This window comes from Rhodococcus sp. YH3-3 (assembly GCF_001653035.1).
Taxonomy (GTDB): Bacteria; Actinomycetota; Actinomycetes; order Mycobacteriales; family Mycobacteriaceae; genus Rhodococcus_F; species Rhodococcus_F qingshengii.
The window spans coordinates 666,044-717,866 of sequence record NZ_BCWH01000003.1; the positions used below are offsets into that span (position 1 = coordinate 666,044).

The window sequence follows — 51,823 nt, forward strand, 5'->3', positions numbered from 1 at the left end:
CGTGACGAGGACGGCACCGGCTGCGCCGAGTGTGGCGAGCACACTGCCGACGCCGCGGTCGACCAATCGCTGTGCCGCCGTGATTGCAGGCCCGGGATCACCGTTCTCGGCAGCACGTTCGAGGACGTGGCCGTCGACGCCGGTCAGTTGCGCGAGTTCCTCGCCGTTGGGTTTGAGCAGATCAGGTGCCGAGCCGGGGAAGCATTCGGCGAGTGCCGTCAGTGGGGCGTCCGAGGTGTCGACCGCTACCTTGCACGGGTGATCGCGCAGCGCCGCGACAAGTTCGCCGTACCACCCCAGAGGAACGCCGGGAGGCAGTGAGCCGGACAGCGCGAACCACAGTGCGGTATCGGCGCGGGCGATCAACTCCTGTGCCAGGGCGTCGAGCGTCGAACCGGACAGCGTTGCGCCGGGTTCGTTGATCTTCGTCGTGGTCCCGTCCGGTTCGGCGATGGTGATGTTGGTGCGAGCCGGACCCGTTGTGGCGACGCCGATGTGGGGAATCCCACCGGCTGCGAGCGCCGAGAGCAAGGGATCGCCACCATTTCCCGGTAGCACCGCGAGCACGTCGAGGTCGGCTGCGGCGAGAACACGCGCGACGTTGACCCCCTTGCCGCCGGGGTCGCTGCGAGTGGAGTGGGCACGTAGGACGGAGCCTCGTTCGAGCCGTTGCTCGAGTTGTACGGTCCGATCGATACTCGGGTTGGCTGTCAGTGTGACGATCATGCGATCACCACCTCGATTCCGTGGTCGTGGAACTCGGATGTGTCTGTGGGACTGATCTCTTCGTCGGTGATGAGGACGTCGATGCTGTCGAGTGGTGCGAAGCTGATCAAGTGCTCGCGGCCGACTTTGCTGGAATCGGCCACCACGACAACGTGATTGGCGGCCTTGACCATCGCTCGTTTGACGGCGGCCTCTTCGCTGTCCGGGGTGGAGAGTCCGTGCCCGACGCTGATCGCGTTGGTTCCGACGAAGGCGACGTCGACCCGCAACGTGCTCAGCAGGCGCAGAGCGTCCTCGCCGACCGCGGCTTGCGTCACCCCGCGTACTCGTCCGCCGAGCAGGATCAGGGAAATCGAGTTCATCGATGCCAGTCGTGCGCCGATCGGCACGGAATTGGTCACGGCCGTGAAGTCGTTCTCGGTCGGAAGTTCGGGGATCATGCGGCCCGTGGTCGTGCCCGCGTCGAAGATGACGCTGCCGCCGGTAGGAGGGAGATAGGTGACCGCGCAGCGGGCGATCCGGTCCTTCTGTTGCGCGCGGGTCTGATCGCGTTCCGCCATGCCCGGTTCGGTCACGTGGAGGGATCCGGTCGGAACGGCGCCGCCGTGTACACGCCTGATCTGTCCGATCCGCTCGAGGAAGGCCAGATCGCGACGCACGGTCTCGGTGGTCACACCGAAGGTCTCCGACAGCGCCGCCACGGACATGCGTCCGCGCTGCGACACCATGGTGCCGATCGCTTGTTGGCGTTCTTCCGCGTACACGTGCTCTCCGATTCCGAAATGTGATCCGACGGTGCGTTGTGGATCACAGTGAATGTTGCTTTATGTTGTTTTACGCCCGAGTGTGTTGACATGTCAAGACTTGGGAGTAATCTTCGTCACAACGAAGGTGAGGGCTTTACGCGCTCGAGGTGATCCGGTGTGACACCGGGCCCATCGCTCAAGGAGGACAGATGACCGAACAGCTCAACCGAATCACCGTGCACGGCACCCCCGTCGTGCCCGGAATTGCCTACGGCCCGGCTATCTGGCCGTCCAGCCGACCAGAACTCGTCACCGATGCGCCCGCACTCGACGAGGCCGATCGAGAGGCCGCTGCAGACGCCTTCGTCGCAGCAGCGAAGGCTGTCGAGAACCGCCTTCTCGGACGGGCTGCCGAAGCCACAGGCGCGGCCGCCGAGGTCTTGCAGGCCAACGCAGCGATGGCAGCCGATCGCGGCTGGATCGGGGCGGCAAAGAAGTCGATCGCCGGCGGAGTGCCCCCGGTGCAGGCTGCGATCGCGGCGACGGAGCAGTTCGTGGTGCTGTTCACCAAGGTCGGCGGTGTGATGGCCGAGCGCGTCACCGATCTCGAGGACATCCGCGACCGCGTGATCGCCGAACTCTCCGGATTGCCCGAACCCGGAGTTCCGATGCCCGAGACGCCGTCGGTGCTGTGCGCGGACGATCTGGCTCCTGCGGACACCGCGGGCCTCGATGCAACCAAGATCATCGGACTCGTGACCATCTTCGGCGGCCCGACCAGCCACACGGCAATCATCGCGAGGCAGTTGGGCATCCCGTGCATCGTGGCTGCGAAGGAATTGGAATCCATCGCGGCCGGAACACCGATTCTGATCGACGGAACCACCGGCGACGTGATCGCGGAGCCGGATCCCGAACAGGCGCGCGAACTGGTCGAACAATCCCGGATCGATCGCGAACGCGTCAGCACGTGGACCGGACCAGGCCGGACGTCGGACGGTCGGCCGGTAGACGTTCTCGCCAATGTTCAAGACGGCGCGGGCGCTCGCGCCGCGGCGTTGACCGCAGCGGGAGGCATCGGGCTCTTCCGGACCGAACTCTGCTTCCTCGGCCGTGAGACCGAACCGACCGTAGACGAGCAGGCGGCGATCTACGCCGAAGTTCTCGAGGCCTTCGCAGGAAAGAAGGTCATCATTCGCACGTTGGACGCGGGTTCGGACAAGCCGCTCAAATTCGCCAACCATCAAGAGGAAGCGAATCCGGCACTCGGCGTTCGTGGGGTCCGAATCGCCTGGCAGGACATGGGAATTCTCGACCGCCAGCTCGACGCGATCGCGGCAGCCGCGGCGTCGACCAACTCGTCCCCGTGGGTCATGGCACCGATGATCGCCACCCCGGCCGAGGCGAAACGTTTTGCCGATGCGGTGCGGGCACGCGATCTTGTTCCCGGTGTGATGGTGGAGATCCCGGCGGCGGCGCTGTTGGCCGACCAGATTCTCGAACACGTCGAATTCCTCTCGATCGGTACCAACGACCTCGCTCAGTACACGATGGCCGCTGATCGGATGTCCTCCGAACTCGCCGACCTGACCGATCCGTGGCAGCCCGCGGTGCTCGCCCTTGTCGCACGTACGGCCCAGGCCGGTCAGGCGGCAGGCAAGCGCGTCGGCGTCTGCGGTGAGGCGGCCGCCGATCCACTGTTGGCGTGTGTTCTGGCCGGACTCGGAGTTTCCTCGCTGTCGTGCGCTGCGGCGTCGGTCGCGGGTGTGGGAGCGAAGGTCGGGTCAGTCACCATGGCGCAATGTGAGGCGGCTGCGGCGGCGGTGCTGGCAACCGGTGATCCGGTGGCAGCGCGCAAAGCGGCGGCCGACGCAATCAGCTGAACTGGTTTCGTTGGTCTCGGTCGGAGACCGAGCGCCTGACCTCTAGTATTTCGACCTGTGATCGAACGAGAAACAATGACCGGGGCCGGCGGAATCGGCTGGACTGTCCACGGAGACGGCAAGCGGATCGCCGACGGCGCCGTCGTGGCGCCGGACGAACGACTGAGTTGGCCGCGCACCATCGGGATCGGGATGCAGCACGTCATCGCGATGTTCGGAGCGACACTGCTCGTTCCGACCATCACCGGCTTCCCCGTCACGACGACGCTGTTGTTCTCGGGTATCGGCACCGCGCTGTTCCTGCTCATCACCCGGGGCCGGATCCCGAGCTATCTCGGTTCGTCCTTCGCGTTCATCGCCCCGCTGACAGCGTCGGCAGGATCGGGCCCGGCCGCGCAGCTCGGTGCCGTCATGGCCGTCGGCATCGTGTTGATGTTGATCGGCGTCGCCGTACGTCTGATCGGCAGCCGGGTCATCGACGCCGTCATGCCGCCGGTAGTGACAGGCGCCGTCGTCGCGCTGATCGGTCTCAACCTCGCTCCGACGGCGGTCGGTTCCTTCGAATCGCAGCCGCTGATCGCCACGGTCACGCTCGTTTCGATCCTGCTGGTCACGGTCGTCGGTCCCGGGCTGCTCGGCCGGTTGGGCATTCTGGTCGGCGTCGTGATCGGCTGGGTCTTCGCCGCGGTCATCGGTGGTCTCGACAGTGAACGAGTGTCCGCTCTGCGCGAAGCCGACTGGTTCGGGCTGCCGAGTCTGCACGGACCGTCGTTCGACTGGTCGGTGATCGTGCTCGCGCTGCCCGTGGTGATCGTTCTGGTCGCCGAGAACGTCGGACATGTCAAAGCGGTGTCCGCCATGACGGGTAAGTCCCTCGATGACCTGGCCGGAAATGCGCTGTTTGCAGACGGTCTCGCCACGACCTTGGCGGGCGCCGGCGGCGGATCCGGAACCACCACGTATGCCGAGAACATCGGTGTCATGGCAGCGACGCGTGTGTACTCGACCGCGGCGTACTGGGTAGCGGCCGCCACCGCCGTGATCCTGGCATTTTCGCCCAAATTCGGTGCACTGGTCTTCACGGTTCCGAACGGCGTCATCGGCGGTGCGACGATGGTTCTCTACGGACTCATCGGCATTCTCGGTGTGCGCATCTGGATGGAAGCGAAGGTGGACTTCACCGATCCGGTCAACCTGACCGTCGCCGCTGCCGCACTGGTTGCCGGCATCGGGAACCTGACGCTGACCATTGGTTCGGTCGAGCTGGGCGGCATCGCTTGGGGGTCGATCGGCATCCTCGTCGCCTACCCGATCATGCGATACCTCGCCAAATTCCGTACTTCGAGTAACAGATAACCGCTACAGTCACGAATCGTGATCGTTCGGGTCATCGACGGGTATCGCAACAGGTTCTACCGTCGGAGGCAGTGACGTGGGCCCGCGAACTTCGGCGTGCCCAGTCTCAGCGAAAATATCCCGACCGGGTACATCGTCCCCACCGGGTACATCACTGAAGTGCCGTATATCGAATTGCAAGGAGTCGGCGTGGAGCGCACCCTGTTCGAACCGGAACATGAACTCTTCCGGGAGTCGTACCAGAAGTTCTTGGCACAGCACGTGGCACCGAACCACGAGAAGTGGGAAGAGCAGAACATCGTCGATCGTGACGTCTGGGTCGAGGCCGGAAAGCAGGGATTCCTGGGAACCGCGGTACCTGAGGAATTCGGCGGCGGCGGTGTCAAGGATTTCCGCTACAACGCGATCATCACCGAGGAAACCACCAAGGGTGGCTTCAGTGGTATCGGCTTCACGCTGCACAACGACGTGGTGGCGCCGTACCTCCTGGAGTTGACCAACGAGGAGCAGAAGCAGCGTTGGCTACCCGGATTCGCGTCGGGTGAGCTGATCTCGGCGATCGCGATGACCGAACCGGGTACCGGTAGCGACCTGCAGGGCATCAAGACGAAAGCAGTTCGCGACGGGGACCACTGGGTACTCAACGGTTCGAAGACCTTCATCACCAACGGAATCAACGCCGACATCATCATCGTTGTCGCGTGCACCGACCCGGACAAGGGTGCTCAGGGCTTCAGCCTCCTCGTGGTCGAGCGGGACATGCCCGGCTTCGAGCGAGGACGCAATCTCGACAAGATCGGCATGAAGGCTCAGGACACCGCCGAACTCAGCTTCACCGACGTACGCGTTCCCGCTGCCAACCTGCTGGGCGAAGAGGGAATGGGCTTCTTCTACTTGATGAAGAACCTTCCCCAGGAACGACTCTCGATCGCCGTCGTTGCTGCCGCCGCAATGGAATCGGTTCTCGAGAGCACGATCCAGTACTGCCGTGACCGCAAGGCATTCGGCAAGTCGATCGGCAGCTTCCAGAACACCCGATTCGTACTGGCCGAATTGGCAACGGAGACCACGGCAGTGCGCATCCTGGTGGACAAGTTCATCGAGCAGCTCAATGCCGAGAAGCTGACCGTGCAGGAAGCTGCGATGGCAAAGTGGTGGACCACCGAAGCTCAGGTCAAGCTCATCGACCGCTGCCTCCAGCTGCACGGAGGCTACGGCTACATGAAGGAATACCCGGTTGCCAAGGCGTACATGGACTCTCGTGTGCAGACCATCTACGGTGGCACAACCGAGATCATGAAGGAGATCATCGGACGCTCGCTGAACCTCTGATTCGGGTGATGCACCGCTGATCGTCACGTAAAAGACTCTGGGCCCCGGCTGATGCCGGGGCCCAGAGTCTTTAGGTCGTGGGATGCGAGCGAATTCAGATCTTCCGCATGACCGTGACAACCTTGCCCAAGATGACGGCGTTGTTGCCGGGAATCGGCTCGAAGAGGTCGTTGTGCGGCATCAACCACACCTCCTTCTTCGTACGCTTGAACGTCTTCACGGTGGCTTCGCCGTCGATCATTGCGGCCACGATGTCACCGTTCTCGGCGACGTTCTGCTGACGGACGACAACCCAGTCGCCATCGCAGATCGCTGCATCGATCATCGACTCACCGACAACCTTGAGCATGAAGAGCGAACCTTGGCCGACGAGCTCGCGGGGGAGTGGAAACACATCCTCCACAGCTTCCTCGGCGAGGATCGGTCCGCCGGCAGCGATGCGGCCCAGGATGGGGACGAACGCCGGCTCTGGCAGCGGGTCGGCACTGTTGTACTCGCCGGAATGCTTCGACACCGACGCGATGGCGGTATCGGCCGCAACCTCGTCGAGACCCCGAACATCGACTGCACGAGGGCGATTGGGATCGCGTCGAAGGAAGCCCTTGCGCTCCAACGTTCGCAGTTGATGCGCGACCGACGACGTGGAGGTAAGCCCCACCGCATCCCCGATTTCGCGGATGCTCGGCGGATACCCGCGCTCCGTCACCGAATCGCGGATCACTTCGAGAACGCGCCGCTGACGCTCGGTGAGCGTCTCGCTCGACGGAGACGGAACTGCAGAAGCTCCTGCCTCCGCGGCTGTGCTGGAGCGATCGTCCTTCATGGCCTGTTGCCTCCGTGTCTGAAGAAGTCGTGTCTGAAGAAGTCGTGTCTGAAAACTGCCTGCAAAAGTGCCTGCAAAGTGCCTGGTGCAAGTCGCGCAGAAACCTGTCGGTGCCTCCTGCCAACATTCGAGCTGTCGACAAACACGGAGGCTTTCGCAATTCCCGCTGTGTGGTCTGACACGAATCTAGCCGGATTTGCTCGCGGTTTCAAACATCTGTTCGATTCGTGTCGCTCCAAGTAGAGACATTGTCGGCCAGGCGTGGTAGAAATTCGAACATGCGTTCCATCGAACGCATGATCGAACACATCGATCGGTGTCGACCAGCGGAGGTCACGATGGGTAACGCAGCACTGAAAAGCAACAGGGTTTTCGACGACGCGATTGGTTTCGACGCGTTTGGTTTCGACGGTACGTCGGCACTGAAGTACCACCCGTCGTTCTATGGGCCCGATGCAGACGCTGTGTCCTTCGAACGGCGCGGAGCGGCCGAAATGCATGGCGTGGCCAGGGATGTCGACAACGAACCGCAGGCGGCCGTCGTTCGCCGGGTTCCGGCGGTGGGCGCGGTTTCAGGTTCGCGTTCATTGCGCGAATCTCCTCGCCGGTGGGACAGCGAGCACGATTCGTCACGCCCGTACGGAGGAAGTTTCGCGCACCGAAACAGGGTCGGTGTGTCACGGGTCGAACATGAAGTGGCCGCCGAGGATGTCAGTTGGAAGACGGTTTTCCTGGGCGCCGTATTCACCGCATTCGCAGTGTTGGCGTTGGTGGGGATCGGCGCTTTGTCGAGTGGTGACGTAGCTGCGACAAACGGCGCGACCGAAGTGGTTCGCGTTGCCGCGGGTGAATCCCTCAGTGATATTGCTGCCAAGGTTGCACCTGGCCAGGCTGTCGGTTCGGTGATCGAGCAGATCATGGATCTCAATGCGATGTCGAGTTCCGGACTGTCAGTGGGACAAACGCTGATCGTGCCGGCCTCGGGGCGCTGACCTACCCCGTACCAGGCGGGGGCGTACCGAGCGTGAGAGCAGTCCGTTCACAGCGAGTAAGCTGTCCACTTGACAGTCCCACCACCTCGGGTGGTCGCGTTGAGTACGTGGATCTGCTCTGTAAATCGTCGGAGGATTTGCAGTCGGTAGCGAATCTGAGTTGCGGCCATTTCGGCGACAACGAAGGAACCCCGATGCATTGCCCGTTCTGCCGGCACCCTGATTCCCGAGTGGTCGATTCGCGCGAGGCCGACGAGGGCCAGGCGATCAGGCGGCGCCGTTCGTGCCCCGAGTGTGGCCGCCGATTCACCACGGTCGAGACGGCAGTTCTCTCGGTCGTGAAGCGCAGCGGCGTCACGGAGCCTTTCAGCCGAGAAAAGGTTGTCAAAGGTGTGCGTCGCGCATGCCAGGGCCGCCAAGTGGACAACGATTCGCTGAATTTGCTCGCCCAACAGGTCGAAGATGCCGTTCGAGCTTCGGGTTCTGCCGAAATTCCCAGTAACGAGGTAGGGCTCGCGATCCTCGATCCGCTTCGAAATCTCGACGAAGTCGCCTACCTGCGATTCGCATCGGTGTACAAGTCCTTCAGCTCGGCTGCGGATTTCGAACGTGAGATCACCGACATGCGCGAGCATGCAGAGACCCGTGCCGCCGAGAAGGCTCCCGGCGCCGAGACCGTTTCCGTTGACTGAGGCCTTCGCCTCAGATAACGCTGAGAGCACAGAGCGGTCTTAGGTAACGCTGAGAACACAAAGCGAACAATCGAACAAATCGGGCACGTTATTCGCTTAGTGTCTACCAGGTACGTTCGTCCGCATCTCGGATCTTCACGGAGGCGTTATGAACTTAGTTGCAGTTCTCGGAGTCGTGAACAGCCTGGTAACCCTCGGGTTCGCCAACACTGTTGCCACCTTTGGCGGTTTCCTCACCAACGTCAACATTCAGACAATCTACTGATCGCGCAATTCTCGCCGAACATCAACGCTTGATCGCTTCGATAGCTTTCAGGACTCGCTTTTCGGAAATCGGTGTGGGTGTACCGAGGGACTGCGCAAACAGGCTCACGCGCAGTTCCTCGATCATCCAACTGATCGCGTCGACATCTCGAGCAGTGCGACGCTCTTCGGGAAGCGAACTCAACAACCGGTCGTACGCTGCGTACACCCGGTCGAGGACATCCATAGCCTGCTGATCTCGTTGTGCACTTGCGGGCAGAGCTTCGAGACGGAATTTTGCTGCGGCAAGATACCGCGGTAAATCGCGTAGACGGGCCGATCCCAGTTCGGCGACAAATCCCGGAAACAGCAGTGAGGTCAGCTGTTCTCGGACGTCGTCGGCTGCCTCGCCGCGCGAGCGGTCCAGCACGACGCTCAGTCGGTGTGCTTGTTCGAGGATCGGAACAATCATGCGCAGGATCGCGGAAACGCGTCCGGCCAGTTCGGAGCGTGCGATCTTCACCAGGGCATCGAACGCTTCAGGCGTGCGTACCGGTCCACCGTGGGCCGCAATCACTTCGTTGGCAGCTGCCACCCGGCAATCTTCGACGAGGGCCTCCAAGCCGCCGTCCGGATTCTGGCCGAGAGCCAGACGCTGAGTGTTCGACAAGCCGGCGGTCACTGCCTTGAGTTGGGTGGGAACGGCCGCGAGGAGAAGCGCCCGCGTACCTTCCCTCATCGCCTGCGCCTGCGCGGCCGGCGTACTCAGGACACGAACGGCAACTCCGCCGTTCTCCGGCACCAGAGCTGGGTAGCCGGTCACCTGCTGTCCGCCGATGGAGCGAGTGATGGTCTCTTCCAATGCGCCCAGGGTTTCGGATGTCCAGACGGTTGCCGCTGCCCGTTCGGTTCCGGTTGCCGCCTTGGCCACTTCCTTCTGCACGCGCGGGGCGAGTGTGCGTCGTAGCTGCGCCAGATCCTTGCCCTTCGCGAGAACCTTGCCCGATTCGTCCTCGACGACAAACGTCATCCGAAGATGGTCGGGCAGCGCGGCGGGATCGAAGTCCTTGGCGTCGATCTGGATCCCGCCCAAGTGCGAGAGTTCGCGGGCCATTGCGGTCATCAACGGCTCGGATCGAGGTTTGACTGCTGCCAACGCTGCGGCGGCGTAGTCGGGTGCGGGCACGACAGCGCGTCGGATGTTCTTGGGCAACGTCTTGATCAGAGCAGTAACCAGATCGACGCGCATACCGGGGACCAACCAGTCGAAGCCGACCGGCTGAAGTTGCGCGAGCAGGCCGACCGGGATGTGCGCGCTGACGCCGTCGTCGTCCTTTCCCGGCTCGAATTGGTAAGTGAGCGGAAACTGCATGTCGCCCTGGCGCCAAGCGTCTGGGTACTCGCCGCCCAGGACGGCAGCCGCGTCGGAGTTGACCACGGTTTCCGGCGTGAACGTCAGCAGACTGGGGTTCTTGCGCCGCTCACCCTTCCACCACTGGTCGAAGTGCCTGGCGGACACCGCTTCCTGGCCGACCCGTTCGTCGTAGAACTCGTAGAGAGTTTCGTCGTCGACGAGGATGTCGCGTCGGCGCGCGCGGTTCTCGAGTTCCTCGACGTTGTCGAGGAGTGCACGGTTTTCGTGGAAGAACTTGTGGTTCGTCTGCCATTCGCCCTGCACGAGCGCATGGCGGATGAAGAGATCGCGAGAGGCCTCGGGATCGATTCGTGAGTACGTCACTGCGCGGCCGGTTACCAGAGGAACTCCGTAGAGAGTGACCCGCTCGTATGCCATCGCCGAGCCGCGCTTGGAGGACCAGTGCGGTTCGGAATAGGTCCGTTTCACCAGGTGCGGGGCGAGCTTTTCAGCCCACTCGGGTTCGATACGCGCTGACATGCGCGCCCACAGCCTCGACGTTTCCACGAGTTCGGCGGCCATGACCCAGCGTGGTGGCTTCTTGAACAGTCCCGATCCGGGGAAGATCGCGAAGTGGCTGCCCCTGGCGCCGAGGTAGTCCCGCTTCTCGCCCTCGCGTAGCCCGATATGCGAGAGCAATCCGGCAAGGAGCGACTGATGGATCGCGTTCTCGCTTGCCGGTGTCTCTCCCACTGTCCAGCCGAGACCGCGGGCGATCTGCCGGAGTTGCCCGTGCAGGTCCTGCCATTCGCGGATGCGGAGCCAGTGCAGGAACTCGTTCCGGCACATCTTGCGAAACTGGTTGGAGGACAGATCGTTACGTTGTTCGCGTAAGTAGTCCCACAGTTTCAGGTAGGCCAGGAAGTCGGAGTTCTCGACGTTGAAGCGGGCGTGCTTTTCGTCGGCGGCTTGCTGGAACTCGGCGGGCCGCTCGCGAACGTCCTGGATGGACAACGCCGCGACGATGACAAGGGTTTCGTGAAGGCAACCGTTGTTCTTGGCTTCCACCAGCATCCGTGCCATCCGCGGATCCACCGGAATCTGGGCCAGCTCGCGGCCGACCGGCGTCAGTTCGGGGTGGCTGGCCTCGGAACCTCGCGCGATGGCGCCGAGTTCCTCGAGGAGTCCGATTCCGTCCTTCACGGCGCGCTGGTCCGGCGGTTCGACGAAGGGGAATGCCGCGATGTCGCCCAGGCCGAGGGCCGTCATCTGCAAGATCACGGATGCGAGGTTGGTTCGCAGGATCTCCGGTTCGGTGAATGCCGGCCGTGACTCGAAGTCCTCCTCGGAATACAGGCGGATGCAGATTCCTTCGGCGACGCGGCCGCAACGCCCGGAACGCTGACGAGCTGACGCCTGCGAAATGGGCTCGATCGGCAACCGCTGAACCTTGGTGCGCACCGAATATCGCGAAATGCGCGCGGTTCCCGGATCGACGACGTACCGAATGCCGGGAACGGTCAGCGAGGTCTCGGCCACGTTGGTGGCAAGGACGACGCGTCGGCCGGTGTGCGGCGAGAACACTTTGTGTTGCTCGGCGGCAGACAGCCGCGCGTACAGCGGGACGATTTCGGTGTTGCGAAGACGCCGATCGCGTAAAGCATCTGCGGTGTCGCGAATCTCGCGTTCGCCGGAGAGGAAGACCAAGATGTCGCCTTCGCCCTCCGCGCTCAGCTCGTCGACCGCCTCGCAGACCGCGTCGACGGGATCGCGGTCGAAGGTGATGTCGCCGGATTCGACGGTCAGTGGCCGGTAACGCATTTCGACAGGGAATGTTCGCCCGGATACCTCGACGATCGGCGCGGGCTTACCGTCGACAGCGAAGTGCTTGGCGAAGCGCTCGGGATCGATGGTCGCCGACGTGATGATGACCTTGAGATCGGGTCGGCGGGGGAGCAGCTGAGCCAGGTAACCGAGGATGAAGTCGATGTTGAGGCTGCGTTCGTGCGCTTCGTCGATGATCAGCGTGTCGTAGCGTCGGAGCATACGGTCGCGCTGAATTTCGGCGAGGAGAATGCCGTCGGTCATGAGCTTGACGTAGGTGCGGTCCGAGACCTGGTCGGTGAACCGCACGGTGTATCCGACGGCGTCGCCGAGTTCGGTGTCGAGTTCTTCGGCGATACGTTCGGCAACGGTGCGTGCTGCCAACCGGCGCGGCTGTGTGTGTCCGATCAGACCGCGGACGCCACGTCCGAGTTCGAGACAGATCTTCGGGATCTGGGTTGTCTTACCCGAGCCGGTCTCGCCGGCGACGATGACAACCTGATTCTCCGAGATCGCGGTCGCGATGTCGTCCTTGCGCTGACTGACGGGCAGAGCTTCCGGATACGAGACTGCGGGAACATTGGCGGAGCGTGCGGCCAACCGCGTGCGCGCCGTTTCGATTTCCTCGGCCAGCGCCACCAAAGCGTCTGGTGTGCGGGCACGGTCGAGTTTGCGACGGAGTCGACTCTCGTCGCGGAGTGAGACCTGCGCCAGCGCGCTCTTCAGGTCACTCCGCTTGGGGGAGAGCGGGGCCGGTGGTGTTGTAGACATGCTGATGACAGCCTATCGAACGCGTTCACAACTACCGCTCGCAGATCGTGCTGATGTGCAAATATCGACCAGTGACGACAAATACCGCAAATGAGTCATCGGTGCCTGTCTTGTCGACGCCGATCGCCGTGCGAGCCCTGAGACTGTTGTTTGCTGTGTTCGGACTTGCCGCTTTGCTGTGGATCCCGATCCGTGACGCGGCTGAGCTGTCTCTGTCGAACTATCTGAGCTACTTCACCATCGAGAGCAACATTCTTGCGGTGATCGTGTTGCTGGTCGGTGCAATTCGAGATCCACAATCGCAGGCGTGGCAGTCGATCCGCGGGGCGGTGACGCTGTACATGGTGATCACCGGCATCATCTATGCCGTCCTCCTGGCAGATATCGACGTCAATTTGAACGATGCCTGGATCAACTCGGCACTGCATCGGATTCTTCCGTTGGTCATGCTGCTCGACTGGGTGTTCTTCGCCTCGAGGCACAGGATCTCCGAAGCACGTTCACTGCAGTGGTTGCTGTTCCCGGTCGTGTACGGCGTGTACACGTTGATCCGAGGTTCGATCGTCGACTGGTATCCGTATCCGTTCATGGATCCTCGCCACCAGGGCTATCTGGCCCTGTTCATCGGATTCGTCGTACTGGGCATCGCGATGGCCCTGATGGCGTTGGCAGTCAATGCCGTCGGACGGCTGGGAGCCGGGCTACGCGGACGGAACGCTGCGAAGTCCTAGGGGATTGCCGGAGGCGAGCACCTGCTCGAGGCGGTCCACGTTCGGATGCTTACCGGGGTTCGCCCGCGCGTCCTCGGTGTGCTCGGCGAAGATCGTCAGTCCTGCCGAGGCGGCTTCGGGTGTCAGCGCGCCGTAGACCTGAGCGAGATGGTTGTACACCTTGACCGAGCCGGACTTTCCGGGCTTGTTCTCCACGGTGTCGACGACGGTTCCGTCGGCGTCGAGTACCTCGATGGCGGCCAGATGATCGATGGCGGGCAGTGCGGCAAGATTGTCGGCAAAAGTCATGGTCGACAGATTACGGGTGCGCCCGTGAAAGCCGGTGCCGGGCGAGCGCCGTCGTGCGCGGATTCCTGGTGTCGATATAGTCGCAGCACATCGTTTGCACACCAGCATCGTTTGTATTCGAAGGGGACAATGATGGCTTCGGCATTGTGGCACGGGTTCGCGGACATGGGCGCTGTGGAGAAGAACGGCGCGTTTGTCGTCTCACGCGGTGAGGGCGCGTACATCTGGGACCGCGAGGGCACGCGGTATCTGGATGCGACGGCGGGCCTGTGGTTCACCAATGTCGGGCACGGGCGCACGGAGATCGCGGATGCGGTGGCGGCTCAGTTGTCGAAGATCGCTCATTTCTCGAATTTCGGTGATTTTGTTCCCGAGACCACGCAGGTGTTGGCGGAGCGGTTGGCGACGATCGCGCCGGTTGCCGGGAGCAAGATCTTCTTCACCTCGGGTGGTTCGGATTCGGTGGACACTGCGGCGAAGCTGGCTCGCCGGTACTGGCACGAGGTGGGGCAGCCGGAGAAGGCGATCATCGTCGGTCGTCAGAAGGCGTATCACGGAATGCATGTTGCGGGAACAGCTCTGGCGGGTATTCCGGTGAACCGTGAGGGGTACGGCGAGCTGATGGCGGATGCGGCGACGGTCGGCTGGGATGATGCGAAGAGTCTGCTCGAGTTGATCGAGAAGATCGGTGCGAACAAGATCGCGGCGTTCTTCGCGGAGCCGATCATCGGTGCGGGTGGGGTGTATCTTCCGCCGGAGGGGTATCTGGCGGAGGTGCGTGACATCTGCCGCGAGCACGACATTCTGTTTGTCGTCGATGAGGTCGTGACCGGTTTCGGCCGGATCGGTGGTGAGTGGTTCGCGTCTACTCGTTTCGATTTGCAGCCCGACATGATGACCACGGCAAAGGGTTTGACGTCGGGTTATGTTCCGATGGGTGCGGTGTTCATCGCGCCGCGGGTGGCGGAGCCGTTCTATGCGGGTTCGTGGTGGCGTCATGGGTACACCTACGGCGGTCATGCCGGTGCTGCTGCTGCGGCGATGGCGAACCTCGACATTCTCGAGCGTGAGAATCTGCTCGCGGAGTCGAAGCGTCTGGAGGCGTCGTTGCATACGCATCTGCAGCCGTTGGCGGAGCATCCGCGGGTGGCGGAGGTTCGTAGTGGGCTCGGTGCGGTCGCTGCGGTGCAGTTGGTTGATCCGGCGGAGGCGTTGCCGTTTGTGAAGACGCTTCGTGAGCACGGTATTTCGGGTCGCGCTGCGGGTCAGGGTGCGATGCAGATTTCGCCGACGTTTGTCATGACCGATGATCAGGTCGCGGAGATGGCAGCAGGGATCCTCGCAGCCCTCGGCTGATGTCAGTTGCGGCGCCGGAAGAGTTTCTCGATTCGGCGCCGCACAGCGTTGGGCGCAGGTTCCAGTTCCAGAACCTCTTGTTCCGACTGCTTGGCGTAGGCCTGGGTGTACCGCTCGTGCAGTACCGAGCGAATTTCGTCCGGAGAGTAGGCCCGACGCTGGCGTTCGCCGCGCGCAACGAGAACCCCGGTGGCGGCAACGCCCATTGCACCGGCGAGGCCGACCAGTTTCCAAACGTGCGAGGCGCGCAGAGGAGTACGGAGTTTCATCCCTCTACGCTAGAGGCATGGACCGACGATTGCTTTCGCAGGTGAGTCTCGACGAGGCCGCCGCGGCGACCCGCACGGGCGACATCTGGATCTTCCGCGGAGAGTCGACGGCGGACCGGGCCATTCAGACACTGACCAACAGCCCCGTCAACCACGTCGGAATGTCGGTCGTGATCGACGACCTCCCGCCGCTGATGTGGCATGCGGAACTCGGTCACTCGCTGCAGGACATGTGGACCGGACGCTTCCAGCGTGGTGTCCAACTGCACGATCTGCGATCGGCCGTTCAGGTTTGGGGCGCCAAGTACGGGCAGCGTGGATGGTTGCGCCAGCTCGACCACGAAGTCACCCGGGAGCAGGAAGACGCTCTGCTCGAGACGATCGCGCGGCTGGACGGTACGCCTTTCCCGTCGACGGCCAAGCTTGCTTCGCGCTGGTTCGGCGGCCGAATCCCGAAGCTGCGCAAGAAGTCCGACGTATCGGCAGTGGCCGTCGAGAGCGCCTACTGCGCCGAAGTGGTTGCCAAGACCTATGAAGCGATGGGTCTGCTCGTCGGCAATCGTCGTGTCAACTGGTTCGACCCGGGCAAGTTCTGGAGTGGAGATCAGTTGCCCCTCGCGCCGGGAGTTGCGCTCGGTGACGAGATCTCGGTATCACTGAGTGCACGTGACCGCGAGGCCGGACGCAATCCCGCCGGGTACTCACAAGGTTCGTGACGGCTCGGCGACGACGCGGCCGCCGACTTCGAGCCAACCTTCCGGAGAGAAGGTCGTGTGAAGGACCGATCCGCGTCCCTGGGTGATGAGCAATGATTTCCTCAATCGGTCCGTGATGCGCAGCGCTGCAGATCCGGTCGCCTCGTCCTCGGCGATTCCCATCACCGGTGCGAACATGCGTGCGCGGATGGCAGCTTCGAGCTTGTCCTGCCATGCCCACAGATACGAATGATCCGCCTCGTAGTCGGACGGATCTGCGTCGATGACGTCGTCCACCGTGTCCATCGGATAGATCGCGAATTCCGGTGCCCATTCGGCACGCGCGCGTACCCACGTCAAAGCGCCGGATTGGCGGACGTCGACACTGCCGGCAGGAACGTCGAGGGCGCTCACGCGACGGCCCTGTTCGCCCAGCCACCACGTGGCACCGACGGTCGGGTGTCCGGCGAAGGGGAGTTCTGCTGCCGGAGTGAAGATCTGGACCCGCGCACGCGAGGCGCCGTCATCCGGAACGTCGATGAAGATGGTCTCGCTGTAGTCGAGTTCCTTCGCGACGGCTTGTCGATCCGATTCTGCAACCGTGGACGCGTCGACGATTCCCAACGGATTCCCGTGCTTGCCGTTCTCGTCCGTGAAGACCCGGACCACACTCACCTCGATACCCATCGGTCCACCCTAGCGCGCGAAAAGCCCTCCCCACCTTCACGGTGGGGAGGGCTCGTCGAACTGCACTCAGGTCCGAGTGATCAGACCTGTGCGGCAGAGAGGATCTCGTTGGCTTCGACAGCCTGTGCGACGCCCGCGACGATGGAACCGGCGCGGATCGCTTCGAAGATGACCTCGCGGTCGACACCTTCCTGGCGGAGGGTGTTCTCGTGAGCTTCGAGGCAGTGGTTGCAGCCGTTGATCGCGGACACTGCAAGCGACCACAATTCGAAGTCGGCCTTGTCGACGCCCGGGTTGCCGATGATGTTCATCCGCAGGCCGGCACGAAGGTCGTCGTACTTACCGTCGAGGTAGCCCTTGGTGCGGTAGAAGACGTTGTTCATGCCCATGATCGACGCTGCGCCGAGAGCGGCGTTGTATGCCTCTGCCGACAGGTTGTCGGCAGCCTCGGAAGCAATCTCCTTGAGCGTGGACGCAGACTTGGTGGCTGCGGCCGTTGCGAGGAGCGTTCCCCACAACTGCTGCTCGTTCAGGACCGTCGTGCGCGCAATGGAACTCAGGTTGAGCTTGAGGTCCTTCGCGTACTCCGGAAGCGAGTTCTTGAGGTTCTCGACGCTCATACTCAGACGCTCGCAGTCAGGAGCTCGCCGGCGTTGATGGTCGGGTCGCCCTTCTTCCAGTTGCATGCGCACAGCTCGTCGCTCTGGAGAGCGTCGAGGACGCGGAGAACCTCGTCGACGTTACGGCCGACGGAACCGGCTGTGACGGAGACGAACTGGATCTCGTTGTTGGGGTCGACGATGAACGTCGCGCGGTCTGCAACGCCGTCGGCGTTGAGGACGCCGGTGGCCTCGGCAAGCTCGCGCTTGAGGTCCGAGAGCATCGGGAAGGGGAGGGTCTTGAGCTCTTCGTGCTGTGCACGCCACTGGAAGTGCACGAACTCGTTGTCGACGGAAGCGCCGAGAACCTGAGCGTCACGGTCTGCGAACTCTTCGTTGAGCTTGCCGAATGCAGCAATCTCGGTGGGGCACACGAAGGTGAAGTCCTTGGGCCAGAAGAAGACGATGCGCCACTTGCCTGCGTAGTCGTCACTGGTGACGGTGGTGAAGTAGTCATCGGGCTGCTGGGCATCGACCTTGGACAGGTCGCCGCCGATGACAGCCGTGAGGTTGTAAGCGGGGAACTGGTCGCCGATTGTGAGCAGAGCCATGTGTCTCATTCTCCTACGTGTCTCGTGAACAGGAATTTCTTGCGCACACGATCCGGCTGTTCGGACTGTGACGGCCGAACGTGCTGGATCGAGAGGGTTTGTCACCGTCAGCGGGTCGGACGGTTTCGACTGGAGTGTCGAGGTTGTGACCGGCGCTTTTTGGTATGAGTCCATTCTGCATCAAACCGTTCAAAAGGTAAAGGTGATGGGTGGCACTACACTGATAGGCATGTCTGATCAGACTTATCAACCTTCCTTGTCACAGCTGCGTGCCTTCGTGTCGGTCGCCGAGTATCGGCATTTCGGTACTGCCGCAGCGCGTTCCGGTGTGAGCCAACCCACACTGTCGCAGGCGCTGGCAGCTCTCGAGGCGGGACTAGGGGTCAAACTGATCGAACGCAGTACGCGACGCGTGCTCGTGACCGCGGACGGACAGCGCTTGCTCGGTCAGGCCAAGCAGATTCTCGAAGCTGCCGACGGTTTCGTCGCGAGCGCGGCCGGCTCCGGCGACTCTCTGACCGGACCGCTACGCATCGGGTTGATCCCGACCGTTGCGCCCTACATTCTTCCGGGGTTGTTGCCGGAGCTGCGCGAGAAGTTGCCGTCGTTGGCGCCGCAAATAGTCGAGGATCAAACGGCGCGCCTACTCGATGCACTGCGATCGGGAGCGCTCGACGTCGCGGTGTTGGCGCTTCCTGCCGGAACACCTGGCCTGGTGGAAGTTCCTGTGTACGAAGAGGATTTTGTGATGGTCGTGCCGAACGATCATTCCTTGGCCGGACGTGTCGATCTCACGGCGGACGTGCTCGACGCGCTGCCGTTGCTCTTGCTCGACGACGGCCACTGCCTGCGTGACCAGACGTTGGATCTGTGCCGTTCGGTAGACGCCCATCCGCTTGCCGGCGACACGCGGGCTACCTCTCTCGCGACAGTCGTGCAATGTGTGGCCGGGGGACTCGGGGTGACTTTGGTCCCGGAATCGGCTGTTGCAGTGGAGGTTCGACGCGGGGACTTGTCGACGGCGCGTTTCGCTTCGCCAGCTCCCGGTCGCACGATCGGCGTCGTGTTCCGCTCGTCGAGTGGCCGAGCAGAAGGATTCCGTCAGCTGGCCGAGCTGGTCCGTTCGGTCAGCCCGACGGTTCCTCGATGACGTAACTCGTTCGACGTCGACGTGAAAGCTAGTCGAGAGAGCCTTCTTTCACGGCAATGACCGCTCCGGGATTGAGAATTCCCAGCGGGTCGAGCGCATCCTTGACCTTGCGATTGAGGGCCATGACGTCTTCACCCAACTGTGACGGCAGCCAGTCGCGCTTGAGTCGACCCACCCCGTGTTCGCCGGTGATCGTGCCGCCGAGCGCGATGGCGAGATCCATCACCCGTCCGAATGCGATCTGTGCGCGTTCGGACATGTCCGGGTCTGCGGGGTCGAAGACGATGAGCGGGTGGGTGTTTCCGTCTCCGGCGTGCGCCACCGTGCAGATCAGGACGTCGAGGTCGTCTGCGATGGCTTCGACCCCGGTTACCAGCTGGGGGAGTGCGCGCATGGGAACGCCCACGTCTTCGAGAAGCAGACTTCCCATCGCGAGCACGGCCGGGAACACCGCTCGCCGTGCCGCCGCAAAAGCGTCACCTTCGGCCTGGTCATCGGTGGCGAATACTTCGGTGGCTCCGTTGTTTTCGCACGCCTGAACAATCGTCTCGATTTCCAGCACGCCTGCCGCGCCGGGTGCGTCGGACTGCGCGAGCAGTAGTGCGTGAGCCTTGCGGTTGAGACCCATGCGTACCGAATCCTCGACAGCATTGATACTGGCGTGATCCATGAACTCGAGCATCGCCGGACGCATGTTGCTGGTGATCGCCAAGACCGCGTCGGCAGCTTCTTGTACTGAGTCGAACGACGCGACGACGGTTGATGCGGGCGGCTGCGCGGGAATCAAACGCAACGTGATTTCCGTGATGATGCCGAGAGTGCCCTCGCTGCCCACGAACAGTTTGGTGAGTGAGAGTCCGGCGACGTCCTTGAGAAGGGGACCTCCGAGGCTGACAGCTGTACCGTCCGCCAGCACGACCCGGAGTCCGAGAACGTAGTCGGTGGTAACTCCGTACTTGACGCAGCAGAGTCCGCCGGCGTTGGTGGCTGCATTGCCGCCGATGGAACAGATCTCGAAGGACGACGGGTCAGGTGGGTACCAGAGTCCGTGTTCTGCGGCTGCTTTCTTGACCTCGGCATTCATCAAACCGGGCTGCGTAACCGCCACCCGGGCGACCGGGTCGATCGTGATCTGTCGCATTCGCTCAGTGCTGACCACGATGCAACCGTCGACGGCGCTGGATCCACCGGACAGGCCCGAGCCGGCACCTCTGGGAACCACCGGTACGCGATTGGCGGTTGCCCATCGCATCACGGTTTGGATGTCTTCGGTGCACGTAGCGCGAACCACGGCAGCGGGGTGGCCGGCGGCCGGATCGGCAGCCCAGTCCTGGCGGTAGCCCGCGGTCACGTCCGGATCCAGCAGGACGGCTCCCTCGGGGAGTGCCGCTACCAATTCGTCGAGGGCTGAAGAACTCGCGGGAGTCATACTCTCATCATGCTCGACGGAGTTCGACGATGCGCCAATTCGCGAGACCACAGCCCGAGTCTGTCGCGCCTGATCAGTTCAGCATTGTCCGGCAGCGATCCTCCGAGTTGCCAGTTGAAGCCCTAGCGGCCCTTCTGCTTTCCGGAGAACCGGCCACCCGAACTCTTGGTCCCACCGGACTTGCCGCTGCCTGATTTGCCGCCCGCCTTGGCCTTACCGGAACCGGCGTTGCGTCCGGATATGTTCTTTGCGGTGCCGGCGCCCTTAGCTTTCTGCCCGTTCTTGGCAGCTTCTGCGCGACGCTCGCGGGCCGCGATCTTGGCCTTGACGGAGCCCTTGATCTTCTCCGCCGGCTCACCGTTTCGGCCGCGGGAACTCTGCGCCGTTCGGCCCCGCACGATGCCGATAAGTTCCTCGACCAGATCTGTGGTCTTGGACTCCATCCATGCCAAAGCCACAGGAGCCTCGGGCGCACCGTCCACCGGACGGAAGGTCAGGTCCTTGCGATGGTGGAACCGCGCCAGCGAATGGGGAACCACGACAACTCCGACGCCGGCGGCCACCAACTCGATGGCGTCGGCGATGGTCGCGGGTCGCTCGGCGGCGGTCTTTCCGGGACGGGTCGGCCAGTCGAGTCTGTCGTCGAGCGGATCGAGCACTATCTCGTCGGCCAGATCGTCGACGGAAATCTGATCGACAGTAGTGAACACGTGATCTTTCGGTACCACCACCACCGGGGTTTCCGCATACAGCGAGATGGCGCTGATGCCGGTCCGGTCGATCGGCAGTCGAACCAAACCTGCATCTGCTTCACCGGCGCGAAGTGCAGCTTCGAGTTCGAGAACCGGGAACTGAACAAGTTCCAGACGCACCTCGGGGAGCCGCTCGTGCCACACCCGGACCCACTTGGTGGGCGTCACCCCCGGGGCGTACGCGAGTCGAAAAATTGCCTGACTATCCGCGTCTGTCACCAGGCAAGGCTACCGCCTTGGTAAAAGCACCCGTATCGGCTGGTTACTCTTGTTGCATGACGTCGAACAAAACTCCCCAGACGATGAAGCCGACGACGGCTGCCAAGAAGCTGGGTGTGTACCTGGAAGCAACACCTGCGCAGTTCCAGGAAGGCGACGTGACTCGTGACGAGCTGACCGCTCTGCAGACCGATCCGCCGGAGTGGCTGCTGGAGCTGCGACGCACCGGACCGCATCCTCGCCCGGTCATCGCAGCCAAGCTGGGCGTGTCGATCGCCGGCCTGGCCCGCGGCGGCGTCGAAGAAGCACTCACCACGGATCAGATCGCCGCACTCCTCGAAGAGAAGCCCGAATGGCTCGAAAAGGAACGCGCTGTTCAGGCCGACGTGCGGGCCGAGAACGTTCGCATCAAGGAAAAGCGCGCTGCTCGCCGCAACCAGCCGCGGAAGGCTCGAAGGGGCTGACGCCCCCTGTGCGCCTTTTTGGTAGCGCCGACTACCAGAAAGGCGCACAGGCGCTAGCCTTCTACGACGCTCAGCTCGTCGAACACGATTTCACCCGCGGCATCCGATTCCGGGATGTCGACGACGGCAAGCAGTGCCCATCCGTGATCGCCCTCCGGATCCTCGAGCACCTGCCGCACCCGCCAGAACTCACCCTCTTCGGTGACCTGGAAGAGCGCCGGCCCGCGCGCCGATGGCCCGGTTCCGATTGTTGCGTACTCCTCGAAGTACGGGAGTAGTTGCTCCTCCCACTCGGCGGCGTCGATACCGTCCTCGAGGTTTTCCAGCTCGTTCCACTGCCGACGCGACGCGAGGTCGATGCGTCGGAACATCGCATTGCGCACCATGACGCGGAATGCGCGCGGGTTCGCCGAGATGGGACGGGGAATGTCGGCGCCGAACGCAACCTCTTCCGTATCTGCCTCGGCTCCGGGGTCGGTGAGTGACTCCCATTCGTCGAGCAGGCTCGAGTCGACCTGACGGATCAGCTCGCCCAACCACTCGATGATGTCTTCGAGTTCCTCGGTGCGCGCTTCCGTCGGGACGGTCTGTCGCAGCGCGCGGTAGGCGTCGGCGAGGTAGCGCAGGACGAGGCCCTCGGACCGGGTGAGTCCGTAATGGCTTATCAACTCGGCAAACGTCATGGCGCGTTCGATCATGTCGCGCACCACGGACTTGGGGGAGAGGGCGAACTCGGTGATCCACGGGTGGCCACCCCGGTACATTTCGAAAGCCGGGAACAGCAAGTCCGACAACGGTTTCGGCCACGTAACCTCTTCGAGGAGTTCCATGCGCTCCTCGTACTCGATGCCGTCGGCCTTCATCTGCGCAACCGCTTCGCCACGAGCGAAGTGCTGCTGCGCCATCAGAACCTGACGCGGATCGTCGAGCGTCGACTCGATGATCGAGACGACATCGAGTGCGTAACTGTCGGATTCGACGTCGAGAAGTTCGAATGCCGCCAAGGCGAACGGTGAGAGTGGCTGGTTCAAGGCGAAGTCGCGTTGCAGGTCCATCGTCAACCGAGCCATGCGGCCGTACTCGTCGGGTTCGTCGAGGCGTTCCACGATGCCGGCGCTGAGCAATCCGCGATACAGCGAGATCGCTTTGAGGATGTGCTTGCGCTGCGCCGGACGCGATTCGTGGTTGTCCTCCAACAGGTGCCGCATCGCGTCGAAGCAGTTACCCGGGCGGGCAATGACATTGAGCAGCATCGAGTTGCTGACCGAGAATCGCGACACCAACGGCTCGGGCGAGGCCGCGACCAAGCGATCGAACGTCGCTTCGCTCCAGGACACAAACCCCTCGGGAGCCTTCTTGCGTTGAATCTTCTTGATCTTCTTCGGATCGTCGCCGGCCTTGGCGACTGCCCGCAGATTCTCTACTTCGTGTTCCGGTGCCTGTACGACGACGGTGCCCATCGTGTCGTAGCCTGCACGACCCGCGCGACCGGCGATCTGATGGAACTCGCGGGCTTTCAGATGTCGAGTACGGACACCGTCGTACTTGGCCAGACCCGTGAGCAGCACCGTGCGGATCGGGACGTTGATGCCGACGCCGAGGGTGTCGGTACCGCAAATCACCTTGAGAAGCCCGTCCTGTGCGAGAACTTCGATGAGCCGTCGGTACTTGGGCAGCATGCCCGCATGGTGAACGCCGATGCCGTGCCGAACCAGGCGGGAGAGTGTTTTTCCGAACCCGGTGGTGAAGCGGAAACCACCCAGCGCCTCGGCGATCGCTTCCTTCTCTTCTTTGGAACAGAAATTGACGCTCGTCAGTGCCTGGGCGCGTTCGAGGGCGGCGGCCTGCGTGAAATGCACGATGTAGACGGGGGACTGGTTGGTGGTCACCAGATCTTCGATGGTTTCGCCGACCGGCGTGGTCGCGTACGAGAACATCAAAGGCACGGGGCGTTCTGTGCCGGAGACGACGGTGGTGGGTTTCCCGGTACGCCGCGTCAGATCTTCGGAGAAGAAGTCGACTTCACCGAGAGTTGCCGACATCAACAGGAACTGGGCGTGCGGCAACTCGATGAGCGGAACCTGCCACGCCCAACCTCGATCGGGTTCGGAGTAGAAGTGGAACTCGTCCATCACGACCTGGCCGATATCGGAGTTCGGGCCCTCGCGCAGTGCAAGATTCGCGACGATTTCGGCCGTCGCACAAATGATCGGCGCCGACGAGTTCACGGCGGCGTCGCCGGTCATCATGCCGACGTTCTCGGCACCGAAGACCTCACACAGTGCAAAGAACTTCTCGCTCACCAAGGCCTTGATCGGCGCTGTGTAATAGGTGCGCTTGCCGAGCGACATCGCATAGAAATGCGCGCCGATCGCCACCATCGACTTGCCTGACCCGGTCGGCGTCGCAAGGATCACGTTTGCACCCGAGACCAACTCCATGACGGCCTCTTCTTGGGCCGGGTAGAGCGTCAAACCTCGTTCGATGGTCCACGAAGAGAAGGCGTCGAAAACGGAATCAGGATCCGCGTTGTCGGGGAGAAGTTCCGTCAGCAGCACTCGTACAGGCTAGCCGCAACCGTGGATCAGGTTGCGCTTCGCTCGTCCGAGCCCATGGCGTCGAGCACCGCCATGCGGGTGGACGACGTTCCGGTGATGGTGTTCTCGCCGACCCCGGAGATCAGCATGTGGCGCCAGCGAGCCTCGTCGAAGACGAGTGGTGCGGTGCTGGAAAGAAAATCTTCGACGATCTGCAGGAAACGCATCGGATCGTCGCGGAACGGGAAGTGGCCCGAGCCGCGGAAGACTTCGAGCCGTGAGTTCGGCATCGCCGCGTGCGCGAGGTGAGCGTGGGAGACGGGAATGACGGAGTCGTCGTCGCCCCAGATCAGTTGAACCGGCAGATTCTCGGTCAGATAACAGCGGTCGAGCATCGTGACGACCTGTCCGCGCCAGTCCACGACGGCCCGCAGCGTACGAAGGTAGGCCTCGTAGGCAGTGGGGTCGGGGAGATCAGCGAGCACGCGAATCAGGTCCGGTGTGTCATGCAACATGGTGCCGGGACGCAAATTTGAACCGTGAACTACGCCGGCAAGGTTCCCGGCCATCCGGACGAGCGGCATCGCACCAGGTATCCGGAGCAGCTTTACCACCTCGTTGACCACCGGAACGGACATGAGGCGCAGTAGCGGATGGACGTCCTTGGTGACGCCACCGGCCGAGACCAGCACGAGGCGATCCACCATGTGTGGGAATTGGTAGGAGAACTGCATCGCTACGCCGCCGCCGAGCGAGTGCCCGATGACGGTGACGTGCTCGATGCCGAGCGTCGACAGAAGATCCCGCATGCCGTTGGCGTACGCGGCTACCGAGTAATCCGCGCGTGGCTTGTCGGAACGGCCGTGACCCAACAGGTCAGGTGCGATGACCGTGTACTTCTTGGCGAGGTGGGGAATGATCTCGGTCCACGTCGACGAGTTGTCGCCGATTCCGTGCAGGAGCAGTACTGCCGGACCCTCGCCGGCTATCCGAAATGCGCGTCGGTAGCCGTGAATCGTCCGGAACATCATCCGCGGTTCCTCGTCGGGGACCGGTCGGAGCTGACGGTTCCGTGGTCTGCTCATGTCGCCTCCTGGCTCGGCGTGTGACCACGTTGACTGTCTGCTCCAGTTGTTGAGCCGTCAACGAAAATCACACAGAGTTTGAGGCTATCCGACGGATGTGTCCTGAACAACAGCCCAGGTAACGGAGGGGTTGCGGAATGCGCACAATGTCGAATTATGCGCCCCGCCCGTCACATTTTCGTCAGTTGTCGCCTCGATCGAGGTCTCCAGCTGAGCCGAAGTCGTCATTTCCTGCCTGTTCGGCCAGGAACTTTTCGAACTCTGCGCCGATCTCGTCACCGCTGGGAAGGTCGGCCTCGCCGGCCAGAAGGGACGACTGTTGTTCCTGAGCGGCGACAAAAGTGTCGTATTGACGCTCCAAAGCGTGGACTACAGTCTGAACTTCTTCGTTCCCGGCTATGTGCTCGTTAACCTGTTCCCGAACGCGCGCCGCGGCCTCACCCAGTGCCACCAAGGGCAACTCCAGATCCGAAACCTCGGAAACGTTTTCGAGCAAAGTTTCTGCGGCGCCCGGGTAGTCCGTTTGCGCGAGGTAGTGGGGGACATGCACCGAAAAGCCCATCGCCTCGTGCCCGTGCTGAGACATACGAAGCTCGAGCAGTGATGATGCGCTGCCGGGAACCTGCAGTTCACCTGACCAACGCTGATGGTCCTGGATCAGGTCCTTGTTGGTCGAATGTGCTGTCACACCGAGCGGTCGGGTGTGCGGGATTGCCATCGGAATCGCGTTGAGTCCGATGGTTCGACGCACTCCCAACTGTTCGGACAACAGTCGAACAGCTGTGGTGAACCGCTCCCACTTGAGGTCCGGTTCCATCCCTGCGAGCAGCAGGAACGGCGTGCCGGCCGTATCGCGCAGTGCGTACAGATTGAGCGCCGGAGCGTCGTAATCGGAGAAATGATCGGCCTTGAACGTCATCGTCGGTCGACGCGAGCGGTAGTCGATCAGCTCGTCGACAGCAAACGACGCGACAAGCTCGGTCTCGAGGCTTTCGCGCAGATGCGTCGTCGCCAACTTCACGGCGTGACCGGCGTCGGAGTAACCCTCGAGTCCGTGAATCAGGATCGGTCCCTGGCCGTCGGCAGCCGCCAACTGGGGCGCCGGAAATTCCAGCTCGTACATCCTCGACTGTTCGTCCATCGCAGTCCCCTTCGCTCTTCGGTCTTGATCTCAAGTGTCCACTATCGGCGCACGCTCGACAGCATCGGAGTCAGGTGCCCGACAGCACTGGATCAGACGTTCATCGGTAAGAACACCGAGTCGGTGACCGATCATTCCCGATCCGACGAGACGGGCGTTCGCCGAGAGCGAAGCTGAGCGGTATCTTTCGACACTTGGCCTGGGCGTTCGCTAGATGTCGGGTGCGCGGCTTCGGACATGGCAGAGTGGAACACAAGGTCGGCACGGCTGATTTGTCCGAAATGGATTGGTCGATTGTCGGGATCGGTCGAGTGCGGAGGCTTACATGCGGGTGTGTCCACGATCGTCCAGGCGAGTGGCCGCATGCTCACTTGCTGCGGTGGCCGCCGTTGCACTACTCGCGGGCTGCTCCGGGTCTGTCCAAGGAGCACCCGTTCCGGACTCCGCGCCGGCGACTGCCGGTGCGACCGACAGCGGCACGGCGGCGCCGAGTACGACGGCTGCACCCAAATCCTCGACGCCGAAATCCACCTCTCCGAAAACGGCGGCACCGCTGTCCGAACTGCTGCTGACTCCCGAGGAATTCCCCGAGCCCTTCGGCGCTGTTGTGCTGCCCCCGCAGGCCGTTCCGATGGCAGCGCCGGATCTAGTCGGCGTCCCGCGCGGTGCCACCGTCGATCCGTCCGAATGTGAGCCACCGGAACAGGATTACGGTCCGAACGGGACCGTGATGGCGGTCGGGACCGACAACGCGACGAGGGCAACGATTTCGGTTGAACTCACGAAGGTCGATGCACCACTGGACGAGTTGGAAGCGCAAACTCGGCAGTGCCCGTCCATGACTGTCACTGCGAACGGCGTCACTACGGCAGTGACGACGGAAATTCTTCCGCCGTCGCCGATCGATGCCGACAAGACGATGTCACTTCGCCGCACTGTCGTGTCTCCCAAGGCCACAGCCGGTGATCAGACGATGCTGACCTTGATCGCGCAGGTCGGCGACGTACGGGTGGCGACAACACTGATGACGTTCGGTTCTGCGACGCCCTCGACGGCACCGCTGGATCAAGCGTTCACTGCAGCCGTGCAGAAGGTCAAAGCAGGCAAGTGATTTCGCAGCACACAGGTACGACAAGTAGCGGAGCTGCTCGGTGCGGCGCGGTACTTGGTCCCCAACAAATGCGGTAATCCACAGACGAGTTGGACGCAGCTGTTTTCCCTGGTCGAGCAGACGGCCGGGTCAGGGTGATCAGCGACGGTGTGTGCATGACGACATCACCTCTTCCGGGAGAATTCGAATTCTCCGACGACGACCTTGCCGCCCTTCTCGGATGCGTCGAACGCGTCTCCGATCCAGGCGAATTGATCGCGGCAATACCCGCACTCCTGGGCTTCCACCCGTCCAACTCTGTGGTTGCGCTGTCTCTGATGGGCGCCTCCGCCTCGACGCTCGGACCAGTGATGCGGCACGACTACTTTCCCAGTGTCAGGGGAAAGCCCGCGAGGCAGATGAGCGCGGCGCTGCGCCAGTTCGCCGCCGTCTGTGACGGGGAAGGCGCGCGTGCGGTCGTTCTCGTGGTGATCACCGATTGCTCGGCAGCTGAAACTCTGATCGATGAAACCATCGAGCTGGCCGAGGTATTCGAAGACATGCTCGGCGGAACCTGCGTCGAGCTGGCCGACGTATTGTGCACGGCCGCAATAGAATCTGGCCAGCCGTGGACGAGCGTCATGCGTTCGATTCACCGCGGCACCCTGCCAGACCCGGCATCTTCGTCGGTTGCGGCAGCACAGGTGTTGGGCGGGAGGGTCATTCGCCGTTCGCGTGAGGAACTGGTCCGGTGGGTACACGGCGCCGCTCGCAATCACGACACGATTGCCCGACTGATCGCGAGCCGACGAGAGTCGAGCGCGCACAGAGGGGGACCGAGCGGTGAAACCGCAGTTCAGCGCCGGATCGATCTGGTGTTGGAACATGTCCGCCGTGTCGAGGCAGGCGCTCACCGCCCTGACCCGCAGGAATGCGCCGATCTGGTGGTCGCATTGACGGACGTACGCGTGCGCGACGTGGTGCTGGGATTGGCGATCACGTCCGTTGCGGCACATGCTGAGCAATTGTGGCTCGTGCTCACCCATGAAGTACCGTCGCCCGAACGAGCTTGGCCGGCAACACTTCTCGGCTTCTTTGCTTACGTGCGTGGCGACGGCCCTCTGGCAGGTGTTGCGCTGTCGGCCGATTCGGAACACACCTTGGCGGGATTGCTGGATCTATCGCTGCAATCCGGTGTGCGCCCCGACGGAATCCGTGACCTCGCGGCCGTCGGATTGTCCATCGGGGAATCGCTCGGAATCACCGGCTTGCCGCCGGCACTGCCGAGTGGAAGCTAGCGAGCAGCGTGTGAGCGGTCGCCCAGATCCTGGAGGAACTGCCATGCGTCGGCGACGATGACGTCGAGATCGGTACGCGTGGGCGTCCAACCGAGCTCGGCAATCGCCTTGTCGCTCGATGCGATCAGTACCGCCGGATCACCTAGCCGTCGTGACGCGTCCTCGACGTTGATCGGCAGGCCGGTGACCCGCGCACAGGCGGCGATCACCTCGCGCACGCTGAAGCCGGCACCGCTTCCGAGGTTGTAGATGCGGTGCTCGCCGGGAACCGAGGATTCGAGCGCCAGTAGATGTGCTTCGGCGAGGTCCAGCACGTGGATGTAGTCGCGTACCGCGGTTCCGTCCGGCGTGGGCCAGTCGGTTCCGAAGACCGAGATCTTGTCCCGCTGTTCGAGCGCGACCTGCAGGACGAGTGGAATCAGGTGGGTTTCGATCACCCGGTTCTCGCCGGCGGACTTGTACGCACCTGCGACGTTGAAGTAGCGCAAGCTCGTCGCACCGAGGCCGTGGGCGATCGAGTACGAGGTGATCGCATGATCGATCGCGAGCTTGGTCGCGCCGTACGGATTGGTGGGGCGGGTCGGAGCGGTCTCCACGATGGGGGACTGCTCCGGTTCGCCGTACGTAGCTGCGGTGGACGAGAACACGAGGCGCGGAGTACCGGAGACACGGATCGCCTCGAGCAACTCGATGGTCGTGACGACGTTTCCGCGCCAGTACTTTTCGGGGTGCAGCACCGATTCGCCGACCAGCGACTGCGCCGCGAAGTGAAGCACACCGTCGAAAACCGGTGAACCCGCACTGCCGAGGACGTCGGCAGCAAGCGCTCCCACGTCTCCTTCGATGAACTCGGCACCGGCAGGCACCGCGTCGGCATTTCCGGTGGAGAGGTCGTCGATGACGACAACCTCGTGTCCACGCTCGAGCAACACAGTGCTGCACACACTGCCGACGTAACCGGCGCCGCCGGTGACCAGGAGTTTCATCTACTTCCTCAGACCTGCTTGACCTGAACGGCGTGAGCCATTTCCTCGGACAGGTCGAACCCGCTGTGACCCGGCACGATGATCGTCACCGAGCCCGGACGGGTTTCGACCGTCACCCTGGCGTCGGGAACGACGCCGGCGTCACGCAGCTGCGCGATCACCTCGGGATCGGACTGCACGTGCTCGGCCAGTCGCCGAACGACCACAGCTGTCTGTGCGCCGTGCGGAATATCGGTCAGGCGCACCAATGTTTCGGTGGTGGCAACCGGGCCGTCGAGTCCCAACTGGTCCAAGCCCGGAATCGGGTTGCCGTAGGGCGACGTCGTGGGGTTGTTCAGAACGACGACGAGCCGACGCTCGACCTCCTCGCTCATCACGTGCTCCCAACGGCATGCCTCGGCATGTACGTCTTCCCATTTGAGACCGATGACGTCCACCAGCAGGCGCTCTGCCAACCGGTGCTTACGCATGACAGAGATCGCGAGATCGCGACCCTTGTCGGTGAGTTCCAGATGTCGATCGCCGGCGACCATCAGCAAGCCGTCACGCTCCATACGCGCAACAGTCTGGCTGACGGTGGGTCCGCTCTGTTCGAGCCGTTCGGCGATCCGCGCCCGGAGTGGGACTACGCCCTCTTCTTCCAAGTCGTAGATCGTCCGGAGATACATCTCCGTGGTGTCGACTAGATCCTTCACACTCAACCCCTTCGTCAGTTGATCATTCTACCGTTCAGTTCGTGGTTCCGGTGCCGCCTCCACCGCGGCGAGTCCAGCGCGTGTCCGAATTGGATTCGTGTCACTCGATCTCGGTCTCCGAAGCGGGCCACGAGTGTGGTGTGCAGCACGAAACGAGAAGGAAGTAGCGTGATCCCATGACCGCGTCGATCAGATCTGACGGGGACCCCGCGGCGTCTCGAGCGAATCGAGTCGTGGTGTGGAGTCCGGAGTACCTGAGCTATCGGTGGAGCGCCGATCACCCGATGAATCCCACTCGCCTCGATCTCACGATGGCACTCTCGCGAAGCCTCGGACTTCTCGAGGGCATCGAATTTCTCGAACCGAGTGCCGCGTCCGATGCCGACCTCCTCAGAATCCACACACCGGCATATCTTGCAGCGGTCAAAGACGCGGGTAACTCTGCGAACAACGGTGTGAGCGGCCAGGATGTTCCCCACGGGCTCGGTACCGAGGACAACCCGGTCTTCCCGCACATGCACGAAGCCAGTGCGATCCTCGCCGGCGGCTCGCTGGCCGCAGCGCAGGAAATCGCTTCGGGACGTACGAGGCGCGCGGTCAGCATCGGCGGCGGCATGCACCACGCGATGGCGGATTGGGCCTCTGGATTCTGCGTCTACAACGATGCGGCGGTTGCGATTTCGTGGCTGCTCGACAACGGCTACGACCGCATCGCCTACATCGACGTCGACGCTCACCACGGCGACGGAGTGCAACATGCGTTCCTCGGGGACCCGCGGGTGCTCACGGTCTCGCTGCATCAGCACCCGGCAACCTTGTGGCCGAACACCGGATGGTCGAGCGAGGTCGGCGACGGGGCCGCCGAAGGTACGGCGGTGAACATCCCGGTGCTGCCCGGAACCGTCGACGCGTTGTGGCTGCGTGCATTTCACGCCGTCGTCCCGGGAGCCATTGCAGCCTTCCGCCCGCAGATCATCATCAGCCAGTGCGGAGTCGACTCGCACCGCGAGGACCCGCTCGCGGATCTCGCCCTCACCGTCGACGGTCAGCGCGCCGCGTTCCTGGCGATGCGTGACCTCGCCGACCGCTACTCCGAGGGGCGGTGGCTGGCAGTCGGAGGCGGGGGATACGGACTGGTGCGCGTCGTGCCGAGGGCATGGACTCACTTGATCGCTGCAGCGCTCGATCGCGAGATCGACGTCGACACCGCTGTCCCGGAAGACTGGAAGGAATCGACGAAGCTGCGAGCGCCGAGCGTCGACCTCCCGCCGACCATGGGGGACGGCGGCGATGTCGCCTACACGCCGTGGGACGGCCCGGGTGGTACACCGGAGACAGGTGTCGCCTCGGTGGACCGTGCACTCACCCGTATCGACTCGGCGATCATCGCGACACGTCGCGCTTCGTTCCCGCTACTCGGACTCGACCCGGAGGATCCCCGTGACTGAACAGTCCGATACCGAAGCTGCAGGCGGCGAGGCGAGCGGCCAGGCGCCGAAGACCGACCCCGCTCACACCTATCCCCATTCCTGGGTAGTCGATGTTCTCGCCTCCGACGGCGGAGCGGTGGCGTTGCGACCCATCGTTCCCGAAGACGCGGACAAGCTCGTCGAATTCCACGGCAAACTCTCCGAGCGCACCCGGTATCTGCGCTACTTCGGCCCGTACCCCACGATGTCGGCGCGCGACGTCAAGAACTTCACGACGGTCGACCACCACAACCGCGTGGCGTTCGTGATGATGCTCGGCGACGAGATCATCGCGGTGGGTCGATACGAGCGACTGCTCGACGTCGGTGACGGAAAGTCTGCCGAGGTCGCCTTCGTCGTCGCCGACGCACACCAGGGGCGCGGCCTCGGCCCGATCCTGCTCGAGTACCTGGCAGCGGCAGCGGCCGAGAACGGTCTGACGATGTTCGTCGCCGAGGTCCTCTCCGAGAACCGCAACATGGTGACGGTGTTCCGTGAGGCGGGGTATCAGGTGAGCCGCTCTTTCGACGGTGGCGTGCTGAGACTCGAATTCGCGATCGACCCGACGGAAGCGCTTGTTTCAGTACGTAATTCGCGTGAGCGGGCAGCTGAGGCCCGCAGCATGGGAAACGTGCTCAGCCCGCGATCGGTGGCGGTGATCGGCGCATCAGCGGACCCGGCCAAAGTGGGTAACGCGGTGTTGACCAACCTGCTGCGCGGCGGATTCACCGGACCGGTCTATCCCGTCAACGCAGAGCATCGTTCGGTACACGGCGTTCGGGCATATCCGACGGTTCGTGACATCCCCGACGACGTCGATCTCGCCGTCGTGGCTGTACCTGCAGAATCGATCAATTCGGTACTTGACGACTGCCTCGACAAGGGCGTCAAAGCGCTGGTGGTCGTCTCGTCGGGCTTCAGTGAGAGTGGTCCGGACGGGCGCTCGTCCGAACGCAAACTGGTCCATGCAGCGCGCGCTCACGGTATGCGCCTCATCGGCCCGAATGCGCTGGGTGTCGCGAACAACGACCCGGCGATTTCGTTGAATGCGACGCTCGCGCCGGTCTTGCCGGTGGCAGGCAACGTCGGCTTCTTCTGTCAGTCCGGCGCGCTCGGTATCGCCATTCTCGACGAAGCCGCTCGCAGCCGAATCGGATTGTCCGCCTTCGTTTCCGCCGGTAACCGTGCGGACGTCTCGGGTAACGACCTTCTGCAGTACTGGGATTCCGACCAGTCCACCGAAGTGGTCCTTCTCTATCTGGAGAGCTTCGGCAACCCACGGAAGTTCTCTCGCATCGCGCGTCGAGTTGCGCGGAAGAAGCCGATCGTCGCAGTGAAGAGCGGTCGGCACGCGGTTCCGCCGGTGCTCGCCGCCACCGGAGTCGAGATCGACGATTCGATCGTCCGCGCCCTCTTCGAACAGGCGGGCGTCATTCAGGTCGGGTCCATTTCACAATTGTTCGACTGCGCCTTGCTCTTCGGATACCAACCGTTGCCCGCCGGCCCCCGGCTTGCGGTCATCGGCAACTCGACCGCGCTCGGTGTCCTTGCTGCGGACGCGGCCCGCAGTGAAGGTCTGCAGGTCAGCGACCCGGTCGACCTCGGCGCCCAGGCGAGTCCGGAACTGTTCGCCACTGCCGTGCGCGACGCTTTGGCGTCGTTCGACGTCGATGCCGTCATTGCCGTCTTCGTTCCTCCGGTCGCCATTCCGGTCGAGCCGTTCGCGAAAGCACTCAAGGACGCCGTCGCAGGCTCGGACAAGCCGATTCTCACCACGTTCCTCGCAGCTGAGGGTGTGCCGGACGTCCTGGCGGTTCGTGACGAAGTCGGTAACCCGACCCGCGGTTCGGTGCCGTCCTACCCGGGGCCGGAGCGTGCCGCCCTGGCGTTGGCGAGGGCTTGGCGATATGCGGAGTGGCGCAGCAAGCCTGCGTCGAAGGTGGTTCGCCCCGTGGGTATCGACTCCGAGCGAGCCCAGAAGATGGTGGCAGATTGGCTTGAAAACTCTCCTGGCCGTTGGCTTTCAGATGTGGAAGCGGCGGCGCTGCTCGAGTGTTACGGGGTCGCCGTCGTCGAATTCCGTTCGGTCCTGAGCGAAGACGAAGCAGTAGAGGCAGCGGATGCTGTCGGCTACCCGGTCGCGGTCAAGGCAACCGGCGAAATGTGGCGACACCGACCGGATCTGGGCGGTGTCAGGCTGGATCTGAGTGGACCGGAATCGGTGCGCCTCGCTTACCGAGATCTTGCGGCAGCGTCGGGTGAACCGCTGCTGCACGTGCAGAAAATGGCAACCAAGGGCATCGGATGTGTGGTTGGTGTCCAAGACGACCCGTCGTTCGGTTCGCTGATCTCGTTCGGGCTTGCCGGTGTGATCTCCGATCTCCTCGGTGACCGTGCCTATCGCGTACTGCCTCTCACCGAGGACGCTGCTACGGAATTGATCGACGCGCCCAAGGCCGCGCCGCTTCTCTCCGGATACCGCAACGCCGTTCCGGTCAACAAGGGTGCGTTGGTTGATCTGGTCCAGCGCATCTCGGCGCTGGCCGACGACATTCCCGAAGTCCGCGAACTGGCCTGTGAGCCGGTACTCGCTTCGGCTACCGGCGCGGAGATCACCGATTCACGTGTCCGAATCGGACCTGAGCCGAGCGCAATCGACCTGGGGCCCAGGCGGCTGCGGTAGACACAGCGAACAACACCGGCCACCGCACATTCCCGAGGGGGAGGGAAGTAGCGGTGGCCGGCGCTTTGTGCGGTGCGTCAGCGCGAGTGGTGTGGCGCGCTGACGCACGTGCTGTGTTGTTTGATCAGCTCGCGTAGGACCGCAGTTTCTCGGCGCGATCGCCGACGCGGAGCTTGCCCATGACCTCACGCTCGATCTGACGAACCCGCTCACGCGAGAGGCCGAAGAGCTTGCCGATCTGATCGAGGGTGCGGGGCTGGCCGTCGTCGAGACCGTAGCGAAGTCGGATGACCTGCTGCTCCCGCTCGTCGAGCGTCCCGAGCACGCTGCGCACATCGCTGTGCAGCAGACCGGCGATGACGGCGTTCTCGGCCGAGGTCGCCTCGGAATCTTCGATGAAATCGCCCAAGGGCGCTTCTTCGTCGTTGCCCACAGGCATGTCCAGGCTTACCGGGTCGCGGCTGTGGTCGAGCAGGTCGGCAATCTTGTGCGCCGGGATGCCCGACTCTTCGGCCAACTCGTCGTCCGTGGCTTCTCGCCCGAGCTGCTGGTGCAGTTCGCGCTTGATGCGGGCGAGCTTGTTGACCTGCTCCACGAGGTGGACTGGGAGCCGGATGGTGCGGCTCTGATCAGCCATTCCGCGGGTGATTGCCTGACGGATCCACCAGGTGGCGTACGTCGAGAACTTGAAGCCCTTGGCGTAGTCGAACTTCTCCATCGCACGGATGAGTCCGAGGTTGCCTTCTTGAATCAGATCGAGGAGCGGCATGCCGCGGCCGGTGTAGCGCTTGGCCAGCGACACGACGAGTCGCAGGTTCGCTTCCAGGAGGTGGCTACGTGCCGACTGTCCCTCGCGAACGATCGTTGCGAGATCCCTCTTCTTGGCGACTGTCAGGCGCTTTCCCGTGGCAAGGACGTGGCTGGCGTACAGCCCCGCTTCGATTCGCTTCGCCAGTTCGACCTCGTCTGCTGCTGTCAGCAGTGCGGTACGACCGATCCCGTTCAGGTAGACGCGGACCAGGTCTGCGGCCGGGCTCTGGGCGTCCAGATCTGCGGCGCTCGGACGAATGCGAGTAGTGGTGCTGGGGCTTGTCATGACTTGCCTCCCTATCGGCGGTCTCTCACACAGTTCAACGTGTGAGAGTTCCGGGAAAGTTCCCGTGCCGATTTCCGCTAAATCGCCGTGACCTGCAGTTATTTCCCAGTCGTCCTGAGAAGTTGCTGAGAACACAAAAATCTGCAACTCACCGGGAACTCAGTTCGTGACGGGAAGCACCAACCCGTGCCGAACCAGCGAGACCATCATTGTGACGACGGCCTCACGTAGCTGGTCCGGGTCTTCGCCGTTCGCCGCGGCAAGAAGTTCGATCAATTCGTCGACCACCAGTCCATCCGCTCGGAGTCCGGCCAACAGCGCAGCACCGAGCTCGTCGATCTCGTGCTGCCAGTGCGGTCCGTTGCCGCGGTGCACACGCGTGACCACTTGTTGCCATCCCTCGTCACCGGGGAGGTAGACGCGTTCGAGAGCCGTGTCCGGATCGAGGACGAAGCGTTCCTCGAGGACGTCGTGTTCACGCAACCAGGCAAGACGGTCGAAGTAAGCGAGCGCCTCGGCCCCGAGCGGGTCCGAGAAGCCGTGCATGAGGTCCTCGGCCATCAGGTCGGTGGGGGAGTCGGTGCGGCGAAGGAACACGAAACCGAAGCCGACGCCCTCGACGTCGGATTCTTCGAGGTGATCCAGCCAGGCGTTTGCTCTCGATGCCGTTTCAGGATCTCGCGGATCCTGCCCGCCGTCCTTGAGCCACGTACCGACGTACAGAGCCGGATCCGCGACATCGCGCTGGACCACCCAGGCATCGACGCCGTGGGCCGGCAGCCACGACGCGATCCGCGACCGCCAGTCCTGGCCTTCGACGTGCACCCAGGACGCCAGCAGAGCTGCCGTGCCGCCGGGGTTCAGGTAGTCGATCGATTGCGAGATCATCAATTCGCTCGCACCGTCGAGATCGAGGCCGGAATCGCGGTACGTGTGATGGACGCGTGCCTCGCCGACGACAAACGGCGGATTGGCGACCACCTGGTCGAAGGTTCGACCCTCGACGGGTTCGAACCAGGACCCTTGAAGGAGTTCGACGTCCAGTCCGTTGAGGGCCATGGTTGCTGCCGTGAGGTCGACAGCACGTTGATTGATGTCGGTTGCGGTGACCGAATCGGCGTACGTGTTCGCGTGCAGGGCTTGGATGCCGCATCCCGTACCGAGGTCGAGTACGCTGCCGACCCTCGCGGTGGGCGTGGCCTGCAGCAAGGACAGTGACGCATGCCCGACGCCCAGCACATGATCGGCCGTGGCCTTCTTGGGACGGATTCCGCCGTCGAGATCCGAGATCACCCAACGATCGCCGTCGCCGACGTCGATGGGGCGAAGATCCACCGCGGCCCGCACGAGCGGATTCTCACTGTCGAAGTTCTCACCTTCGAGCAGACCGGCGTCGACGCACTGCGCGATTGTCAGCGGAGCCAGCGCCGCGGCGACGTCGCCCGCCGGGCAGTCATCGGCGAGAAGGAACAGTCTGATGAGAACGCCCAGGTCCCCGAGTTCTCGGGTGGCGCGGCGCACGGGCACCGGCTCACTTCGACCGAGAGCAGCGTGAACTTCGGGACCCAACGCCTCGAGCATGGTTCCGGTGTCGAATCGATTGCGAAGCAGAGCCTCACGCAGCGCAGGGGTGATGGACAGGAGCGTTTCGCTTCTCACCCTGTCATTCTCGCAGGCGGAACTTGTCAGCCTTCGATGGTGTGGTGCGTCGCGGATTCGATCTCGCCTGCGGTCTTCTTTCGTCCGTCGTATCGACTCGGTTCGTCCTTGGTGCGCGGTGGTCGGTCGTTGGCGATCAGGACGGCGATCCAGGGAAGCGGAATGGATGCACCGATGATGAGCATCGAGATCCAGGCGTTGGCCCAGATGCCGTACGCGATCGCCGCGAGGATCAACGCCGGGAACCGGAAGGACATGATGATCATGTACTTGCGCACTCGGGCTTTGTGCTGTTCTTCGACGGACTGCTGCGCTTCGGTGATCAGTACGGGATTGTCGGGAGTCCCGGCCTCGTCGGACCTGCCGAACGCGCCATTTCGTGCCATGACTCCACTGTTCCACTCTCGGCCGACAATTGCACACGACCCGTGGGTCGCACCGCTGTGACGGAGACGGCATTATTGGAGGGGTGAGCACTCAAACCAAGGAACGTCCCGACGTCTCCACCGACGAAACGACCGACGACGACACCCCGAAGTTCTTCCACTACGTGAAGAAGAACAAGATCGCCGAGAGCGCCGTCATGGGAACCCATGTCGTCGCGCTGTGCGGTGAGGTGTTTCCCGTGACGAAGTCCGCCAAGCCGGGATCACCGGTGTGCCCGGACTGCAAGAAGATTTACGAAGGACTCCGTAAGGGCGACTGACCTCGGGTCAGGCGAGCGGGAGTACTTCCGGAGCTCGGCGGATCGACAGCCTCGACGCAGTCGGCCGCCGGGCTCTTCGCGTCTGCGTGCGGTTCATCGCAGGGATCTTGGTCGACGCACGAGTTCTGGCGCGACTCCGATTGTCTGCTCTCGGTTTGTCTGCTGCGGGGCCGCCCGTACGAGGGGACCGTGGCCGGGTCCGCTTTGTCGCCCGAGATGCGGATCGGGCTGGTGGCCAGGTGCCAGGTCAGGTTGGTGACCGGACCGGTCTTTTCGTCGGTGTTCTGAGCCGCAAGCCACTCTCGCATCTGCTCCATCCGAGTGGCACGAGCCGGCCAGAACTCCTGAACCGTCGCGTTGAACTCGGCGCCGAGCACGACGGCAAAACCGAGGAAGAACGTGAAGAGCAGAAACGCGATCGGCGTTGCCAGTGCGCCGTACGTGTAGCCGGTGCTGGTGACGAATCCCAGGTACCAGCGCAATCCGGTGCTGGCGGCCATGAAGAACACACCGGCGACCAGGGCGCCCGCGAGCAGCCGATGCCACGGCAGCGACTTCGGCAGAGCGACCTTGTAGAGCGTCGTGAGGCCGATGATCACCAGCAGACCGACAGCGGGGTAGTAGAACGTGTCGACCAGATTCGATCCGACCACGTACCAGGAGGCCGGCAGTGCTCGCCCGACGAGCGTCGGCCCCAGAGCTACCAGCGGCAGGATGAACACCGCCATCACCAGGAACATCACGTAGAGCAGCAGGGCGAAGATGCGCTGCCAGATGGGATTGCGGGCATCCTGCTGCCCGTGTGCTTCCACGATCGAGTCGACGAACGTACTGATCGCCGATGATCCCGCCCACAGGGACAGCAGGAAGCCCACGGAGATGATCTCCGGGCGTCCGCGCTGAAGGACGTCCGTCACCGTCGGGCGGATGATCTGGTCGACGACGCTTTCGCTGAAGATCGTTCCGCTGAACGTGACGATCTTGGATTCGATGATCTCGACGGTGTTGGGTCCGAACCACCCACCGATGTAGCCGATCATTCCCAGAAGGCCGAGCAGCAGGGGAGCAAGCGACAGCGTTTGCCAGAACGCGGCCGTAGCTGCCTTTCCGAAGATGGAATCGTCCCAGGCCTTGCTCAGGGTTCGACCGATCAACTGCCCGGTGCGGCGTAGCGGATGCCATCTGCGGTGGTGCAGATCACTTCCGCTCGACTTCTCGCCTCGCGCTTCACTCATGATGTCTCCAGCATCCCTGACGACACACCCGGTTGCCCAACCATGGCGCCGACGTGTCGCACATTTCTGAGACAATTCGCGTGCAGGTCGGCAGGATGCGAGAGAAGCGAAACCTCGCCGGCCGGAGTGAGAACGGCCATGAGTACGCGCTTCGAGTGCGGCTTTGGTCGGTGGCGGCGGCTAGGCTCGTCGCCGGACATTGATGAAAATTCGAGGAGCGCGAGACAACAGTGCGATTCCAGTGGAGGCGCGGCCTATGACGTCTGAGACCGTGGCAGCCGAGTTCGGCAAGTCGCCCGAACCCGCCGGAGCTCAATCCGCGGGAACCCAACCTGGCGCCCCTACCGGTTCCCTTCGTGCATGGCAGCGCCGTGCACTGACCAAATACCTTTCCAGCAGCCCGCGTGACTTTCTGGCGGTCGCAACGCCGGGAGCAGGTAAGACCACCTTCGCTCTGCGGGTAGCTTCGGAATTGCTCCGTGACCGGACGGTCGACCAGATAACCGTCGTGGCGCCGACCGAGCACCTCAAACACCAGTGGGCGGAGTCCGCACAGCGCTCCGGCCTCGCATTGGATTCGCGGTTCTCCAACTCGACCGGCCAGACCTCGCTTGACTATCACGGCGTCGTGCTGACCTACGCCCAGGTTGCCTCGCACCCGTCGAAGCATCGTGTGCGGACCGAGGGCCGCAAGACGCTGGTCATCCTCGACGAGATCCACCACGGCGGCGACGCCAAGAGCTGGGGCGACGCCATTCGTGAAGCGTTCGGCGACGCGACCAGGCGTCTCGCACTGACCGGAACCCCGTTCCGCAGTGACGACAGTGCCATTCCTTTTGTCGAGTACGAGCCGGACAAGGAAGGTCTGCTCCGCTCGAAAGCCGACCACTCCTACGGATATTCGGATGCCCTCAAGGACGGCGTGGTTCGCCCCGTCGTGTTTCTCGCCTACTCGGGCGAGGCACGGTGGCGAAACAACGCCGGCGAGGAATTCACCGCTCGACTCGGCGAGCCGCTGAGCGCCGAGCAGACGACTCGGGCCTGGCGCACGGCCTTGGACCCTGCCGGCGACTGGATTCCTGCCGTGCTGCAAGCAGCAGACACCCGTTTGGCGCAGCTGCGCAGTACCGGTATGCCCGATGCCGGCGGACTTGTCATCGCGACGGACCAGACAGTGGCCCGCGAGTACGCGAAGGCCCTGACCGCGATCACCGGCGAACAGCCGGCTGTCGTGCTGTCCGACGACCCCACCGCGTCCAAGCGAATCGCCGAATTCGGTGCGAGCGACCAGAAATGGATGGTCGCGGTCCGCATGGTGTCCGAGGGCGTCGATGTTCCCCGTCTGGCGGTCGGTGTGTACGCGACCAGCGCGTCGACTCCGCTGTACTTCGCTCAGGCGATCGGGCGCTTCGTGCGCTCGCGTCGTAAGGGCGAAACTGCCAGCGTCTTCCTGCCGTCGGTGCCGGTGCTTCTCGACCTTGCCGCACAGCTCGAGGCCCAGCGTGATCACGTACTCGGCAAGCCGCATCGTGAGAAGGACGGCCTCGAAGACGACCTGCTCGCCGATGCGAACAAGCAGAAGGACGAGCTGGGCGAGGAGGAGAAGGCGTTCACGTCCCTGGGCGCCGATGCCGAACTCGACCAGGTGATCTACGACGGATCGTCCTTCGGTACCGCGACATTCGCCGGAAGTGACGAGGAAGCCGACTACCTCGGTCTGCCAGGTCTACTCGACGCCGATCAGATGCGGGCGTTGCTGCGTCAACGCCAGCAGACACAGGTCCAGGCCAACTCGGCCAAGGCTGCCGCCCCGCAACCCACGGCGGCAGTGGTATCCGATCGAGCGGCCACGGCAGATCAGCTCGGTGCGCTCCGCAAGGAGCTGAACGGGTTGGTGGCGATGAACGTCCACCGCACCGGTAAGCCGCACGGCATCATTCACGCGGAACTGCGCCGGGTGTGCGGCGGTCCGCCGACGGCCATCGCTACTGTCGATCAGCTGACCGAACGCATCGCGATTCTCCGCAGCTGGTAGCAGCCGATACCGGTCCCGCACGCTTCGCGTGCTTGCGACCCCGGAACGGCAGAACGGGCGATCACAGTGACTGTGATCGCCCGTTCTGGCGTTCATGGCGCGCCTCGTGAAGAGGCCACCCCCGGCTGACAGGTCAGATTGCGGGTTCGCTTTCGGAGACGACGGCATTCATCTCGCGAAGTCGATCCGCGTGTTCGGTTGCGTGGTGTCCGCAGAAGAGAAGCTCGCCGCCGGTGGGAAGCACGGCGCGTACGCGTGCTCCGGCACCGCACCGGTCGCACCGGTCGGCAGCGGTCAACTGTGGGCTGGTCAGTGTTCCGGGCATGACTCCTCCGTACTGGCTTTGCGGCATTCGGGCCGCGTGCCTGGGGCCTGGTCCGCCGCGTCGGAATGGCGCGGTAGATCCACTCTTACAGACGTTTGGGGTTTACGGGTTGTTCCCGAAGGCGTTTCTTAGTGTTGTGTCTCACTGGAAATGCGCTGGGCAGGCATTCTCGGGTGAAGATTGTTCGCTGACAGCTGATTCGGATCGCCGACCTCAGCCCGATATTCTGGGCGGATGAACCCGGGACGCGAACCACTTGTCGACGAGAGCGTCGAGTTGCTCCACATGTGCACGCGCGAGGAGTGGGCGCGGGCACAACAGCTCGGTGAACGTATCCCCGACGGATTCGAGGCGGAGGGATTTGTCCACATGTCGACTCCGGCGCAAGTTCATCTCCCGGCCAATCGGATCTTTGCCGGCCGTGACGACATAGTCCTTCTGGTTATCGATCCGGCCTTGCTCGGCGGTCAGGTCAAGTACGAACCGGGTGTCCCCTCGGACCCGGAATCGATGCGATTCCCGCATCTGTACGCCCCGATTCCCGTCGCAGCCGTCACCGCTGTCGTCGAGTATTTTCCGGGCGAGAACGGCGTGTTTTCGCCGGTTCGGTAGGTCGCCGGTTGGCCGGTCGTGAACTGTGCCCTGCGGATTACGGCCCTCCCGCGATGCAGGTCACCGATCGGCGCTACCGTTGGTATATGAACGTAGAAGTCACCCCACTACCGGGGATCGGGACGCGCAAGGATTTTGTTCTGTCTTCCGGTCGTCGCGTGGGTGTCGTCACCCATCGGGACGGTCATACCGACCTCATCGTTTCCAAGGCAGACGACCCTGACGCGTGTGCTGCCTCGCTGCCTCTGACCACCGAGGAAGCGGCAGCGCTCAGCAATCTCCTGGGTGCCCCACAGCTCGTTGCTCAGCTCGAGGAAGAGCACCGTGATCTTCCGGGCATTCGAACCAAACAGCTCTACATCAAGGACGGTTCTCGCTACGACGGACAGACCCTCGGGGACACCGGCATGCGCACGCGTACCGGAGTGTCCATCGTCGCCGTCATGCGGGCAGGACAGGTGAGCCCGTCTCCGAACCCCGACTTCACGTTCACCGGGGGAGACCTTCTCGTGGCAGTCGGAACGCCGGACGGTTTGGCTGCAGCGGCAAAAATCTTGGCCAACGGCTGACTGGCGCGTGGACACAACCACCCTCGCACTGATCGAACTCGGCGCGGTCTTCTTCGCGCTCGGACTGCTCGGACGGCTCGCTGCTCGCGTCGGCATGTCGCCGATCCCGTTCTACCTGATCGGCGGCCTGTGCTTCGGACAGGGCGGTTTCATCCAGCTCGGCGACATCGGCGAGTTCTCCCATCTGGCAAGTGAGATCGGGATCGTCCTGCTCTTGCTGCTCTTGGGGCTCGAATACACTGCGGCCGAGCTCGTCACCGGTCTCAAACGCTCGCGGGTAGCCGGCATCGTCGACATCGTCCTCAACGCCACCCCTGGCGCGGTTGTCGGCTTGATGCTCGGCTGGGGCGTCGTGGGGGCGACGGTCATGGCCGGCGTCACCTACATCTCGTCTTCGGGAATCATCGCCAAGGTGCTCAGCGACCTGGGGCGCCTCGGTAACCGCGAGACACCGGTCGTGCTGTCGATTCTGGTGTTCGAAGACCTGGCGATGGCGCTGTACCTGCCGATTCTGACCGCGATGCTCGCGGGCGTGAGCTTCATGGGCGGGCTCGAAGCGGTCGGGATCTCGTTGTTGGTCATCACCGTGGTTCTTGTCGTGGCCCTCCGATACGGACGGTACGTCTCCGCCCTCCTCGACAGTCCCGACAGTGAGACGCTCCTGCTCAAGCTGCTCGGTGCCGCACTGTTGGTCGCCGGCATCAGTTCGGCGATGCAGGTGTCGGCGGCTGTGGGCGCATTCCTCCTCGGAATCGCGATCTCGGGGTCGACGGCGCACAATGCCAGTCGCGTGCTCGAGCCCCTTCGAGATCTGTTCGCCGCAATGTTCTTCGTGGTCTTCGGTCTCAACACCGATCCCAGTTCCATTCCGCCAGTCCTCGGATGGGCCGCGATCCTGGCAGTGGTCACGGCGATCACGAAGCTGGTAACCGGCGCTTGGGCGGCCAGACGTCAGGGTGTCGCGCGAATGGGTCAGGCGCGCGCCGGTGCCGCTCTGATCGCCCGCGGTGAGTTCTCCATCATCATCGCAGGCCTCGCGGTGTCCGCAGGCGCCGTCGACGCCGAACTTGCCGCATTGGCAACTGCTTACGTGCTCCTGATGGCGGTCATCGGCCCGGTGGCGGCAAGAGTTATCGAACCGGTCGCCTCGTTGTACATCAAGGTTCGTACGAAGTCCTGATTGCGGTCCTATTCTGTCCGGATGTCGAACAGAATCGCCCGTCCCGCCGCGACCGCTCTGTGTGCGCTGATCATCTCGTGTGCACCGGTCCCGGCGCTCGCCGGTGGAATTCCCGCTCTCGACCACGCCGGACCCACAGCTGCGCAGGTTGCCACGGATCGATCGCTACACCTCGAGGGTGCGTCGAACGCGCGTGACATCGGTGGCTACGTCGCCGCGGACGGGCAGACCGTTCGGTGGGGGAAGGTATTTCGCTCGAATGCCCTCGACAAGCTGACACCGTCGGATCTCGCGTCGTTGAGCGAACGCGGAGTGGAATCGGTCGACGACTTCCGTACGGTCGTCGAACGAACGCTCTCGCAGGATCGCCTTCCGAACGGGGCGCGAAGCAACTGGTTCGACGTCATCGGAACCAACCCCGCCAACCTCCCGGCGCTGGTGGACATGCCGACGATGTACGCGTTGATGGTGACCGATCCGGGGGCGAGCCGCGCATTCCACGACGCGCTGGTGAACGTCGCGAACACCGACGGTGCAGTCCTCTGCCACTGCTCGGCGGGCAAGGACCGTACCGGTTGGATGACCGCAGTTCTCCTGACCGTCCTCGGCGTGAGTCGCACCGACGTGAACGCCGATTACATGCTCAGCAATCAGTACCTCACCGGACCCAGCACGGGGAGCGCGTTCATCGACGGCGTCGAACAGTCTTGGCTGGACACGTCTTTCGCCACGGTGGATCGGGTGTACGGCAACTTCGACAACTACGTCCGGGACGGCCTTCAGTTGAGCGAGGACGATGTCGCACAACTCCGGGACACACTCTTGGTCTGAGGCGGCAAACGCACAAGAGCCGCTCTCCGGCGATCCGGAGAGCGGCTCTTGTGTGCATAGCTGGTGTGACTAGTCGAGGTAGTCGCGCAGAACCTGCGAACGCGACGGGTGGCGCAGCTTCGACATCGTCTTCGATTCGATCTGGCGGATACGCTCACGCGTGACGCCGTAGACCTGTCCGATTTCGTCTAAAGTCCTCGGCTGACCGTCGGTGAGACCGAAGCGGAGGCGAACCACGCCTGCTTCGCGCTCGGACAGCGTCTCGAGTACCGACTGCAGCTGATCCTGCAGCAAGGTGAACGAGACGGCATCGACTGCGACAACAGCTTCGGAGTCCTCGATGAAGTCACCGAGCTGGCTGTCGCCCTCGTCGCCGATGGTCTGGTCGAGAGAGATCGGCTCACGCGCGTACTGCTGGATTTCCAGCACCTTCTCCGGCGTGATGTCCATTTCCTTGGCGAGCTCTTCCGGCGTGGGCTCACGGCCCAGGTCCTGGAGCAGCTCACGCTGGATACGGCCGAGCTTGTTGATGACCTCGACCATGTGTACCGGGATACGGATGGTGCGAGCCTGGTCGGCCATTGCGCGGGTGATGGCCTGACGGATCCACCACGTGGCGTAGGTCGAGAACTTGTAACCCTTGGTGTAGTCGAACTTCTCGACTGCACGGATCAGACCGAGGTTGCCTTCCTGGATGAGGTCCAGGAACGCCATGCCGCGGCCCGTGTAGCGCTTGGCGAGCGAGACGACCAGGCGGAGGTTGGCCTCGAGGAGGTGGTTCTTGGCGCGGTTGCCGTCGCGGCAGATCCAGCTCATGTCGCGTCGCTGAGCCGCAGGCAACTTCTCGCCCTTGTCAGCGAGGTCCTGCATGATCTGCACGGCGTAGAGGCCGGCCTCGATGCGCTTGGCCAGTTCGACTTCCTCTTCGGCGTTGAGGAGTGCGACCTTGCCGATCTGCTTGAGGTAGGCGCGAACCGAGTCGGCGGACGCCGTCAGTTCGGCATCCTTGCGTGCCTGGCGGAGAGCCTCGGACTCTTCCTCGTCCCAGACGAAGTCGCCGGAAGCCTTGTCCTTCTCGGACGGCTCTGCAGCGGTCTCTTCGTCTTCGCCGACTGCTACGACCTCGACGACATCGGACTCGACCTCGGCAAGGTCGCCGTCCGTGATGTCGATGTCTTCCAACTCGACATCGCCGTCTTCGGCGTCAGGATCGCCGGCCTTCTTGGGGCTGGCCTTCTTAGCTGCTGCCTTCTTGGCCGGAGCTTTCTTGGCCGGAGCCTTCTTTGCTGCTGCCTTCTTGGCGGGGGCCTTTTTCGCCGGAGCCTTCTTGGCTGCCGGAGCGGTGACGGTGGCCGCCTCCACGGCTGGAGATTGTGGCTCTGACTCTGATGGAGAATCAGCAGTCTGACGTGTATCGGTGGCTGCCACGTACGCCCTTTCGTGACGGTGTCGTGCGGCGTCACGCCAGAGTGGTGATCCGGCGGAGAGGTCAATGGTTGTTGGCCGGCGCGCAGCCGGACTTCACCATTGTAACGACTCTCAGGAAACTCTTACGTCACGGCGGGCCGTAACAGGTAGATTTTCCGCTTTTCACGTGCGGGTTTTCTCATCCGGCGACGGAGGCCGGCCTAGTCAGTCCGACCGATGCGAGCGCAGCTCCGGCGATTCCCGCGGTGTTGAGGAGGGTGGCGGGGACGACCTTCGTGCGGTTGGTCAGGTGCGGAATCCACTTCTCGTGCTTGCGGCTGATTCCGCCTCCGGCGATGAAGAGATCTGGCCAGAGCAGGTTCTCGAAGGTGGTCAGAACTCGCGAGACCTCGACCGCCCACTCCTTGTAGCTCCAGTCCTTCTTCTCCTTCACCGACGACGCCGCCCGGTGCTCGGCTTCCTTGCCGTCGACCTCGAGGTGGCCGAACTCGGTGTTGGGCAACAGAACTCCGTTGTGCAGCACGGCAGATCCGATTCCGGTGCCGAAGGTCAACAAGATCACGACGCCGGAGGTGTCTTTGCCCGCTCCGAACGAGTCCTCGGCGATTCCGGCAGCGTCGGCGTCGTTGAGGACGGTGACCTCGCGCCCGCCCAGTGCCTTGCCGAACAGAGTGGCGGCGTCGGTGTCGATCCAGGACTTGTCGATATTCGCGGCGCTTCGCGCGACGCCGCCGGTCACGACAGCGGGCAAGGTGATGCCGACCGGACCGGTCCACTTGGCCTGCTCGACGATCTCGGCGACAGTGCCCGCGATCGCATCGGGTGTGGACGGCTGCGGGGTCAGGATCTTGATGCGGTCACCGATCATTTCCCCGGTGCTCAGGTCGATCGTGCCGCCCTTGACGCCGCTGCCGCCGACGTCGATCCCGAAACCTGTGGTTGTCATCGTCCTGCGCTCCTGAGTGTCGAATTCGAGGTCACGATCTACCGTTGCAAACACTAACCCGAACAAGGACCCGGGCGCGTCCTCTCGAACCGTCCACCTCGAGACGTTCGAGTGGTGCCCCTCGGTAGAGATGTGTTGCGATGGTCCGGTGCGCCCTTCAGAAAGAACGTTGCCCGACTTTTCCGCTGATTCTCTGGACCCCGCACAGTTGCGGGAAGTAGCCGTAGCCGTCGCCGAACGCGCAGCCGAACACGTCCGCTTGCGTCGGCCCGAGGTATTCGGCCTGGTGGGTTCCGGTGCCGCCGAGGGTGGTTCGGTTGCGGCGAAGAGCACACCCACCGATCCCGTCACGGTGGTCGATACCGAAACCGAACAAGTGATTCGCGACCTTCTGGCGCAATTGCGCCCTGCAGATTCGATCCTGGGTGAGGAAGGTGGCGGAGACACCGACGATTCCGCGGGAGTTCGATGGGTTGTCGATCCCATCGACGGCACGGTGAATTTTCTCTACGGAATCCCCGCGTTCGCCATCTCGGTGGCCGTACAGATCGACGGGGTCTCGGTAGCCGGGGCTGTCGTCGACGTGTCGTTGGAAACCACGTACGCCGCGCATCGGGGCGGCGGTGCAACCATGACCACGGCCGACGGCGTCGTCAGCGACCTGCAAGCCAATGAGGTGACCGAGCTGTCAATGGCGCTGTTGGCCACCGGCTTCGGTTACGGAGCGGATCGCCGGAAGGTGCAGGGCACGTTGATCGGGCAGATCCTGCCGCAGGTCCGCGACATCCGACGCATCGGTTCGGCGGCTTTGGATCTGTGCATGGTTGCCACCGGCCGGGTCGACGCTCACTTCGAACACGGACTGAGTCCGTGGGACTGGGCAGCCGGCTCCTTGATCGCTTCCGAAGCGGGCGCCGTGATCAACGTCCCGGCGCCCAATTCCACGTCCGCCGACGGCGATGTCGTTTACGCAGTCGCTCCGGCGATCGCCGAGCAGTTCGCGCACATGCTCAGTTCGATCGGCGCAGATCAGCCGATTCCGAGCTGAGGCCTGTCAGCAGCGCGCCGTGCGCGCTGCTTTGAGCAGTGCGATGTCCATCGGAGCGACTTCGGCGTTTGCGGGCTGCTCGGCCAGAGCATGCAAGATCGCGGTGGCGTCGGTGTTGGGGGTCAGGGCGCCCTTGTTGTAGGTGCCGAGAGCCAGGTCGACGGTGTCGTCGCCGCGGCCGTCCTGGACCAGTTCGGCGCAGGGGGCGACCAGCCAGACGGAACTAGCGGCGGCGAGGCCGTTCGCTCCGAATCGGATCTGACCCTGGCACTCCATGTTCTGGTCGACGTAGACGGGGTCGTTTCCGACCTGGACGTCCGGCGCGCTGGAGAAGCCGAACTCGCTCAGTTGCGCTGCCACCTGGGCCGCCTGGCCGTGTTCACCGTTGGCGTTGAACACACGAACCTTGGTGGCGGCGAGGGGAGCGGGATCCACGTCGAGCAGCTTCGAGCGGTCGACGACGGTTCCCAGCGGTAGCGGCGCCGCTGCCGAAGGATCGGACGAAGGTTGCGGCAGGTTGCAGGCGACGGTGTCACTGACTTCCGCCTCGGCGCTCAGGATGCGGACCCACAAGACACTGCCGATCAATGCGAGTACCGCGAACACGGCGATCACCGGCCACGCGCGCCGACGGCGGAACGGACGTCCCTGGTCATCGGTAGAGCTGCCTTCGGTGATCAGAGAAACCACGGTATCCCTCGACTTTCTTGACGAAACTTCTACTTCGCCATCGGGCCGAGCGGCGCCGGCATGACGTTCGGTGCCTACCTTAGAGGGCCTGTGTGACGAGACAGCCGAAGCGAGGCTCGACGCGTCGAGTCCTTGTCGATTGAGAAACGGCAGTTGGCCGATTACCGGCCTGTTTCTACCCGGATTCGGCCCGAAAACATCGTGGAAAGGTCACAGCTTGCTCTTGCCTTGGTGACAATTCGCAGTCATTTTTCGGAAATTTCCGATTCGGTTACTACTTTCGTGCTCACGTCGGCTACTGTCTGGCGGCCCAGGTCGTTCAACTGGGCATCGGCCGGACGCCGAAATGACAACCAAATGAGGCGCAGATCACGTTCTCGGAAGGAACTTCCGGGCACTAATTCCAGTCCTGCAGCGTTATGCAGCGACAGGGAATGATCTGGATGCCACGGCGGTTTCCATGCGCATCAAGGATCTACCGGATTCTCGGCGCACACGGGACCGGGATACACGAAGAGGATGGGGTAGACGAGATGGCAACTGACTACGACGCACCGAGGCGTACAGAGTCCGACGAGGTTTCGGAGGACTCGCTCGAGGAGCTGAAGGCGCGACGCAACGAAGCGCAGTCAGCCGTCGTCGACATCGACGAGACGGACACCGCGGAGTCCTTCGAGCTGCCGGGTGCCGACCTTTCCGGCGAGGAACTCTCGGTTCGAGTTGTTCCGAAGCAGGCAGACGAGTTCACGTGTTCGAGCTGCTTCCTGGTTCATCACCGCAGCCGCCTGGCCAGTGATGCCAACGGACAGCTCGTATGCATGGACTGCGCTGCCTGATCTCCCTTCCCGGTGGTCGACCCGTCAGCGCGAGGGTCGACCAAGGGTCGGGAAGTACTGCTTTGCTGTGACCGCGCTGGTCAGAGATCCAGCGCAGCCAGCAGATCAGCGGGACGACGTGTGCTCACCAACCAGTACGGCGTGGGATCCTCCGGGTCGTCGAGCACGATCAACACCATTGTCTTGACCCATGGGCGATGCTGGACGAACGCCGACGGATCGAGTTGGCGCCCCATCGCAGCACTCTTCGCGGAAGCCGGCACTGCTGCCGCCCGTGAAATCAATTCGACCGGCAGGTGGGCTCTACCCACGTGCAATTCCTTCACCCCTGCTGTCTCCACCACCTCGACGCGCATCCGGCTGAGCCAGAATGCCGCCCAGATCGGGATCGGGAGTAGTACGACGTACGCCAGGTACGAGAGAAGCCCCGGGCGGCCCATGTGGACCTCGGCCGCGAGGAGTCCGGCTACGGCCAGCCCGGCGATCCACCACCAGATCGGCACCCACAGGCGCTCGGAGTACAGCGTCGTGGACGGGGGCGTTGTGGTGGCGACGTCAGGTCGAGATGTTTCGGGCACCTGTCAAGGATAGTCCGTCGCTACGAGTAGTCTTGGCCCACGTGAGCGACCATCTCTCCATCGCCTTGAAGCGACTGGATCCAGACCTGCCCGTTCCACAGCGTGCGCATCCCGGAGATGCGGGTGTGGATCTGTGCTCCACCAGCGACGTCACCATCGAACCCGGCCACCGAACACTGGTCGGAACGGGGATCGCGATCGCTTTGCCGGTGGGCACCGTCGGCTTGATCCATCCGCGTTCCGGACTCGCCGCCAAATCGGGACTGTCGATCGTGAATGCGCCCGGAACCGTGGACGCGGGATACCGGGGCGAACTCAAGGTCTGCTTGATCAATCTCGATCCGGCCACAGCCATCGACATCCGCCGCGGTGACCGAATCGCTCAGCTCGTGGTTCAACGAGTCGAACTTCCGGTTTTCGAGGAAGTCCAATCGCTGGACGACACGACCAGAGGAACCGGAGGCTACGGTTCCAGCGGCGGGCACGCGATACTCGATACCGATGCGCCTGGCGCGGTAGTCGGAGAGGGAGTCTGAATCATGTTCGGACGCAAGAAGAAGACAGACGTCGACGAGGAAACCACCAGCTTCTTCGGTGACGAGAACGACGAGTCGGTGGAGATCGACGAGGTCGAAGACGATCTCGAAGTCACCGGCGACGAGTTCGGTGACGAATCGGAAGGCCCTTACGACATCTCGGAGATCGATTCCGACGATCCGACGGCAGGCCGTGACGGTCAGCGTCTTGATCTCGGTTCCGTTCTGGTGCCGATGCCGACCGGCGGGCAGTTGCAGGTCGAGATGGCGCCCAACGGTTCGCCGCAGGCCGTGCACCTGGTCACCGAGCACGGCCGCATCACGGTTGCTGCCTACGCCGCCCCGAAATCGCCCGGTCAGTGGCGTGAGGTCGTTGCCGAGCTCGCGCAGTCGCTTCGCGACGACAATTCCGCGGTGAGCGTCGAGAACGGCCCGTGGGGCCGTGAACTGGCTGCTGTGACGGCCAACATGGACCTGCGGTTCATCGGCGTCGACGGTCCCCGGTGGATGGTGCGCTGCGTGGTCGCGGGTCCGAGT

At 63.2% G+C, this 51,823-nt stretch carries 49 protein-coding genes; 24 read left to right on the top strand and 25 right to left on the bottom strand.

What is annotated here, in order from left to right; all coding sequences use genetic code 11:
• Both YH3_RS28380 and YH3_RS28385 read right to left on the bottom strand, forming a co-directional pair.
• Positions 1-726 (bottom strand): 1-phosphofructokinase family hexose kinase (locus YH3_RS28380; RefSeq protein ID WP_064444532.1); only part of this gene is annotated, 726 nt, incomplete at its 3' end.
• Positions 723-1,490, bottom strand: coding sequence for a DeoR/GlpR family DNA-binding transcription regulator (locus tag YH3_RS28385; protein WP_003942134.1), 768 nt, complete (start codon positions 1,488-1,490; stop codon positions 723-725). The genes YH3_RS28385 and YH3_RS28380, both read right to left, overlap by 4 nt.
• A gap of 191 nt (positions 1,491-1,681) precedes the next feature.
• On the opposite strand from YH3_RS28385, the gene YH3_RS28390 reads away from it, so the two are divergent.
• From YH3_RS28390 to YH3_RS28400, 3 genes are all read left to right on the top strand, one after another.
• On the top strand, positions 1,682-3,355 hold the full coding sequence (locus YH3_RS28390; RefSeq protein ID WP_050655800.1) for a putative PEP-binding protein: 1,674 nt from the start codon (positions 1,682-1,684) through the stop codon (positions 3,353-3,355).
• Positions 3,356-3,430: 75 nt separating this feature from the next.
• Complete coding sequence (locus tag YH3_RS28395) at positions 3,431-4,711, top strand: uracil-xanthine permease family protein (protein ID WP_020907537.1); 1,281 nt, start codon at positions 3,431-3,433, stop codon at positions 4,709-4,711.
• A 189-nt stretch (positions 4,712-4,900) separates the two neighbouring features.
• The gene (locus YH3_RS28400) at positions 4,901-6,043 is read left to right on the top strand and encodes an acyl-CoA dehydrogenase family protein (RefSeq protein ID WP_007735194.1); all 1,143 of its coding nucleotides are present in this window, start codon (positions 4,901-4,903) and stop codon (positions 6,041-6,043) included.
• 94 nt (positions 6,044-6,137) lie between these two features.
• On the opposite strand, the gene lexA is transcribed toward YH3_RS28400, so the two are convergent.
• Positions 6,138-6,866 (bottom strand): transcriptional repressor LexA, encoded by a 729-nt coding sequence (gene lexA, locus YH3_RS28405; protein ID WP_007735195.1) that lies wholly within the window; start codon positions 6,864-6,866, stop codon positions 6,138-6,140.
• Positions 6,867-7,144: 278 nt separating this feature from the next.
• Between lexA and YH3_RS28410 the strand changes: the two genes are divergently transcribed.
• Both YH3_RS28410 and nrdR read left to right on the top strand, forming a co-directional pair.
• Entirely contained in the window at positions 7,145-7,858 is a 714-nt protein-coding gene (locus YH3_RS28410) for a LysM peptidoglycan-binding domain-containing protein (RefSeq protein WP_030535544.1), read from the top strand.
• A 194-nt stretch (positions 7,859-8,052) separates the two neighbouring features.
• Entirely contained in the window at positions 8,053-8,550 is a 498-nt protein-coding gene (nrdR, locus tag YH3_RS28415; RefSeq protein WP_030535543.1) for a transcriptional regulator NrdR, read from the top strand.
• A gap of 286 nt (positions 8,551-8,836) precedes the next feature.
• Here the strand turns inward: nrdR and hrpA are convergent, their stop codons facing one another.
• The gene (gene hrpA / locus YH3_RS28420; RefSeq protein ID WP_064444533.1) at positions 8,837-12,742 is read right to left on the bottom strand and encodes an ATP-dependent RNA helicase HrpA; all 3,906 of its coding nucleotides are present in this window, start codon (positions 12,740-12,742) and stop codon (positions 8,837-8,839) included.
• A gap of 101 nt (positions 12,743-12,843) precedes the next feature.
• Between hrpA and YH3_RS28425 the strand changes: the two genes are divergently transcribed.
• Positions 12,844-13,473: a Pr6Pr family membrane protein gene (locus YH3_RS28425; protein ID WP_064075592.1), complete on the top strand. Its 630-nt coding sequence runs from the start codon at positions 12,844-12,846 to the stop codon at positions 13,471-13,473.
• Here YH3_RS28425 and YH3_RS28430 read toward each other — a convergent pair.
• Entirely contained in the window at positions 13,444-13,761 is a 318-nt protein-coding gene (locus YH3_RS28430; protein ID WP_058226259.1) for a DUF2322 family protein, read from the bottom strand. The genes YH3_RS28425 and YH3_RS28430 overlap by 30 nt on opposite strands.
• A gap of 132 nt (positions 13,762-13,893) precedes the next feature.
• On the opposite strand from YH3_RS28430, the gene YH3_RS28435 reads away from it, so the two are divergent.
• On the top strand, positions 13,894-15,117 hold the full coding sequence (locus tag YH3_RS28435) for an aspartate aminotransferase family protein (RefSeq protein ID WP_193777208.1): 1,224 nt from the start codon (positions 13,894-13,896) through the stop codon (positions 15,115-15,117).
• 2 nt (positions 15,118-15,119) lie between these two features.
• Here the strand turns inward: YH3_RS28435 and YH3_RS28440 are convergent, their stop codons facing one another.
• A complete protein-coding gene (locus tag YH3_RS28440; protein ID WP_058227955.1) occupies positions 15,120-15,386 on the bottom strand; it encodes a hypothetical protein in 267 nt (88 codons plus the stop codon).
• Positions 15,387-15,403: 17 nt separating this feature from the next.
• On the opposite strand from YH3_RS28440, the gene YH3_RS28445 reads away from it, so the two are divergent.
• A complete protein-coding gene (locus YH3_RS28445) occupies positions 15,404-16,102 on the top strand; it encodes a hypothetical protein (RefSeq protein ID WP_064444535.1) in 699 nt (232 codons plus the stop codon).
• Here the strand turns inward: YH3_RS28445 and YH3_RS28450 are convergent.
• From YH3_RS28450 to YH3_RS28460, 3 genes are all read right to left on the bottom strand, one after another.
• Entirely contained in the window at positions 16,088-16,768 is a 681-nt protein-coding gene (locus YH3_RS28450) for a PhzF family phenazine biosynthesis protein (RefSeq protein WP_003942237.1), read from the bottom strand. The genes YH3_RS28445 and YH3_RS28450 overlap by 15 nt on opposite strands.
• Positions 16,769-16,848: 80 nt before the next feature.
• Positions 16,849-17,388 (bottom strand): carboxymuconolactone decarboxylase family protein, encoded by a 540-nt coding sequence (locus tag YH3_RS28455; RefSeq protein ID WP_003942122.1) that lies wholly within the window; start codon positions 17,386-17,388, stop codon positions 16,849-16,851.
• Positions 17,389-17,390: 2 nt separating this feature from the next.
• Complete coding sequence (locus YH3_RS28460) at positions 17,391-17,978, bottom strand: peroxiredoxin (RefSeq protein ID WP_003942119.1); 588 nt, start codon at positions 17,976-17,978, stop codon at positions 17,391-17,393.
• Between the two features lie 229 nt (positions 17,979-18,207).
• Here YH3_RS28460 and YH3_RS28465 point away from each other — a divergent pair, with 229 nt between their 5' ends.
• Positions 18,208-19,128, top strand: coding sequence for a hydrogen peroxide-inducible genes activator (locus YH3_RS28465; RefSeq protein WP_042920013.1), 921 nt, complete (start codon positions 18,208-18,210; stop codon positions 19,126-19,128).
• A gap of 28 nt (positions 19,129-19,156) precedes the next feature.
• Here YH3_RS28465 and YH3_RS28470 read toward each other — a convergent pair whose 3' ends face one another.
• Together YH3_RS28470 and YH3_RS28475 are read right to left on the bottom strand one after the other, a co-directional pair.
• Positions 19,157-20,557: an FAD-binding oxidoreductase gene (locus tag YH3_RS28470; protein ID WP_064444536.1), complete on the bottom strand. Its 1,401-nt coding sequence runs from the start codon at positions 20,555-20,557 to the stop codon at positions 19,157-19,159.
• Positions 20,558-20,679: 122 nt separating this feature from the next.
• Positions 20,680-21,528 (bottom strand): LysR substrate-binding domain-containing protein, encoded by an 849-nt coding sequence (locus YH3_RS28475; RefSeq protein WP_003942255.1) that lies wholly within the window; start codon positions 21,526-21,528, stop codon positions 20,680-20,682.
• A 56-nt stretch (positions 21,529-21,584) separates the two neighbouring features.
• On the opposite strand from YH3_RS28475, the gene YH3_RS28480 reads away from it, so the two are divergent.
• Entirely contained in the window at positions 21,585-21,992 is a 408-nt protein-coding gene (locus YH3_RS28480) for a DUF5997 family protein (protein ID WP_037129978.1), read from the top strand.
• 53 nt (positions 21,993-22,045) lie between these two features.
• Here YH3_RS28480 and YH3_RS28485 read toward each other — a convergent pair whose 3' ends face one another.
• From YH3_RS28485 to YH3_RS28495, 3 genes are all read right to left on the bottom strand, one after another.
• Positions 22,046-24,550, bottom strand: a complete 2,505-nt coding sequence (locus YH3_RS28485; protein ID WP_003942173.1) for an RNA helicase — start codon at positions 24,548-24,550, stop codon at positions 22,046-22,048.
• A 26-nt stretch (positions 24,551-24,576) separates the two neighbouring features.
• Positions 24,577-25,614: an alpha/beta fold hydrolase gene (locus YH3_RS28490; RefSeq protein ID WP_007732813.1), complete on the bottom strand. Its 1,038-nt coding sequence runs from the start codon at positions 25,612-25,614 to the stop codon at positions 24,577-24,579.
• A gap of 181 nt (positions 25,615-25,795) precedes the next feature.
• Positions 25,796-26,755 (bottom strand): proteasome assembly chaperone family protein, encoded by a 960-nt coding sequence (locus tag YH3_RS28495; protein WP_003942198.1) that lies wholly within the window; start codon positions 26,753-26,755, stop codon positions 25,796-25,798.
• Positions 26,756-27,110: 355 nt separating this feature from the next.
• Between YH3_RS28495 and YH3_RS28500 the strand changes: the two genes are divergently transcribed.
• Positions 27,111-27,866 (top strand): sensor domain-containing protein, encoded by a 756-nt coding sequence (locus tag YH3_RS28500; protein WP_007732815.1) that lies wholly within the window; start codon positions 27,111-27,113, stop codon positions 27,864-27,866.
• A 155-nt stretch (positions 27,867-28,021) separates the two neighbouring features.
• Positions 28,022-29,143 carry a DUF4192 domain-containing protein gene (locus YH3_RS28505; protein WP_193777209.1) on the top strand — a complete coding sequence of 374 codons (1,122 nt, stop codon included), beginning with the start codon at positions 28,022-28,024 and terminating at the stop codon, positions 29,141-29,143.
• Here YH3_RS28505 and galE read toward each other — a convergent pair.
• Both galE and YH3_RS28515 read right to left on the bottom strand, forming a co-directional pair.
• On the bottom strand, positions 29,140-30,129 hold the full coding sequence (gene galE / locus YH3_RS28510) for a UDP-glucose 4-epimerase GalE (RefSeq protein ID WP_003942257.1): 990 nt from the start codon (positions 30,127-30,129) through the stop codon (positions 29,140-29,142). The two genes, YH3_RS28505 and galE, sit on opposite strands and share 4 nt — an antisense overlap.
• A gap of 8 nt (positions 30,130-30,137) precedes the next feature.
• Positions 30,138-30,824: a metal-dependent transcriptional regulator gene (locus YH3_RS28515; protein ID WP_003942150.1), complete on the bottom strand. Its 687-nt coding sequence runs from the start codon at positions 30,822-30,824 to the stop codon at positions 30,138-30,140.
• Between the two features lie 176 nt (positions 30,825-31,000).
• On the opposite strand from YH3_RS28515, the gene YH3_RS28520 reads away from it, so the two are divergent.
• Both YH3_RS28520 and YH3_RS28525 read left to right on the top strand, forming a co-directional pair.
• A complete protein-coding gene (locus YH3_RS28520) occupies positions 31,001-32,272 on the top strand; it encodes an acetoin utilization protein AcuC (RefSeq protein ID WP_003942159.1) in 1,272 nt (423 codons plus the stop codon).
• Positions 32,265-34,976, top strand: coding sequence for a bifunctional GNAT family N-acetyltransferase/acetate--CoA ligase family protein (locus YH3_RS28525; RefSeq protein WP_030536893.1), 2,712 nt, complete (start codon positions 32,265-32,267; stop codon positions 34,974-34,976). Before YH3_RS28520 ends, YH3_RS28525 begins: the two co-directional genes overlap by 8 nt.
• 124 nt (positions 34,977-35,100) lie before the next feature.
• On the opposite strand, the gene YH3_RS28530 is transcribed toward YH3_RS28525, so the two are convergent.
• The 3 genes from YH3_RS28530 to YH3_RS28540 all read right to left on the bottom strand — a co-directional run bounded on the left by YH3_RS28530 (position 35,101) and on the right by YH3_RS28540 (position 38,117).
• Positions 35,101-36,072 (bottom strand): sigma-70 family RNA polymerase sigma factor, encoded by a 972-nt coding sequence (locus YH3_RS28530; protein WP_003942639.1) that lies wholly within the window; start codon positions 36,070-36,072, stop codon positions 35,101-35,103.
• Between the two features lie 159 nt (positions 36,073-36,231).
• Positions 36,232-37,731, bottom strand: coding sequence for a class I SAM-dependent methyltransferase (locus tag YH3_RS28535; protein WP_054188517.1), 1,500 nt, complete (start codon positions 37,729-37,731; stop codon positions 36,232-36,234).
• A 26-nt stretch (positions 37,732-37,757) separates the two neighbouring features.
• Positions 37,758-38,117, bottom strand: coding sequence for a DUF3099 domain-containing protein (locus YH3_RS28540; RefSeq protein ID WP_003942638.1), 360 nt, complete (start codon positions 38,115-38,117; stop codon positions 37,758-37,760).
• 83 nt (positions 38,118-38,200) lie between these two features.
• Here YH3_RS28540 and YH3_RS28545 point away from each other — a divergent pair, with 83 nt between their 5' ends.
• On the top strand, positions 38,201-38,437 hold the full coding sequence (locus YH3_RS28545; protein ID WP_003942602.1) for a DUF3039 domain-containing protein: 237 nt from the start codon (positions 38,201-38,203) through the stop codon (positions 38,435-38,437).
• On the opposite strand, the gene YH3_RS28550 is transcribed toward YH3_RS28545, so the two are convergent.
• Positions 38,410-39,672 (bottom strand): YihY/virulence factor BrkB family protein, encoded by a 1,263-nt coding sequence (locus YH3_RS28550; protein WP_030536891.1) that lies wholly within the window; start codon positions 39,670-39,672, stop codon positions 38,410-38,412. The genes YH3_RS28545 and YH3_RS28550 overlap by 28 nt on opposite strands.
• Positions 39,673-39,928: 256 nt before the next feature.
• On the opposite strand from YH3_RS28550, the gene YH3_RS28555 reads away from it, so the two are divergent.
• Complete coding sequence (locus tag YH3_RS28555; protein WP_064444538.1) at positions 39,929-41,707, top strand: DEAD/DEAH box helicase; 1,779 nt, start codon at positions 39,929-39,931, stop codon at positions 41,705-41,707.
• Between the two features lie 133 nt (positions 41,708-41,840).
• On the opposite strand, the gene YH3_RS28560 is transcribed toward YH3_RS28555, so the two are convergent.
• Positions 41,841-42,032, bottom strand: coding sequence for a hypothetical protein (locus YH3_RS28560; protein ID WP_003942643.1), 192 nt, complete (start codon positions 42,030-42,032; stop codon positions 41,841-41,843).
• A gap of 234 nt (positions 42,033-42,266) precedes the next feature.
• Here YH3_RS28560 and YH3_RS28565 point away from each other — a divergent pair, with 234 nt between their 5' ends.
• From YH3_RS28565 to YH3_RS28580, 4 genes are all read left to right on the top strand, one after another.
• Positions 42,267-42,644 carry a DUF952 domain-containing protein gene (locus tag YH3_RS28565; RefSeq protein WP_064444539.1) on the top strand — a complete coding sequence of 126 codons (378 nt, stop codon included), beginning with the start codon at positions 42,267-42,269 and terminating at the stop codon, positions 42,642-42,644.
• An 86-nt stretch (positions 42,645-42,730) separates the two neighbouring features.
• Complete coding sequence (locus YH3_RS28570) at positions 42,731-43,213, top strand: cation:proton antiporter regulatory subunit (protein ID WP_021344116.1); 483 nt, start codon at positions 42,731-42,733, stop codon at positions 43,211-43,213.
• Positions 43,214-43,220: 7 nt separating this feature from the next.
• On the top strand, positions 43,221-44,393 hold the full coding sequence (locus tag YH3_RS28575; RefSeq protein ID WP_003942634.1) for a cation:proton antiporter: 1,173 nt from the start codon (positions 43,221-43,223) through the stop codon (positions 44,391-44,393).
• Between the two features lie 21 nt (positions 44,394-44,414).
• Positions 44,415-45,224, top strand: coding sequence for a tyrosine-protein phosphatase (locus YH3_RS28580; protein WP_064444540.1), 810 nt, complete (start codon positions 44,415-44,417; stop codon positions 45,222-45,224).
• 69 nt (positions 45,225-45,293) lie between these two features.
• Here the strand turns inward: YH3_RS28580 and YH3_RS28585 are convergent, their stop codons facing one another.
• Together YH3_RS28585 and ppgK are read right to left on the bottom strand one after the other, a co-directional pair.
• Positions 45,294-46,718, bottom strand: a complete 1,425-nt coding sequence (locus YH3_RS28585; protein WP_370333980.1) for an RNA polymerase sigma factor — start codon at positions 46,716-46,718, stop codon at positions 45,294-45,296.
• Positions 46,719-46,830: 112 nt separating this feature from the next.
• Complete coding sequence (gene ppgK / locus YH3_RS28590; protein WP_047269356.1) at positions 46,831-47,598, bottom strand: polyphosphate--glucose phosphotransferase; 768 nt, start codon at positions 47,596-47,598, stop codon at positions 46,831-46,833.
• Between the two features lie 169 nt (positions 47,599-47,767).
• Here ppgK and YH3_RS28595 point away from each other — a divergent pair, with 169 nt between their 5' ends.
• Complete coding sequence (locus YH3_RS28595) at positions 47,768-48,646, top strand: inositol monophosphatase family protein (RefSeq protein ID WP_047269355.1); 879 nt, start codon at positions 47,768-47,770, stop codon at positions 48,644-48,646.
• Between the two features lie 6 nt (positions 48,647-48,652).
• Here YH3_RS28595 and cei read toward each other — a convergent pair whose 3' ends face one another.
• The gene (gene cei / locus YH3_RS28600) at positions 48,653-49,336 is read right to left on the bottom strand and encodes an envelope integrity protein Cei (RefSeq protein WP_003942618.1); all 684 of its coding nucleotides are present in this window, start codon (positions 49,334-49,336) and stop codon (positions 48,653-48,655) included.
• Positions 49,337-49,869: 533 nt separating this feature from the next.
• On the opposite strand from cei, the gene YH3_RS28605 reads away from it, so the two are divergent.
• Positions 49,870-50,172 carry a DUF4193 domain-containing protein gene (locus YH3_RS28605; protein WP_003942593.1) on the top strand — a complete coding sequence of 101 codons (303 nt, stop codon included), beginning with the start codon at positions 49,870-49,872 and terminating at the stop codon, positions 50,170-50,172.
• Positions 50,173-50,252: 80 nt separating this feature from the next.
• Here the strand turns inward: YH3_RS28605 and YH3_RS28610 are convergent, their stop codons facing one another.
• Entirely contained in the window at positions 50,253-50,750 is a 498-nt protein-coding gene (locus tag YH3_RS28610) for a DUF3093 domain-containing protein (RefSeq protein ID WP_003942596.1), read from the bottom strand.
• A gap of 41 nt (positions 50,751-50,791) precedes the next feature.
• On the opposite strand from YH3_RS28610, the gene dut reads away from it, so the two are divergent.
• Together dut and YH3_RS28620 are read left to right on the top strand one after the other, a co-directional pair.
• Positions 50,792-51,286, top strand: coding sequence for a dUTP diphosphatase (dut, locus tag YH3_RS28615; protein WP_054188513.1), 495 nt, complete (start codon positions 50,792-50,794; stop codon positions 51,284-51,286).
• Between the two features lie 3 nt (positions 51,287-51,289).
• Positions 51,290-51,823: DUF3710 domain-containing protein (locus YH3_RS28620; RefSeq protein ID WP_154100381.1), on the top strand; the 534-nt coding region annotated here is incomplete at its 3' end.

Excerpts from the sequence above, each read along its gene's own strand:
- YH3_RS28390 (WP_050655800.1), top strand. The coding sequence starts at position 1,682 with ATGACCGAACAGCTCAACCGAATCACCGTGCACGGCACCCCCGTCGTG.
- YH3_RS28395 (WP_020907537.1), top strand. The coding sequence starts at position 3,431 with ATGACCGGGGCCGGCGGAATCGGCTGGACTGTCCACGGAGACGGCAAG.
- lexA (WP_007735195.1), bottom strand. The coding sequence starts at position 6,866 with ATGAAGGACGATCGCTCCAGCACAGCCGCGGAGGCAGGAGCTTCTGCA.
- YH3_RS28410 (WP_030535544.1), top strand. The coding sequence starts at position 7,145 with ATGCGTTCCATCGAACGCATGATCGAACACATCGATCGGTGTCGACCA.
- nrdR (WP_030535543.1), top strand. The coding sequence starts at position 8,053 with ATGCATTGCCCGTTCTGCCGGCACCCTGATTCCCGAGTGGTCGATTCG.
- hrpA (WP_064444533.1), bottom strand. The coding sequence starts at position 12,742 with ATGTCTACAACACCACCGGCCCCGCTCTCCCCCAAGCGGAGTGACCTG.
- YH3_RS28430 (WP_058226259.1), bottom strand. The coding sequence starts at position 13,761 with ATGACTTTTGCCGACAATCTTGCCGCACTGCCCGCCATCGATCATCTG.
- YH3_RS28435 (WP_193777208.1), top strand. The coding sequence starts at position 13,894 with ATGGCTTCGGCATTGTGGCACGGGTTCGCGGACATGGGCGCTGTGGAG.
- YH3_RS28440 (WP_058227955.1), bottom strand. The coding sequence starts at position 15,386 with ATGAAACTCCGTACTCCTCTGCGCGCCTCGCACGTTTGGAAACTGGTC.
- YH3_RS28445 (WP_064444535.1), top strand. The coding sequence starts at position 15,404 with ATGGACCGACGATTGCTTTCGCAGGTGAGTCTCGACGAGGCCGCCGCG.
- YH3_RS28450 (WP_003942237.1), bottom strand. The coding sequence starts at position 16,768 with ATGGGTATCGAGGTGAGTGTGGTCCGGGTCTTCACGGACGAGAACGGC.
- YH3_RS28455 (WP_003942122.1), bottom strand. The coding sequence starts at position 17,388 with ATGAGCGTCGAGAACCTCAAGAACTCGCTTCCGGAGTACGCGAAGGAC.
- YH3_RS28460 (WP_003942119.1), bottom strand. The coding sequence starts at position 17,978 with ATGGCTCTGCTCACAATCGGCGACCAGTTCCCCGCTTACAACCTCACG.
- YH3_RS28465 (WP_042920013.1), top strand. The coding sequence starts at position 18,208 with ATGTCTGATCAGACTTATCAACCTTCCTTGTCACAGCTGCGTGCCTTC.
- YH3_RS28470 (WP_064444536.1), bottom strand. The coding sequence starts at position 20,557 with ATGACTCCCGCGAGTTCTTCAGCCCTCGACGAATTGGTAGCGGCACTC.
- YH3_RS28480 (WP_037129978.1), top strand. The coding sequence starts at position 21,585 with ATGACGTCGAACAAAACTCCCCAGACGATGAAGCCGACGACGGCTGCC.
- YH3_RS28490 (WP_007732813.1), bottom strand. The coding sequence starts at position 25,614 with ATGAGCAGACCACGGAACCGTCAGCTCCGACCGGTCCCCGACGAGGAA.
- YH3_RS28495 (WP_003942198.1), bottom strand. The coding sequence starts at position 26,755 with ATGGACGAACAGTCGAGGATGTACGAGCTGGAATTTCCGGCGCCCCAG.
- YH3_RS28505 (WP_193777209.1), top strand. The coding sequence starts at position 28,022 with ATGACGACATCACCTCTTCCGGGAGAATTCGAATTCTCCGACGACGAC.
- galE (WP_003942257.1), bottom strand. The coding sequence starts at position 30,129 with ATGAAACTCCTGGTCACCGGCGGCGCCGGTTACGTCGGCAGTGTGTGC.
- YH3_RS28520 (WP_003942159.1), top strand. The coding sequence starts at position 31,001 with ATGACCGCGTCGATCAGATCTGACGGGGACCCCGCGGCGTCTCGAGCG.
- YH3_RS28530 (WP_003942639.1), bottom strand. The coding sequence starts at position 36,072 with ATGACAAGCCCCAGCACCACTACTCGCATTCGTCCGAGCGCCGCAGAT.
- YH3_RS28540 (WP_003942638.1), bottom strand. The coding sequence starts at position 38,117 with ATGGCACGAAATGGCGCGTTCGGCAGGTCCGACGAGGCCGGGACTCCC.
- YH3_RS28550 (WP_030536891.1), bottom strand. The coding sequence starts at position 39,672 with ATGAGTGAAGCGCGAGGCGAGAAGTCGAGCGGAAGTGATCTGCACCAC.
- YH3_RS28555 (WP_064444538.1), top strand. The coding sequence starts at position 39,929 with ATGACGTCTGAGACCGTGGCAGCCGAGTTCGGCAAGTCGCCCGAACCC.
- YH3_RS28560 (WP_003942643.1), bottom strand. The coding sequence starts at position 42,032 with ATGCCCGGAACACTGACCAGCCCACAGTTGACCGCTGCCGACCGGTGC.
- YH3_RS28565 (WP_064444539.1), top strand. The coding sequence starts at position 42,267 with ATGAACCCGGGACGCGAACCACTTGTCGACGAGAGCGTCGAGTTGCTC.
- YH3_RS28570 (WP_021344116.1), top strand. The coding sequence starts at position 42,731 with ATGAACGTAGAAGTCACCCCACTACCGGGGATCGGGACGCGCAAGGAT.
- YH3_RS28580 (WP_064444540.1), top strand. The coding sequence starts at position 44,415 with ATGTCGAACAGAATCGCCCGTCCCGCCGCGACCGCTCTGTGTGCGCTG.
- ppgK (WP_047269356.1), bottom strand. The coding sequence starts at position 47,598 with ATGACAACCACAGGTTTCGGGATCGACGTCGGCGGCAGCGGCGTCAAG.
- YH3_RS28605 (WP_003942593.1), top strand. The coding sequence starts at position 49,870 with ATGGCAACTGACTACGACGCACCGAGGCGTACAGAGTCCGACGAGGTT.